The sequence below is a fragment of the Aeromonas sp. 600774 genome (genome assembly GCF_049175075.1).
Taxonomy (GTDB): domain Bacteria; phylum Pseudomonadota; class Gammaproteobacteria; order Enterobacterales; family Aeromonadaceae; genus Aeromonas; species Aeromonas veronii_A.
The window spans coordinates 57,672-115,342 of the sequence record NZ_JAAKUJ010000016.1 but is presented as its reverse complement, the minus strand read 5'-3'; the positions used below and the strand labels follow the sequence as shown (position 1 = coordinate 115,342).

At 60.1% G+C, this 57,671-nt stretch carries 51 protein-coding genes (2 of these 51 cut by a window edge); 31 read left to right on the top strand and 20 right to left on the bottom strand.

The features are described 5' to 3' along the window. Positions 1 to 1,009: the 5' portion of a phosphoethanolamine transferase gene (locus G5171_RS17540; protein ID WP_421260504.1), read on the bottom strand. Its footprint begins 608 nt before the window's first position; the window shows 1,009 of its 1,617 coding nt (coding positions 1-1,009); the start codon lies at positions 1,007 to 1,009; its stop codon lies beyond the left edge, outside the window. A 220-nt stretch (positions 1,010 to 1,229) separates the two neighbouring features. On the opposite strand from G5171_RS17540, the gene G5171_RS17535 reads away from it, so the two are divergent. From G5171_RS17535 to G5171_RS17495, 9 genes are all read left to right on the top strand, one after another. Next, a complete protein-coding gene (locus G5171_RS17535; RefSeq protein ID WP_421251103.1) occupies positions 1,230 to 2,465 on the top strand; it encodes an HD-GYP domain-containing protein in 1,236 nt (411 codons plus the stop codon). Between the two features lie 353 nt (positions 2,466 to 2,818). Further along, the gene (locus G5171_RS17530) at positions 2,819 to 4,489 is read left to right on the top strand and encodes a LytS/YhcK type 5TM receptor domain-containing protein (protein ID WP_421260503.1); all 1,671 of its coding nucleotides are present in this window, start codon (positions 2,819 to 2,821) and stop codon (positions 4,487 to 4,489) included. After that, a complete protein-coding gene (gene btsR, locus G5171_RS17525) occupies positions 4,486 to 5,190 on the top strand; it encodes a two-component system response regulator BtsR (RefSeq protein ID WP_005344408.1) in 705 nt (234 codons plus the stop codon). The genes G5171_RS17530 and btsR overlap by 4 nt, the downstream gene beginning before the upstream one ends. A gap of 140 nt (positions 5,191 to 5,330) precedes the next feature. Next, positions 5,331 to 6,752: a carbon starvation protein A gene (locus G5171_RS17520; protein ID WP_421260502.1), complete on the top strand. Its 1,422-nt coding sequence runs from the start codon at positions 5,331 to 5,333 to the stop codon at positions 6,750 to 6,752. A 212-nt stretch (positions 6,753 to 6,964) separates the two neighbouring features. Beyond that, entirely contained in the window at positions 6,965 to 7,303 is a 339-nt protein-coding gene (locus tag G5171_RS17515; RefSeq protein ID WP_421260501.1) for a DUF3302 domain-containing protein, read from the top strand. A 3-nt stretch (positions 7,304 to 7,306) separates the two neighbouring features. Continuing rightward, on the top strand, positions 7,307 to 8,344 hold the full coding sequence (locus tag G5171_RS17510) for an HlyD family secretion protein (RefSeq protein ID WP_216979112.1): 1,038 nt from the start codon (positions 7,307 to 7,309) through the stop codon (positions 8,342 to 8,344). Between the two features lie 103 nt (positions 8,345 to 8,447). Beyond that, a complete protein-coding gene (locus G5171_RS17505) occupies positions 8,448 to 10,208 on the top strand; it encodes a DEAD/DEAH box helicase (protein ID WP_216979113.1) in 1,761 nt (586 codons plus the stop codon). 132 nt (positions 10,209 to 10,340) lie between these two features. Further along, entirely contained in the window at positions 10,341 to 11,777 is a 1,437-nt protein-coding gene (dacB, locus tag G5171_RS17500; protein ID WP_216979114.1) for a D-alanyl-D-alanine carboxypeptidase/D-alanyl-D-alanine endopeptidase, read from the top strand. Between the two features lie 94 nt (positions 11,778 to 11,871). Further along, on the top strand, positions 11,872 to 12,168 hold the full coding sequence (locus tag G5171_RS17495; RefSeq protein WP_421211806.1) for a GrxA family glutaredoxin: 297 nt from the start codon (positions 11,872 to 11,874) through the stop codon (positions 12,166 to 12,168). A gap of 126 nt (positions 12,169 to 12,294) precedes the next feature. Here the strand turns inward: G5171_RS17495 and G5171_RS17490 are convergent, their stop codons facing one another. Continuing rightward, a complete protein-coding gene (locus G5171_RS17490; RefSeq protein WP_216979116.1) occupies positions 12,295 to 13,140 on the bottom strand; it encodes an endonuclease/exonuclease/phosphatase family protein in 846 nt (281 codons plus the stop codon). Between the two features lie 107 nt (positions 13,141 to 13,247). Here G5171_RS17490 and G5171_RS17485 point away from each other — a divergent pair, with 107 nt between their 5' ends. Continuing rightward, positions 13,248 to 13,472, top strand: a complete 225-nt coding sequence (locus G5171_RS17485) for a hypothetical protein (protein ID WP_005344394.1) — start codon at positions 13,248 to 13,250, stop codon at positions 13,470 to 13,472. Here the strand turns inward: G5171_RS17485 and yciA are convergent, their stop codons facing one another. From yciA to G5171_RS17455, 6 genes are all read right to left on the bottom strand, one after another. Then, on the bottom strand, positions 13,473 to 13,877 hold the full coding sequence (gene yciA / locus G5171_RS17480; RefSeq protein WP_005337875.1) for an acyl-CoA thioester hydrolase YciA: 405 nt from the start codon (positions 13,875 to 13,877) through the stop codon (positions 13,473 to 13,475). Between the two features lie 59 nt (positions 13,878 to 13,936). After that, positions 13,937 to 14,785, bottom strand: coding sequence for an NAD-dependent epimerase/dehydratase family protein (locus G5171_RS17475; RefSeq protein ID WP_421260500.1), 849 nt, complete (start codon positions 14,783 to 14,785; stop codon positions 13,937 to 13,939). Between the two features lie 244 nt (positions 14,786 to 15,029). Then, positions 15,030 to 15,836 (bottom strand): hypothetical protein, encoded by an 807-nt coding sequence (locus G5171_RS17470; protein WP_421244623.1) that lies wholly within the window; start codon positions 15,834 to 15,836, stop codon positions 15,030 to 15,032. A 239-nt stretch (positions 15,837 to 16,075) separates the two neighbouring features. Beyond that, on the bottom strand, positions 16,076 to 19,651 hold the full coding sequence (gene nifJ, locus G5171_RS17465) for a pyruvate:ferredoxin (flavodoxin) oxidoreductase (protein ID WP_421260499.1): 3,576 nt from the start codon (positions 19,649 to 19,651) through the stop codon (positions 16,076 to 16,078). Further along, positions 19,648 to 21,294 carry an NAD(P)-binding protein gene (locus tag G5171_RS17460; protein WP_421251109.1) on the bottom strand — a complete coding sequence of 549 codons (1,647 nt, stop codon included), beginning with the start codon at positions 21,292 to 21,294 and terminating at the stop codon, positions 19,648 to 19,650. The genes nifJ and G5171_RS17460 overlap by 4 nt, the downstream gene beginning before the upstream one ends. 176 nt (positions 21,295 to 21,470) lie before the next feature. Further along, a complete protein-coding gene (locus G5171_RS17455; protein ID WP_120415265.1) occupies positions 21,471 to 22,223 on the bottom strand; it encodes a substrate-binding periplasmic protein in 753 nt (250 codons plus the stop codon). 77 nt (positions 22,224 to 22,300) lie between these two features. Between G5171_RS17455 and G5171_RS17450 the strand changes: the two genes are divergently transcribed. Together G5171_RS17450 and G5171_RS17445 are read left to right on the top strand one after the other, a co-directional pair. After that, positions 22,301 to 24,151 carry an MOSC N-terminal beta barrel domain-containing protein gene (locus G5171_RS17450; RefSeq protein ID WP_421251110.1) on the top strand — a complete coding sequence of 617 codons (1,851 nt, stop codon included), beginning with the start codon at positions 22,301 to 22,303 and terminating at the stop codon, positions 24,149 to 24,151. Between the two features lie 213 nt (positions 24,152 to 24,364). Then, positions 24,365 to 26,077, top strand: coding sequence for a methyl-accepting chemotaxis protein (locus G5171_RS17445; protein WP_337073578.1), 1,713 nt, complete (start codon positions 24,365 to 24,367; stop codon positions 26,075 to 26,077). 78 nt (positions 26,078 to 26,155) lie between these two features. Here G5171_RS17445 and htpX read toward each other — a convergent pair whose 3' ends face one another. From htpX to bioB, 5 genes are all read right to left on the bottom strand, one after another. Beyond that, a complete protein-coding gene (gene htpX / locus G5171_RS17440) occupies positions 26,156 to 27,028 on the bottom strand; it encodes a protease HtpX (protein ID WP_041208392.1) in 873 nt (290 codons plus the stop codon). 111 nt (positions 27,029 to 27,139) lie between these two features. After that, positions 27,140 to 27,820, bottom strand: coding sequence for a dethiobiotin synthase (bioD, locus tag G5171_RS17435; protein WP_043851316.1), 681 nt, complete (start codon positions 27,818 to 27,820; stop codon positions 27,140 to 27,142). 58 nt (positions 27,821 to 27,878) lie between these two features. Next, positions 27,879 to 28,694, bottom strand: a complete 816-nt coding sequence (gene bioC / locus G5171_RS17430) for a malonyl-ACP O-methyltransferase BioC (protein ID WP_421260498.1) — start codon at positions 28,692 to 28,694, stop codon at positions 27,879 to 27,881. Beyond that, positions 28,687 to 29,883, bottom strand: coding sequence for an 8-amino-7-oxononanoate synthase (gene bioF / locus G5171_RS17425; protein ID WP_421260497.1), 1,197 nt, complete (start codon positions 29,881 to 29,883; stop codon positions 28,687 to 28,689). The genes bioC and bioF overlap by 8 nt, the downstream gene beginning before the upstream one ends. Beyond that, the gene (gene bioB / locus G5171_RS17420; RefSeq protein ID WP_421260496.1) at positions 29,880 to 30,968 is read right to left on the bottom strand and encodes a biotin synthase BioB; all 1,089 of its coding nucleotides are present in this window, start codon (positions 30,966 to 30,968) and stop codon (positions 29,880 to 29,882) included. The genes bioF and bioB overlap by 4 nt, the downstream gene beginning before the upstream one ends. A 221-nt stretch (positions 30,969 to 31,189) precedes the next feature. Between bioB and bioA the strand changes: the two genes are divergently transcribed. Both bioA and G5171_RS17410 read left to right on the top strand, forming a co-directional pair. Then, positions 31,190 to 32,464 carry an adenosylmethionine--8-amino-7-oxononanoate transaminase gene (gene bioA / locus G5171_RS17415; RefSeq protein ID WP_421260495.1) on the top strand — a complete coding sequence of 425 codons (1,275 nt, stop codon included), beginning with the start codon at positions 31,190 to 31,192 and terminating at the stop codon, positions 32,462 to 32,464. A gap of 176 nt (positions 32,465 to 32,640) precedes the next feature. Beyond that, on the top strand, positions 32,641 to 33,453 hold the full coding sequence (locus tag G5171_RS17410; RefSeq protein WP_216979127.1) for a HAMP domain-containing protein: 813 nt from the start codon (positions 32,641 to 32,643) through the stop codon (positions 33,451 to 33,453). A 23-nt stretch (positions 33,454 to 33,476) separates the two neighbouring features. Here the strand turns inward: G5171_RS17410 and G5171_RS17405 are convergent, their stop codons facing one another. Continuing rightward, positions 33,477 to 33,827: a hypothetical protein gene (locus tag G5171_RS17405; protein ID WP_337073583.1), complete on the bottom strand. Its 351-nt coding sequence runs from the start codon at positions 33,825 to 33,827 to the stop codon at positions 33,477 to 33,479. A gap of 194 nt (positions 33,828 to 34,021) precedes the next feature. On the opposite strand from G5171_RS17405, the gene asnS reads away from it, so the two are divergent. The 4 genes from asnS (at position 34,022) to G5171_RS17385 (ending at position 38,835) form a co-directional block, all read left to right on the top strand. Beyond that, on the top strand, positions 34,022 to 35,422 hold the full coding sequence (gene asnS / locus G5171_RS17400) for an asparagine--tRNA ligase (RefSeq protein ID WP_216979129.1): 1,401 nt from the start codon (positions 34,022 to 34,024) through the stop codon (positions 35,420 to 35,422). A 110-nt stretch (positions 35,423 to 35,532) separates the two neighbouring features. Then, positions 35,533 to 36,288: a substrate-binding periplasmic protein gene (locus tag G5171_RS17395; protein ID WP_421244613.1), complete on the top strand. Its 756-nt coding sequence runs from the start codon at positions 35,533 to 35,535 to the stop codon at positions 36,286 to 36,288. 373 nt (positions 36,289 to 36,661) lie between these two features. Next, positions 36,662 to 38,005: an anaerobic C4-dicarboxylate transporter gene (locus tag G5171_RS17390; protein WP_005337916.1), complete on the top strand. Its 1,344-nt coding sequence runs from the start codon at positions 36,662 to 36,664 to the stop codon at positions 38,003 to 38,005. Between the two features lie 173 nt (positions 38,006 to 38,178). After that, on the top strand, positions 38,179 to 38,835 hold the full coding sequence (locus G5171_RS17385; RefSeq protein WP_421260494.1) for a hypothetical protein: 657 nt from the start codon (positions 38,179 to 38,181) through the stop codon (positions 38,833 to 38,835). 137 nt (positions 38,836 to 38,972) lie between these two features. On the opposite strand, the gene G5171_RS17380 is transcribed toward G5171_RS17385, so the two are convergent. Then, on the bottom strand, positions 38,973 to 40,112 hold the full coding sequence (locus G5171_RS17380; RefSeq protein WP_421260493.1) for a M20 family metallopeptidase: 1,140 nt from the start codon (positions 40,110 to 40,112) through the stop codon (positions 38,973 to 38,975). Positions 40,113 to 40,196: 84 nt separating this feature from the next. Continuing rightward, positions 40,197 to 41,573 (bottom strand): C4-dicarboxylate transporter DcuC, encoded by a 1,377-nt coding sequence (dcuC, locus tag G5171_RS17375; protein ID WP_216954209.1) that lies wholly within the window; start codon positions 41,571 to 41,573, stop codon positions 40,197 to 40,199. A gap of 285 nt (positions 41,574 to 41,858) precedes the next feature. Between dcuC and G5171_RS17370 the strand changes: the two genes are divergently transcribed. The 8 genes from G5171_RS17370 to G5171_RS17335 all read left to right on the top strand — a co-directional run bounded on the left by G5171_RS17370 (position 41,859) and on the right by G5171_RS17335 (position 49,322). Continuing rightward, entirely contained in the window at positions 41,859 to 42,173 is a 315-nt protein-coding gene (locus G5171_RS17370) for a hypothetical protein (RefSeq protein WP_005344357.1), read from the top strand. A gap of 316 nt (positions 42,174 to 42,489) precedes the next feature. Continuing rightward, positions 42,490 to 42,840, top strand: coding sequence for an ArsC family reductase (locus G5171_RS17365; protein WP_288726945.1), 351 nt, complete (start codon positions 42,490 to 42,492; stop codon positions 42,838 to 42,840). Positions 42,841 to 42,859: 19 nt separating this feature from the next. Next, positions 42,860 to 43,987, top strand: coding sequence for a succinyl-diaminopimelate desuccinylase (dapE, locus tag G5171_RS17360; protein ID WP_421211764.1), 1,128 nt, complete (start codon positions 42,860 to 42,862; stop codon positions 43,985 to 43,987). Then, on the top strand, positions 43,984 to 44,673 hold the full coding sequence (locus G5171_RS17355) for a M15 family metallopeptidase (protein ID WP_421260492.1): 690 nt from the start codon (positions 43,984 to 43,986) through the stop codon (positions 44,671 to 44,673). Before dapE ends, G5171_RS17355 begins: the two co-directional genes overlap by 4 nt. Then, positions 44,670 to 44,816, top strand: a complete 147-nt coding sequence (locus G5171_RS17350) for a hypothetical protein (RefSeq protein WP_005337933.1) — start codon at positions 44,670 to 44,672, stop codon at positions 44,814 to 44,816. The genes G5171_RS17355 and G5171_RS17350 overlap by 4 nt, the downstream gene beginning before the upstream one ends. 269 nt (positions 44,817 to 45,085) lie before the next feature. Continuing rightward, positions 45,086 to 46,813 (top strand): potassium/proton antiporter, encoded by a 1,728-nt coding sequence (locus tag G5171_RS17345; protein ID WP_421251118.1) that lies wholly within the window; start codon positions 45,086 to 45,088, stop codon positions 46,811 to 46,813. 43 nt (positions 46,814 to 46,856) lie between these two features. Beyond that, positions 46,857 to 47,960 carry a beta-N-acetylglucosaminidase domain-containing protein gene (locus tag G5171_RS17340; RefSeq protein WP_421211760.1) on the top strand — a complete coding sequence of 368 codons (1,104 nt, stop codon included), beginning with the start codon at positions 46,857 to 46,859 and terminating at the stop codon, positions 47,958 to 47,960. A 153-nt stretch (positions 47,961 to 48,113) separates the two neighbouring features. Then, a complete protein-coding gene (locus G5171_RS17335) occupies positions 48,114 to 49,322 on the top strand; it encodes a cation:proton antiporter (protein ID WP_319920183.1) in 1,209 nt (402 codons plus the stop codon). Between the two features lie 73 nt (positions 49,323 to 49,395). Here G5171_RS17335 and G5171_RS17330 read toward each other — a convergent pair whose 3' ends face one another. Beyond that, positions 49,396 to 50,028, bottom strand: a complete 633-nt coding sequence (locus G5171_RS17330; RefSeq protein WP_069554739.1) for a LysE family translocator — start codon at positions 50,026 to 50,028, stop codon at positions 49,396 to 49,398. Between the two features lie 232 nt (positions 50,029 to 50,260). On the opposite strand from G5171_RS17330, the gene G5171_RS17325 reads away from it, so the two are divergent. The 3 genes from G5171_RS17325 (at position 50,261) to G5171_RS17315 (ending at position 52,882) form a co-directional block, all read left to right on the top strand. Continuing rightward, entirely contained in the window at positions 50,261 to 51,883 is a 1,623-nt protein-coding gene (locus G5171_RS17325; RefSeq protein WP_421260491.1) for a methyl-accepting chemotaxis protein, read from the top strand. A 175-nt stretch (positions 51,884 to 52,058) separates the two neighbouring features. Next, positions 52,059 to 52,589, top strand: coding sequence for a DUF1523 family protein (locus G5171_RS17320; RefSeq protein WP_005344342.1), 531 nt, complete (start codon positions 52,059 to 52,061; stop codon positions 52,587 to 52,589). After that, positions 52,586 to 52,882, top strand: coding sequence for a winged helix-turn-helix domain-containing protein (locus G5171_RS17315; RefSeq protein ID WP_005344341.1), 297 nt, complete (start codon positions 52,586 to 52,588; stop codon positions 52,880 to 52,882). Before G5171_RS17320 ends, G5171_RS17315 begins: the two co-directional genes overlap by 4 nt. 101 nt (positions 52,883 to 52,983) lie before the next feature. Here the strand turns inward: G5171_RS17315 and G5171_RS17310 are convergent, their stop codons facing one another. After that, positions 52,984 to 53,451, bottom strand: coding sequence for a hypothetical protein (locus G5171_RS17310; protein ID WP_216979140.1), 468 nt, complete (start codon positions 53,449 to 53,451; stop codon positions 52,984 to 52,986). 33 nt (positions 53,452 to 53,484) lie between these two features. Next, on the bottom strand, positions 53,485 to 54,420 hold the full coding sequence (rihA, locus tag G5171_RS17305) for a pyrimidine-specific ribonucleoside hydrolase RihA (protein ID WP_421251119.1): 936 nt from the start codon (positions 54,418 to 54,420) through the stop codon (positions 53,485 to 53,487). Positions 54,421 to 54,676: 256 nt separating this feature from the next. Between rihA and G5171_RS17300 the strand changes: the two genes are divergently transcribed. Continuing rightward, a complete protein-coding gene (locus G5171_RS17300; RefSeq protein WP_421260490.1) occupies positions 54,677 to 55,372 on the top strand; it encodes an RluA family pseudouridine synthase in 696 nt (231 codons plus the stop codon). Positions 55,373 to 55,526: 154 nt separating this feature from the next. Here G5171_RS17300 and udp read toward each other — a convergent pair whose 3' ends face one another. Continuing rightward, on the bottom strand, positions 55,527 to 56,282 hold the full coding sequence (gene udp, locus G5171_RS17295) for a uridine phosphorylase (protein ID WP_005337975.1): 756 nt from the start codon (positions 56,280 to 56,282) through the stop codon (positions 55,527 to 55,529). Positions 56,283 to 56,664: 382 nt separating this feature from the next. On the opposite strand from udp, the gene yiaY reads away from it, so the two are divergent. Continuing rightward, on the top strand, positions 56,665 to 57,671 hold the 5' portion of the coding sequence (gene yiaY, locus G5171_RS17290) for an L-threonine dehydrogenase (RefSeq protein WP_139406289.1). 145 nt of this gene lie beyond the right edge of the window; the window shows 1,007 of its 1,152 coding nt (coding positions 1-1,007); the start codon lies at positions 56,665 to 56,667; the stop codon falls past the right edge of the window.

Sequence of the window (57,671 nt, the reverse complement as noted above, 5' to 3'; positions counted from 1 at the left end):
TGGGAAGGATCTCGATGGTCGGCACATTACGGCACACCCCTTTGCAACCGCCATCGTTCTCTTTCCACAGCACAGATACACCGGCATGTTGCAGCACATCGAGCAGGCCATCACGGGAGTTGGCAAGCTGTTCATCGTAACCACGCCGCGTGAGGTTGGAGAACATGCAAGGTACCGAGACCGCGGTCGCCGTGCCACAGGAACGCACATCCTTAAAAGACACCACCCCCTGCTCTTTGGCCGTGAAGCTGTTGGTCGCCTTGCCATAACCGTTAAGGGAGTAGTTCTGGCTGCGCGCCGTCTCCCCGACCACCAGGAACATCAGGGTCGGCTTGCTTCCCCGTGCTACCACCCTGGCATCGGTCCCTAGGTGCTGGTAAGGGATAGGCGTGGCAAACAGCACATCCCGTCCATATTTGTAGAGGCCGTGCACATAGTTGGCGGGCACAATCTCTTTGGCCAGCGACTTGTTGTTGCGACCGACCGAGGCGTAATCCTGATAGTAAAGAGCCGCGATCCCCCCGATAAAAAGCAGAGAGAGGACCAGGGCGCCGGTGCGCAACGCCAACCCATGATACCAGCGAGCCGGATAGCGGATCCGCAGTGACCAGAGCATCAGAGTGGGCAGTAGCCCGGTCAGCAAGAACCAGAGCGCAACCGAGCCATTCAAATAGGCACCCGCCTCACCACTGTTAGTCTCTACTATGTTTTGCATCATACCGGCGTCAAAGATGACGCCATATTTGAGCATGGCGTAACTGACGATGGAGCCACTCAGGATCAATACGGTAAAAAAGGGTTTGAGCACAAACCGGAACGTGAAGGGAATAAACACGGCATTGAGTGCCGCAATCAGCACCAGCGGGATCGAGATGGCGAATCCGGCTTTGACGTGATTCAGCTCACTGAGCACCGAATAGAAGTGCAAAAGGATAGGCCAGTTAAGAACCAGCGCGAAAAAGAGCACAAGCAGCAGATTGGTCTGCAGCACACCGAGCGTTACACGCATACATCACTCCTAAATACCGGCCTGCAGAGCCGGTCAAGCAAACGAAAACAACGGAGCCAGCGTAGGAAGTAAAACTTAAGAGCGAATTAAGAGAGTTCTGATGCTCGTGCGCTTTATCACAGCGCGGATGGTTCCCGGTCTCCTTCATGGATTTTTAGTTGTCTATCCATCGGATTTTGCTAGCTTGTTGAGTAGGCATTCCAGAAATGCAGGTTAACCGATGGCACTGATCCAAGCCTCAATCGAACAGTTGCGGGTAGGCCACTATATCCATCTCCCCACCGGATGGACCAATCACCCGTTCATGTTCAATGCCTTCAAAATCAAAGATCAGCAGCAGCTGGACATCATCCGCCACCTAGATCTGAACCTGATGATGGTGGATCCGGACAAGAGCGATCTGCCTATCGAGCCGCTACTGCGTGGCGATATTCCTGATGCCGGACCCGATCTCGATGAGCTGGAATCCCTGATTGATGCAGGTCCACCCCCTTTTGACGAAAAAGCCTTTCGTCGCTCCATGCGCGCCGCCGACAAAGCCTTTGGCCAGTCCATGAGTGAGCTGCGCGATGCACTCGGGGCGCTCAACCTCAAACCGGACGAGGGGTTAGCCAACACCGCCCAGATCGTCCGCAACGCCGCCTTCACCCTCAGTCAGCACGAAGGTCCGCTCGGTCTCCACCTTATTCGTAGCCCCCACACCGATGTTCTGCTACAGCACAGCCTCAACGTAGCTTTCATTGCCATGCTGATGGCGCGCGAACTGGGGATGAACCCCATCGAATTGGAGGAGACCGGACTTGCAGGACTTATCCACGACATCGGCGAGCTGAAAATTCCGAGCCAGATCACCCAAAAGCGCGGGGAACTCAACAAGGCCGAGCAGAACTTTCTCAAGATGCATCCCCAGTACGGGCTGGAAATGCTGACCCAGCTCAACGCCTTTGAACCGAAAATCCGTCAGGTCGCCCATCTGCACCACGAGCGACTCGATGGCAGCGGTTATCCACTCGGGATCAAGGGGGGAGAGATCCCGCCATTAGCCCGGCTGATCGGACTGGTCGACTTCTACGATGAGCTGCTTCATCCGCGCAACAGCGGCACGCCGGCAGCGCCGAGTCAGGCCATCAGCCAGCTCTACAAGTTATCCCAGAAGAAGTTCGACCAGAATCTGGTCAAGTTACTGGTGAAGGTGCTGGGAGTATACCCGCCTGGCTCCCTGGTGAAACTCTCAGACGAGAGTATTGCGCTGGTGCTCTCTACCGAGCCCACCATGCCTCTCAAGCCGAAGATCCTGCCCTTTATCAAAGCCCAGCGCCCGGAAGCCGTCGCCATGATCGATCTGCGGGAAGATGAACGCACCATCACTGCTTTTATCAAACAGGAAGAGCTGGATGAGGGACAACGGCAGTTCTTTAACCTGACCCGCCGCTTCTGCTACTACTTTGCATTCTGAGTTATCCCCAGAAGCTGGGGATAACTCATTGGACAAACCGGAATAATTGCTCAAACCCCCATCAGAAGGTTGCCAACTGACCATGTATAAAAAACGCCCAGCCAAGGGGCCGGGCGGAGCATGCCACCTCCGTGTGGCGTATCCAGTGGATACATTCATGCTCCATCCATCAATATCAACCCGCTGCCGCTTACACAAATATCAATTTAACATGCTGATTTGATATGGTTTTATCCACTTGTTCTGGCAAACTGGCGGCCCGTTGCGCCCAGTTGGGCCAACAGAACAAGATCCTGATCACACTTATTCACGGGCTGACTATTTTTTCAGCTGGCTTATGAGGAGCGTTTTTTATGCAGTTGGTCCTCTCCTTGCTGCAACAGATGAGCGTCAGCCTGGTGATCGCCTATCTCTTCTCGAAAAGCCCGCTGCTGCGCCCGCTTGCCAACTATTCCGTGAGACTACCTCACAAGATACTGATATACATCATCTTTTCCAGCTTTTGTATCCTCGGCACCTATGTGGGCCTCGATATCGACGATGCCATCGCCAACACCCGGGCGGTCGGCGCCGTCTTGGGGGGATTATTGGGGGGACCGCTGGTGGGCTTTCTGGTGGGGCTGACCGGCGGCCTGCACCGCTATACGCTGGGGGGATTTACCGATCTCGCCTGCGCCATCTCCACCACCTGCGAGGGGTTGCTCGGGGGCATAGTGCACTGGCGACTGATGCGCTCGGGGCGAACAGATGCTCTGTTTGAACCACGCATCGCCTTCTTTACCACTCTCTATGCCGAGATCATGCAGATGGTCATCATCCTGCTGGTGGCGACCCCGTTCGACAAATCCCTGCTGCTGGTGCGCACCATCGCCACCCCGATGATTCTGGCCAACTCCTGCGGCGCGGCGCTCTTTATCAGCATGATCCGCGACCAGCAGCGGATGTATGAGAAGTTCTCCCGGGTCTTCTCCGCCAAGGCGCTCAATATCGCCAACCGCACAGTGGGGATCATGAGTCAGGGCTTTACCCCGGAGGCGAGCAACAAGATTGCCCGCATCATTCAGGAGGAGACCGGCGTGGGGGCGGTCGCCATCACGGACACCGAGCAGATCCTCGCCTTTATCGGCACCGGCGAAGATCACCACCTACCGGGCACCCCCATTGCGTCAGCCATCACCATGCAGGCCATCGCCCAGAACAAGGTGCTGTTTGCCGATGGCAACAGTCAACCCTATCGCTGCAGCCTCTCCTCCGCATGCCAACTGGGTTCGGTGCTGGTGATCCCGCTGCAGGGGGACAAGGGAGTGATCGGCACCATCAAGCTCTACGAGCCGAAGAAGCGGCTGTTTCTCAAGATCAACCACACCCTAGGGGAAGGGATTGCCAACCTGCTGTCACAGCAGTTGCTGGCCGGTCGGCTGGAGCAACATCAGCGGCTGCTGGTACAGTCCGAGTTGAAACTTATCCAGGCCCAGATCAACCCCCACTTTCTGTTCAACACCCTCAACACCATCAGTGCCATCACCCGGCGCGATCCGGACAAGGCGCGGGATCTGCTGCTGCATCTTTCACTGTTCTTTCGCAAGAACCTCAAGCGCCAGAGCGGCCTTGCGACCCTGCAGGAGGAGCAGGAGCACTGCCAATCCTATCTGGAGATCGAGCTGGCCCGCTTTGGCGATCGGCTGACGGTGATAAACGAGATCCCGCCCCATCTGGCTACACTGCGACTACCCAGCTTCACCCTGCAACCGTTGATCGAGAATGCCATCAAGCACGGCATCTCGACCCTACTGGAGCAGGGGCGCATTCGCCTCTGGACCGATGAGCATCCCACCAGCGTCACCATCCACGTGGAAGATAATGCAGGCACCTGGCAAGCGCACCCCGCTGGCGACGGTCTGGGCATGACCATTGTCGATCGGCGACTGAAAAGCGCCTTTGGCGAGCGCTATGGCGTGACTATTGCCTGCGAGCCTGAGCAGTGGACCCGGGTGTCGTTCACCATCCCCAAGGAGCTACCATGATCCGCACCCTGATTGTCGATGACGAACACTACGCCCGCGAAGAGCTGAGGCAGCAGCTGGCTTGCGATCCTGCCATCGAGATCGTGGGGGAAGCGGCCAACGCCATCGAGGCGCTGCCGCTTATTCAGCGCCTCAAACCCGACGTGGTATTCCTCGATATACAGATGCCCAAGCTGAGCGGTATGGAGCTGGTGGCCATGCTCGATCCCCTGCCCCGCATCGTCTTTGTCACCGCCTTTGACGAATATGCCATTCAGGCCTTTGAGGAGAACGCCTTCGACTACCTGCTAAAGCCGGTGGAACCCGCACGCCTCGCCAAAACGCTGGCACGCCTCAAGCAGGATATCTCCCCGCAGCCCATCGAGCGGCTGGCCCCCACCATCGCACATATTCCGGGCTATCTGCACAACCGGGTCAGACTGCTGCCCATCGCGCAGGTGGAGTATGCCTTCTCCGATCTGGGCGGGGTCCATGTGGCCTGTCAGGGCGAGCTGTTCCACACCCAGCTCACCCTCAAATCACTGGAGGAAAAGAGCCCGCTGCTGCGCTGCCACCGCCAATATCTGGTCTCTCCCAACGCCATCTTCGAGATCCGGTTGCTGGATAACCAGTTGGCAGAGATTGTCACCCCGAGCGGCGCACGGGTGCCGGTCAGTCGTCGCTATCTCAAGGAGCTGAAAGATCAGCTGGGGCTGGACTGAGCCGCGGAGTGTGCGCCTGATCACAGCCGCCGACCGCTCGGCGCGCCAAAGCGCCGCTCGGGGAGTTTCACCTGCCAGTCAGGCGCAACCGTTTTAGACTCGCTCTGCACACTAAAAAATAACAATGCAGGAGCGTAGCAATGATCTGGTTCTTCCTCTGTGTCGGCTTACTTGTGGCCGGCTACTTCATATACGGCAAATTCATCGAACGGATATTCAGCCCGAAACCCGAGCTGAAAACCCCCGCCATCACCATGGCTGACGGGGTGGACTATGTCCCGATGTCGGACAAGAAAGTCTATCTGGTTCAACTGCTCAACATCGCTGGCGTCGGCCCCATCTTCGGCCCCATCCTGGGTGCCCTCTACGGCCCGGTCGCCATGCTCTGGATCGTCTTCGGTTGCATCTTCGCCGGTGCGGTACATGACTACTTCTCCGGCATGCTGTCGGTACGCGCCAAGGGGGCCTCGGTGCCAACCGTGGTCGGTGAACATCTGGGCACCGCCGCCAAGCACTTCATGAACCTGTTTGCCGTGGTGCTGCTGATGCTGGTGGGCGTGGTATTCGTGCTGAGCCCGGCCGGCTTGCTCGCCAACCTCACCTCCACCGATCTGGTCTACTGGATTGTGGCGATTTTTGCTTACTACATCCTCGCGACAATCGTCCCCATCGACAAAATCATCGGTCGCTTCTACCCCATCTTTGGTGCCCTGCTGGTCTTCATGTCCGTCGGCCTCATCGTTGGCTTGATCGTCTCCGGCAAAGGCTTCTACAACACCGGGATGGACTTCTCCAACCTGCACCCGACCGAGCTGCCACTGTGGCCGCTGCTCTTCATCACCATCGCCTGTGGCGCGGTATCGGGCTTCCACGCTACCCAGTCACCGCTGATGGCGCGCTGCATGCAAAACGAGAAGTCCGGCCGTTTCATCTTCTACGGCGCAATGATAGGTGAAGGGATCATCGCCCTTATCTGGTGCACCCTGGGTCTCTCCTTCTACGACAGCACCGAAGCGCTCAACGCTACCATGGCCAACGGCGGTCCGGCAGCCGTGGTACACGAAGTCTCCACCAGCCTGCTCGGTACAGTCGGCGGCATTCTGGCCATCCTCGGCGTGGTGATCCTGCCCATCACCTCCGGTGACACCGCGTTTCGCAGTGCTCGCCTGATCGTGGCGGACTTCCTGAAAATGACCCAGAAGCCGCTGGCCAAGCGTCTGCTGATCGCCATCCCCATGTTTATCCTTGGCTTCATCATCTCCAAGGCTGAATTCGGGGTGATCTGGCGCTACTTCGGCTGGGCCAACCAGACCACCGCCGTCATCATGCTGTGGGCTGCGGCTGCCTACCTCATCAAAGAGGGCAAGCTGCACTGGATCTGCACTATTCCCGCCATGTTCATGACCGCCGTGGTGTTCACCTATCTGGCCAACGCCCCCATCGGGTTCGGGCTGGAGATGGGGACCTCCACCATCATCGGCCTGACTGCCACAGCGGCCATTACCGTGGCCTTCCTGATGAAGTTCCGCCAACCACTGGTTAGCAATCCCAGTGAAGGGTGATGTCTGACTTGAGGTGGTAAAAAAGGGGGCCAAAAGGCCCCTTTTTAATTGACAAAAGAACCAATAAAACAACTCGTTATTCCCTTAAGCTCCTATACAGCACAAGCCCTTAAGATTCCGTGCGACCTGACGATAAATATGTGATTTTAAATTGCTTTCCCGAATATATGAATCAATGATAAAGCTGTGCTTAAAGCCAGTGGAGGTTATACATGTTCCTTGATTACTTTGCCCTTGGCCTGCTCGTCTTTGTCGCGCTGGTCATCTTCTACGGAATCATCGTGATCCACGATATTCCTTACGAAATCGCCAAACATCGCAATCATCCCCATCAGGATGCCATCCATGTTGCCGGCTGGGTCAGCCTGTTTACGCTGCACGTGTTGTGGCCTTTCCTCTGGATCTGGGCCACCCTCTACCGCCCCGATCGCGGTTGGGGCTTTAGCCAGCGGCTGCAAAAAGATGAAGAGGAGCTGGCGGCCCTCAAGCAGGAGTTGGCGGATCTGAAGAGCCGTATCAGCACTATCGAACAGAGTGAGCAACAGGGATAAACCATGGACCTGCTACTGATCCTGACCTACACGGCGCTGTGTGTCGCCATATTCAAAATTTTCCGCATCCCGCTCAACAAGTGGACCGTCCCCACCGCAGCACTGGGCGGCGTGCTGCTCATCGGCACCCTCATCATGCTGATGAACTACAACCACCCCTACTCCGAGATGGCGCGCAACTACTACCTCTCTACCCCTATCGTACCGCTGGTCAAGGGCCGGGTGGTCGAGGTGCCGGTGCAAGCCAACCAGCCGGTGAAGAAGGGCGATGTGCTGTTTCGCCTCGATGACGAGCCTTTCAGACTGAAAGTGGAGAGCCTGAGCGCTCGCCTCGATGCCAACAAGGATCAACTCAAGTCCATTGACGCCAGACTACGCTCAGCCAAACTGGACAGAGATCGCGCCAGTGACCTGATGCGCCGCGGCGTCGGCAAGCAGCGTGACCTCGACGTGACCCAGGCGAGCGTAGACGAGATCGCCGCCCAGATGGATCAGCAACGCGCCACGCTGGAAGATTTGCAGGCCCAGCTCGATGAAGCCAAATACCAGCTGGCCCAGACCGTGGTCTATGCCCCGAGCGATGGCCATGTGGTGCAGCTTGCCCTGCGTCCAGGCATGATCGCCACCCCGTTTATGTACCGTCCGGTGATGACCTTCATCCACAAAGATGAGACTGCCTATGTTGGCTGGTTCTGGCAGAACAGCATGCAGCGTCTGGCGGTGGGTGATGAGGCCGAAGTGGTGATCGACGGTATTCCCGGCAAGATCTTCAAGGGCAAGGTGACCGCCGTGATCCCGGCCATTGCCGCCGGTAACGTGCAGGCCAACGCTATGCTGCTTGACCAGAATAGCGCCATTCGTCCAGGTCGTATGCCGGTACTGATCTCCATTACCGACCCCGAATGGGCAAAGTATCAGGTAATCGCGGGTGCCAGCGGACAAGCCGCTGTCTATACCGAGTATTTCCACCATGTTTCTGTAATGCGCAAAGTGCTGCTGCGCATGGCAAGCTGGATGAATTACCTCTTCCCCTTCCACTAAGCACGCAATGTATTCAACGGGCCGGCATCATGTCGGCCCGCTGTTTTTTGGCGGCAAGATCCCTATAATGGCGCCATCCTGCCAAGCCCCGCGCCAAACCTGCATGTTCGTTCTCAGACCCTATCAGACCGACGCCGTCAACGCCGTTATCAGCCACTTTCGCAAACACCCGGATCCCGCCGTGGTGGTGCTGCCCACCGGGGCCGGCAAGAGTCTGGTGATCGCCGAACTGGCCCGCAAGGCGCGCGGACGGGTGCTGGTACTGGCCCACGTCAAGGAGCTGGTGGAGCAGAACCACGCCAAGTACGAGGCGTGGGGGCTCAAGGCCGACATTTTTGCCGCCGGTCTCGCCCGCAAGGAGGCAAGCGCCCAGGTGGTGTTCGGCTCGGTGCAGTCGGTCGCCCGCAATCTGGCGGCCTTCGACAGCGCCTTCTCTCTGCTCATCATCGACGAGTGCCACCGGGTCTCGCTCGATGACGACAGCCAGTACCATCAGGTGATCGACCACCTCAAGGCCGCCAATCCGGCCCTCAAGATCCTCGGCCTCACCGCTACCCCCTATCGGCTGGGGCTGGGCTGGATCTACCGGCGCCACTATCACGGCATGGTCAAGAGCCACGGCGAACGGCTGTTTGGCGACTGCGTGTTCGAGCTGCCGCTGCGCTTTATGGTCAAAAACGGCTACCTGACGCCGCCACGCATGGTGGATGCCCCCATCGTCCACTACGACTTCAGCAAGCTGGTGCCGCGGGAGAATGGCCTCTTCAGCGAGGCGGATCTCAACGGCGAGCTCAAGCGTCAGGAGCGGGTTACCCCCCATATCCTGAGCCAGGTGCTGGAGTATGCCTCCGACCGGCAGGGGGTGATGATCTTCGCCGCCACCGTCGAACACGCCCGGGAAATTCACGGCCTGCTTGGCGCCAGAGGCCAGCAGGCGGCCCTTATCACCGGTGAGACGCCGGGGCCGGAGCGCGATGCCCTCATCAACGCCTTCAAGGCACGCGAGCTCAAGTTTCTGGTCAACGTGGCGGTGCTCACCACAGGCTTCGATGCCCCTCATGTCGATCTTATCGTGATGCTCAGGCCCACCGAGTCGGTCTCCCTCTACCAGCAGATCGTCGGGCGGGGCCTGCGTCTCTCGCCGGGCAAGAGCGATTGTCTGGTGCTCGACTATGCGGGCAACAACTTCAACCTGTTCGCCCCCGAAGTGGGGGAGCCTCGCCCCCACGCCGGTACCGAACCGGTACAGGTGCCCTGCCCCGCCTGCGGCTTTGCCAACACCTTCTGGGGCAAGACCGACGAGGATGGCAAGGTGATCGAGCACTACGGCCGCCGCTGTCAGGGGCTGTTTGAAGATGACGAGGGCAACCGCGAAGAGTGTGACTACCGCTTTCGCGCCAAGATCTGCCCCGGCTGTGGCGCGGAGAACGACATCGCCGCCCGCCGCTGCCAGAGCTGCAATCAGCTGCTGGTTGACCCTGACGACAAGCTTAAAGAAGCGCTCAATCTCAAGGATTGCATGGTGATCCGCTGCGCGGGTCTCACCTTCACCGCAGGGCGCGGCAAACAGGGGGAGCGGCTGGAGGTGACCTATCACGATGAGGATGGATTGACCCTCAGCGAATACTTCGGATTTCACTCCCCGGGCGCACGGCGCTTGTTTCAACAGCACTTTGTGCGTCATCATTGGCCCGCCCCGGGTCTGGAACCCGAATTTGCCACCCTGGCGAGCGTGCTGGCGGCACAAAGCCAGTTCCGTCATCCCGATTTCGTCATCGCCCGCAAATCGGGGCGCTTTTGGCAGATAAAAGAGAAGATTTTTGATTATGAGGGTCGCTATCGCACCGCCAACTCGCTGGCGTGATGGCCAGTGGCGACCGGCATAAATCGTATGAATAGCTTTGCCACGGCCGATCCGGCATCGGCGGGTGAAACAAGGTTGAATTATCAGGGCCGGCACCACTGCCGGGCCCCCTTCGTCATGTTAGAGGATGTTATGCAGCGGCTGTTGATTGGTTTTTGTGCTCTCTTTTCCCTGGCGGCCCAGGCCGCCCCGCTCACCCCGCCCCAGGGGGGCCAGTACGCCATCATAGTGCAGGGCAACAACGGCGTTGAATTTGCCCGTCATGCGGATCAGATGATCGCCCCCGCTTCCACCATGAAGGTGCTCACAGCGCTGGCGGCCCGCCTCGAGCTGGGTGCCGATTTCCGCTTCGCTACCGACATTCAGGCCCAGCCCGGCGCCAAACAGGGCGACACCATCAACGGTGATATCTGGATCAACTTCGTCGGCGACCCCACCCTCTCCCGCATGGATCTGCTCGCCCTGTTCAAACAACTCGGCGTCACCAGCATCAAGGGCAATGTCTACGTCAACACCGGCGCCTACAACGGCTACGAGCGCGGCAACGGCTGGTCGTGGGGGGATCAGACCCTCTGCTTCGCCGCGCCCGTCTCCTCGGTCATCATCGACAAGAACTGCGCCTACGGCACCATCACTGCCACCCAGATTGGCAAACCGGCGGTCGGCAATGTGGCCACCGGCGTCCCCATCGGCATCGGTGCCGACAACGTGGAAGTGATGAGCTATGGCGACATGGCGCGCCAGTTCTGCGCACTGGAAGTGGACATGGCCAAGGGCAACTTCTACGAACTCAAAGGCTGCATCACCCCGAATAAAGAGCCGCAGGGTCTGCGTTTCGCTATTCACGACGTGGAAGCCTGGGGCTGGGACAACATCCGCTGGGCGATGAACCGTGCCGGCATCAAGCATGATGGCCTGCTGCGGGTCACCCACAAGGCCCCTGAAGGGGCAGAGACCCTCGGCACCCACTACTCGGTCTCCCTGCCGGTGATGCTGGCCAAGATGCTGAAGAAATCGGACAACCTCTATGCCGATACCTTCCTCAAAACCGTGGGCCGTCACTACTACAACAAGCCGGGCAGCTATCGCAGCGGCACCATGGCAGTGCGCGCTATCCTGACCAAACATGGTATCGATCTGGGTAATGCGACCCTGGCCGACGGCTCCGGCCTCTCCGCTCACAATCTCATCAGTGCCCGCCAGATGCTGTCAGTGCTGGACTACATCCAGAAAAACGATGCCGAGCTTGGCCTGATCAAGCTGCTGCCAAGCTCTCAGGTGGATGGCACCCTGGCGTGGCGTCGCAGTGTCACCGCCCCCATGATGAAGAACAAGGTCCACGCCAAGACAGGTACCATCACCGGCACCTCCAATCTGGTGGGCTTTATCGACACGGCAGGCGGCCAGCGCAAGGCGTTTGTGATGTTCCAGCGTGGCCTGTCCCAAGATCCGGCCACCCATGAGCGCTACCGTGCCAGCAAGGCGCCGTGGCCCTGGACAGTATTCGAGAAGGGGGTGCTGGAGAGCATCTATCAACAGCAACCGATCCAGATCGCCGATGAGAGCTGATCCAATAGGCCCACTCGAATCACGGTATCGATAATTTCGGCTTCAAGTCGCCACGAGGCAGGGCTATGCTGTTGCCTGCCTCACATCAACGGCCATACAAAAACGGCTTAAAAAACGGAGAGAAAATATGTTTGCAGTGATTTTTGGTCGCCCGGGTTGCCCCTATTGTGTCCGTGCCGTACAGATCGCCGAGCTGCTGACCGAACAGCGCGATGACTTCAAATTCCGCTACGTGGATATCCATGCCGAAGGCATCACCAAAGAAGATCTGGCCAAGAGCGCCGGCAAGCCGGTCAATACCGTGCCGCAGATCTTCCTGGACGAGCAGCACATCGGTGGCTGCACCGATTTCGAAGCCTACGCCAAAGCGAATCTGGGTCTCTACCAGTAATGCCAGCGGGTCATCCCGAGCGGGTTGACCGCCAGTGCGTATAAAAAATCCGGCGCTATCAGGCGCCGGATTTTTTTATGGGCAACACGCACACATCATTCCCGATCAGGGAGTCACAGACTGGGGTCAGGGAGTCACAGACTGGGCGGCAAAGCGCGCAATGATGGGGTTGTGATCCGAACTGTCGGTCGCCGGTGAACTCACCTCAACCAGGTCCAGATTGCGGTAGTAGAGGTGATCCAGCGGGCGGCCGAAGGCGGTGCGGCGCAAGTCAGGCACCGGCACGGCCTCTTGCAGGCCCAGCTCGTCCACCAATTTGCTTAACCAGAACTGACGTTTGTCGCTCCAGGTGTTGAAATCACCGGCCAGAATAACCGGCCCCTGATGGCGGCGCACCAAGGCAGTCAAATCGTTGAGCTGCTCGCGGAATGTGGCCATCCCCAGCTCGAAATTGACCGCATGGATATTGATGACCATCACGCCGTCAGGATCGCCCTGCAGCGGATAGAGGCTCACCAGCCCGGATTTGGGGATGCGCAGCAAAGGCTCGGGAGAGCGCACGCCACAGACGAACGCCTGCGGAGTCTTGGCCACCGTCATCACCCCGAACGACACGCCGCCCTGGGTGAAGGCTTGCAGCTGTTGCCAATGGAAATCACCGGCGCGCAGCCAGTCGAGCATATCGGGACGAGTGGCCGACTCTTGCAGCAGCACCAGATCCTGCCCCTTGGCGTAACTGTCCATCCCTTCGCGCCAGTTCTTGCGCTGGCCCTTGTAGAGATTCCACACCGTCACCCCGAATTCACGGGGCAGCGCCGTGGTCGCCAACGCTACCAGCGGCGGACGCTGGCAGTCGAGTCCCGGCACAATCCCTTGAGCTGTGACCAGATGGTTCTGATCCGGCACCTCAAAACAGCCTACCAACCCCAAGGTCAGCAGGGAGGTGCCAAGAATGCGATAACTATTTTTCATTGGCTAACAACCGCCCGCCTTTGCTTTTTGTTGCGACCATCACAAACGTCATCCACGCCGACTAAGCTGATAGTCCCTGTTCCACCCAACCAGAAGGACGCTGTCTCATGGCGAAAGAACTTCGGTACAACGTGACGTTTTATGATCAACAAGGAAATTGTCATCAAGTGGAGCTGTCCACCGTCTATCAGATAAGACGGGATCCTCAATGCGATCTCTGCCTGTTCGACACCCTGCAATATGTGGGCTCGGAAGAGATGCTGGAACGCATGATACGGCAAAAAACCGGGCTTGAGCAGGAAATATCCATCATCAATGCCCGGCTGATTTAATCAGGCACTCACCGGAACCGGGCGGGATTTGCCCTGTTCGTCGATGGCGACATAGGTGAAGATCCCCTCGGTCACACAGTAACGCTGGGCATCGTTCTCCCGCAGTACCGGCTTGACCCACACCTCCAGCTTGAGCTTCATGGAGCTGCGGCCGATCTTCATGCAGCGGCCGTAGCAGCAGACCACATCACCCACCTTGACCGGACTGTGGAAGGTCATGCCTTCGACGGATACGGTACAAATACGTCCTTTTGCCAGCTCCTTGGCCATAATGCCCCCACCTATATCCATCTGGGACATGATCCAGCCACCAAAGATGTCGCCATTGGGGTTGGTATCGGCTGGCATTGCCAGGGTTCTCAGCAACAACTCCCCATCGGGGTGACGTTTTGTATCTACCATCATTACCGCCTCTCTCTCATGGATGGCGGCATGATAGGGGGCGATCACCCCCTTGGCAAACCTCAATTGCCCGAGGCGGCGAGCTCGGCAAACCAGTGAGCCGGATCGGGCCAGCGATAGTTGAATCCCATCTGCTGGCAAATCAGCTGACCGTCGATGGGCTGAAATTCACCGGCAGGCTCGATAAAGACCGGAACTGGCAGCCCCTGCTGACGCGCCGCAAAGGGGTAGAACTGCTCGCGGCGCGGATGCACCGGCGCGCTCAGGTTGAAAACATCCCCATCCTTGCCCCGCTCCAGCAGCAAGATGCAGGCTGCCACCACATCATCCAGATGAACCAGATTGACCGACTGGGCGCCGCCATCCAGGGTCTTACCTGCGAGGAAACGGCCGGGATGGCGATCCGGGCCATAAAGGCCGGAGGGGCGCACTATCATCACCGCCTCGAAACCGGCCGCCAGCACCGCCTGCTCCGCCGCCAGCATCCGCTCGCCACGGGCATGGCGGGGTTGGGGTTCTTCCCCCTCCTGCTGCCCTGCGCCCCACACCGAAGTGGCGCTGACAAACAGTACCCGCCGGGTGCCACTCGCCTTGGCCAATGCGCAGGCCTTGGCCACCGCCTGCGGGTAGTCATCGGTCTTGCTCGGCGGTACGCAGATAACCAGCGATTCGCAGGGGATGGGCCACGGCGCTTTTTGATCAGCGATGGGCATCTCGGCAGAGCCCATATTGGCAGAGATGGTCAGCGGATAGGCGTTGATCCCCTCCCCCTGCAAACGGGCCGCCTTCTCGGGGCTGCTGACCGTCACCGCCACCTGCTTGCCTGCCGCCAGCAGGGCCCGCGCCAGCGGCAGCCCGAGCCACCCCGCTCCCAGAATGCCGATCGTCCCGGTGATATGTTGCTCTGTCATCGTCCCTTCTCCTGCTTGACGCTATGTGCCCCGCAGCTTACCTGCCGTTACATAAAAAGAAAAACACAATAGGTACGAAATACTGACGGAATATATGGCACCTCTGAGAATGAAACTGCAATGTAAAAACACATAACGTAAAATAAAATAGAACCGACAAAACATACATTTACAGGCCAATCATTCCATCAAAGCCGCTTAACAATAAAAACTGCTAAGTTATCTAAGTGCAACCGTGATATTTTTATAATGACTTAAGCTTTTTCCTAACCACCTTCAATTCATTATTTGCAATTTCCAACCAAGACGGTGAAGATATTGCCGAATTTTGATAGATATAGTTTAAGTATTTTAAAACCTGCTCCGGCCCATTTAAAGCACTAATCTTGTATAGTTTTACGGCATAACTAACCCTATCTAACTCCATATTATTTATGGACAAGCTAGATTGCATATGCATTACAATATTTCTCTCATCTACAATATCGGCAACAGCATTTCTTAAAGTGCTATGAGTTTTAAGAGGCTGGACATTGAAGATCTGTGGAGCGAGTTGGAAAATTTTCGGCCTAATAGGTATTGATGGATCAGATGCAATTTTGTCAGCTGCAATAATTCTATCCGGCTTGCCAGGTCGCTCTAGTTTCAGTTGTGAAACCTTGCCATTTTCTGTTCCGTATAAAATAAATGACTTGTTAACCCATGATTCTATAGCTCCGATTGAAAATGTGATAGCTGCCATTGCTTGCTGACACATTGCGAAAAATAATTTCATATTTTCTCCCGAAGAGTCCACTTCAGGCAATTTGTCAAAATTTGACTTTTGTACTTTAATACCTTTCTTTAATATTTCTGCTTTTACAGCCGCATCAAGAGAATTGAAAAACATAAGAGCTTCGAACTCTGGAGGTGGAACTCGCATATTGTAGCCATTAAAGCAACCTTGAGAGGATAGAACCGTAATCTTACTTCCCCCTTCAGCCAACTGCCCATTGGGTAATATCACGTCATGTGCCAATGATATATTCTTATCTTCTAATAAATGTTCCATTTTTACCTTGCGTGATAATGTTAAGCTTTCCGGTTTTAAGTTAAAGAATTAATGTAATGGTCTGTTTTTTCCGCATATATCCTGCCCAGCTTCCTCTAACATATCAACACATCATTTTTGATTTCACCAACACAACGCCTGTAGTTGCTATCAGATAGTGAGGAGTGACATCCAATAGTCTCCCGAGACAATAAGCGGGCCAGTGGCCCGCTTCGTTTTATGCAGATTTAACCCAATCCTCACACCGGCGGATGGAAATGGCTAGCCTCGCGGGTGGCCATTTCCTCGTAGGTGGCCCACTTCTGCCACGCCACTTGTTGCGCCACCTGCATCAGCCGCTCGGCCTCCTCCGGATGGCTCTGGGCCAGCACCCGATAACGGGTCTCCTCCTGCCGATATTCAGCGAGGGGGATGGAGGGGCGCAGGCTGTCGAGGCTGAAAGGGTTCTGCCCCGATCTGCGCAATACCGGGTTGTAGCGCATCAACGGCCAGTGACCGGAGGCCACGGCCCGTTTTTGCTGGGTCAAGCCAAACTCCATATCGATACCGTGGGCGATGCAGTGGCTGTAGGCGATGATAAGCGACGGGCCCGGATAGGCCTCCGCCTCACGCAAGGCCTGCAGCGCCTGCTGCGGGTTGGCACCAAAGGCGATACGGGCAACATAGACATTGCCGTAGGAGATGGCCTGCAACGCCACATCCTTCTTGGCCAGCGTCTTGCCCCCCGCCGCGAACTTGGCGACGGCGCCGAGCGGGGTCGATTTCGACATCTGGCCGCCGGTGTTGGAGTAGACCTCGGTATCCATCACCAGCACGTTTACATCGCGGCCGGAGGCGAGCACATGATCGAGCCCCGATGAGCCGATGTCATAGGCCCAGCCATCGCCGCCGATAATCCAGACCGAGCGGCGCACCAGCTGATCAATAAGCGACAGCAGCTCGCGGGCCTTGCCGGATTTCACCTCCTCCAGCCGCTCGCGCACTTGCGCGACCCGGGTGCGCTGGGCACGGATCTCCGACTCCAGCCGCTGCGGGGCGCTAATCAGGGTATCGACCAGCTCTGCGCCCAGCTCCCCCTTCATCGCCTGCAAGGCCGCCACCGCCTGACCGTGATGCTGATCGGCGGTGAGACGAAAACCAAAGCCAAACTCGGCGTTGTCCTCAAACAGGGAGTTCGACCAGGCTGGCCCCTTCCCTTCGCCGTTCTTGGCCCAAGGGGTGGTCGGCAGGTTGCCGCCGTAGATGGAGGAGCAGCCAGTGGCGTTGGCCACCAGCATGCGATCGCCAAACAGCTGGGTCAGCAGCTTGAGATAGGGGGTCTCGCCACAGCCGGCGCAGGCACCGGAGAACTCGAACAGGGGTTCGAGGAACTGGGCACCGCGCACCGTGGAGAAATCCACCCGCTCGCGGGCAGGCCAGGGCAGGCTCTCGAACCAGCGCAGCGCCTGTTTCTGGCCAGCCAGATGGGGCGCCTTGTCCATCATGGTGATGGCACGCTCGCCCTCGTGTTCCTCATCGGCCCCGACCCGCACCGGACAGGCCTGCACACACTGACCGCAGCCGGTGCAATCTTCCGGATAGAGCTGCAATGTGTAGCGGCTATCGGGGAAGCCCTTGGCGGTGACGGGCACCGACTGGGCCGCCTCGGGGGCGGTCGCCAGCCAGTCCTGATGGTAGAACTTGGCCCGCAGCGCCGCGTGGGGGCAGACAAAGACGCAGTTGCCGCACTGGATGCAGATATCCGAATGCCAGATCGGGATCTCGCGGGCGATATCGCGCTTCTCGAAGCGACTGGTGGCGGTGGGGTAAGTGCCATCCACCGGCAACATGGAGACGGGGATCAGATCGCCGCGCCCCGCCAGCATCTCGCCAGTGACCCGCTGGACAAACTCGCTGCCGCCGGGAGCCAGCGGCAACGGATAGTCGCTGATCTGCTCCTCACCGGCCGGGATGGTCACCTGATGGAGGTGGGCCAGGGTGTCGTCCACCGCCGCGAAGTTGCGCTCGACCACTTCGGGCCCCTTGCGGGCATAGCTCTTCTCGATACTCTCCTTGATCAGCGCAATCGCTTCGTCCCGCGGCAAGATGCCAGCCAGCGCGAAGAAACAGGTCTGCATAATGGTGTTGATGCGATTGCCCATACCGTTGCGTTCGGCCACCCGATCGCCGTCGATGCAGTAGAGGCGGATATCGAGGGCGCGAATGCGGGCGCGCAGCCGCTCGGGCAGCTGGTCCCACACCTTGTCCACCTCATAGGGGGCATTGAGCAGCAGGGTTGCCCCTTCGGCGGCGTGCTCCAGCAAGTCCACCGATTCGACAAAGCCCCACTGGTGGCAGCCGATAAAACTCGCCTGCTCGATAAGCCAGGGAGCCTCGATGGGCTCGGGGCCAAAGCGCAGGTGGGAGACGGTGCGCGAGCCCGACTTCTTGGAGTCGTAGACGAAGTAGCCTTGGGCGTGGAACCCCTCCAGCTCGCCGATGATCTTGATGCTGTTCTTGTTGGCGCCCACCGTGCCGTCGGCGCCGAGGCCGAAGAAGAGCGCCCGCACCCGGCTGGCGGGCTCCAGATCGCCGATGGGGTGCCAGGCCAGACTGAGGCCAGACACATCATCGACTATCCCCACGGTAAAGCGGGGGCGCGGCGCATCGGATGCCAGCTCCTCGAATACCGCCGCGCACATGGCGGGGGTGAACTCTTTGGAAGAGAGACCGTAGCGACCGCCACTGAGCCAGGGCAGCCGCTTGATAAGGCCGCGCTGCAAACCGTCGATGAGCGCGCTCTGCACATCCAGCAGCAGCGGCTCGCCACCGGCGCCCGGCTCCTTGGTGCGATCCAGCACCGCCATGCGCCGCACGCTCTGCGGTAGCGCATCGAGCAGCGCCTGTACCGGGAAGGGGCGATAGAGGCGAATGACCAGTACCCCGGTCTTGCGATCCTGCCGGTTGAGCCAATCCACGGTGGTGCGGGCGGTGGCCGCCCCCGAGCCCATCAGCACGATGACATCGGTGGCATCGGGCGCGCCGTGGTACTCCACCAGCCGATAGTGGCGGCCGGTCAGCTCGCCGAGATTGTCCATGCACTGCTGCACCCGCGCCGGTACCGCTTCGTAGAAGGGGTTGACGCTCTCGCGGGACTGGAAGTAGGTATCCGGGTTCTGGGCGGTGCCGCGCATCACCGGATGATCCGGATTGAGCGCCCGCGCACGGTGGGCGCGTACCCAGTCGTTGTCGATAAGGGCGCGAATTTCATCCCGATGCAGGGCGGTGATCTTGTTCACCTCGTGGGAGGTACGGAACCCGTCGAAGAAGTGGATAAAGGGCACCCGGCACTGCAGGGTGACGCTATGGGCAACCAAGGCCAGGTCCTGCGCCTCCTGCACCGAGCCGGAGGCAAGCATGGCAAAACCGGTGCTGCGCGCCGCCATCACATCCTGATGGTCGCCAAAAATCGACAGCCCCTGCGCCGCCAGCGAGCGGGCCGCCACATGGAACACCGCCGAGGTCAATTCACCGGCGATCTTGTACATGTTGGGCAGCATCAGCATCAGCCCCTGACTGGCGGTGAAGGTGGTGGCGAGCGCCCCCGCCTGCAGGGCACCGTGTACCGTACCGGCAGCCCCCCCCTCACTCTGCATCTCCACTACGGTGGGGATGTTGCCCCACAGGTTGGTTTGTCCCTCCGCAGCCCAGGCATCGGCCAGTTCGGCCATGGTCGAGCTCGGGGTAATGGGGTAGATGGCACACACTTCACTCAGCTGGTAGGCCACCCGGGCCGCGGCTTCGTTGCCGTCGACCATGATCAGTTCATGTTTCATTGGGACTCCTCCGGTTGGCGCAGCTCGATGGCGTGACAAGGGCATTGGTCATGGCAGGCACCGCAGCCGGTGCAGCGCTCGGCATCCACCTGATAACCTTTGCCCGGCCCCAGCTTGGCGATGGCCTGCTCGGGGCAGCTGCCATAGCAGCCGTCGCACTCGAAGCAGTTGCCGCAGGAGTAGCAGCGCGCCGCCTCGTAGCGGGCGGCCACCTCATCCAGCCCGCCGATGATCTCGCCAAAGTCATCTCGCGCCCACGCCGGTTTGACCGGCTGGCTGCTGGCCGGGGCGTGGGTCTGGAACCAGAGCTGCAACTGCTCCGGCCCCACCAGCGGGTAGGAGAGCGGCTTGTGGTAGTGGCGACCGCGCAGCCAGGCATCCATATGGCGCGCTGCCTTCTTGCCATGGCCGGTGGCGATGGTGACGGTGCGCTCGGAGGGCACCATGTCGCCGCCCGCAAACAGACCCGGCACATCCGTCATCAGGTTGCCTGCCACCTGAACTACCCCCTCCTTGTTGACCCGCACGCCAGGAATGCTCTCCAGCACCGAGAGATCGACCTCCTGACCGAGCGCCAGAATAAGGGAGTCCGCTTCAAGGGTTTCAAACTTGCCGGTGGGTACCGGTTTGCCCTCGGCATCCAGCGCCATCACCTCCACCTCGATATTGGTGTTGTCGAGCTGGCGGATGCTACGCAGCCAGTTGATCTTGATCCCCTCCTCCTCGGCCTCGTCGGCTTCAAAGGCGTGGGCAGGCATATGGTCCCGATCGCGGCGGTAGATGATCATCGCCTCTTCCACACCGAGGCGACGGGCGGTACGGGCCGCATCCATGGCGGTGTTGCCCCCCCCATAAATCGCTACCCGCCGTCCCAGTTTGGGTGGCGGCAAGCCCTGCTCTTCGGCCAGACTGGCCTGTTCGAGGAAACTCACCGCATCGAGGATCTTGCCCGCTTCCCGAGCCGGAATATCGACCCGCTTGGCCAGATGGGCGCCGATGGCCATAAAGACGGCATCAAAGCCCCCCTCATCGCGCTCGCGCAGCACATCCTCCACCTTGTGGTTGAGGGTCAGGGTCACCCCGGCCGCCACGATGCGGGCCACCTCCCGATCCAGCACGTCGCGAGGCAGACGGTAAGCGGGAATACCGAAGCGCAGCATGCCGCCGGCAAGCGGCCCCGCTTCGCGGATCTCCACCTGATGGCCGAGCCGGTTGAGGTGCCAGGCGCAGGAGAGGCCGGAGGGGCCGGCGCCGATCACCAGCACCTTCTTGCCGCTGGCAGGGGCAGGTGGCGCAGGCTGCCAACCCCGGGCCAGCGCCTCGTCGCCGAGGAAGCGCTCGATGGCATGGATAGAGACGGATTCATCCACCTGACCGCGGTTGCAGGCGCTCTCGCAGGGGTGATAGCAGACCCGGCCATGAATGGCGGGCAAAGGGTTCTCTTCGATCAGGGTCTGCCAGGCCGCCTCAAAACGACCGGCCTGCGCCAAAGAGAGCCAGACCTGGATATTTTCTCCGGCCGGGCAGGCGTGATTGCAGGGTGGCAGGGCCGGCCGCCAGACGGGTAGCCGGGTACGCACCGGGCCTGTTCCCGTTTTCAGGGAGAGATCCGGCAATGGGGTCATGTCCAGTTGTTTGCTCATACATTGCTTTCTTCTTTTTGTGTGACAGGCCCCACCCGATGGCGCTTGATACCGTGTAGCCGAAGCGGACGGTGGCCGGATGGGGAAGAAGCGAAAGCGTTAGAAACTGGGAACTGAGTCGATAATGGCCGCTTTTTTGTACTGATTAGCGAATCAGGATCAAAAAATGTTGCACTTTATGGTTCATAAAGACCAGAACGTGACTCAAGTAACATCTTCTCCAGCTGACCGCTGGCTTTCAGTTTGGCGAGCCCCCGATTGAAGGTTTTGATCAGTTCGTCAGCGTTGGCGCGCTTGCGACTGATCAACAGGTGGCCTTCAACTTTCATCACTGGTTTTGAATGGGTTGCAAAGAGATCGACCGTGCTGGCCGGGTAGAACTGACGCAGGGAGTAGTAGCCGACATCTATGTTCTCCAGGGTCAGGTCGGCGCGGCCGGAGAGCAGCAGATCAAAGCTCTGGCGCAGCCGGGTGACGAACTGCACCTGCAGCGGCACCTGCGCGATGGCTGCAAAAAAATCTGCATTGTAGGTATAGCCACTGACCGCAGCCAACTTGCGATCCGCCAGATCCTGATAGCTGCGCCATTCCAGCGGATCGGACTTGAGATAGAACCAGACGTAGGTTTCGCTCAGGATGGGATCGCTGTAGAGATGGGTTTTGCGCCGCTCGCTCGACTCATACCAGTGGACTGTGCCATCCACCACTCCCTCCTCCGACAAGCGAAAGGCCCGCTTCCAGGGCAGAAACTGGAACTTGACGCTCACCCCTTCACTCTTGAACGCCTCGCTCACCACATGAGGGATAAGTCCCTGATATTTGAGCGTCTCGGAGCAGTAAGGGGGATACTCTCCCGTGGTCAGGGTCAGCTCCTGCGCCCAGAGCCCGTGACAAAAAAGGCTCCCCGCCAGCAACCAGCTTATTTTCATCCCGATGCCCTCTTGTTCTGTTTTCCCAACTATAGACCGCCCCCTTGAAAGGATTGCCGGATCGTCGTGGAACCGTTATGTTCCCCTTTTTCCAGGCGATCGCGCCGCGTCACAAGGATATGAAGATGCCCAGGCTAGACAGCATTCACCTCTACCCCATCAAATCGACTGCAGGTATGCCGCTGGCTCGCGCCCGGGTGACCGAAGAGGGACTGGCAGGGGATCGCCGCTACATGGTGGTCAAACCGGACGGCACCTTTATCACCGCCCGAACCCATCCCCAGCTGCAACAGGTCGTGGCCACCCCCATCGAAGGAGGCTTGCAACTCCGCTATCCGGGCTTTGAACCCCTCACCCTGCAAGAGGTCGACTTCAGCCGCGCCCCGCAAGCTACCGGAGTCTGGAGCGACCGCTTTATCGCCCTGCACACCGACCCCAAAGCCGATGGATGGCTGAGCCGGGTGGCAGGGGAGACGGTGCAGCTGCTCTGGCTGGGTGAAACCTCTGATCGCTTTCGTGAAAAGACCGGCACCCGGGTCAGCTTTGCCGACGGTTATCCGCTACTGCTGATAAGCCAGGCTTCCCTTGAAGATCTCAATCTGCGCTCCGATGCGCTGCACCAGATGAGCCAGTTCCGCACCAATCTGGTAGCAAGCAATACCCAGCCCTTCGAGGAGGACAGCTGGGTGCGTATCCGCATCGGCGAGGTGGAATTCAAGGTGGTCAAGCCCTGCAGCCGCTGCATCATGACCACGGTGGAAGCGGGCACCGAGCGTTTCAACGCCCTGAAAGAGCCGCTGGCCACCCTTACCCGCTACCGCCGTGGCGAGGATGGCGAGGTCTACTTCGGCCAGAATCTGGTGGCGCTGAACGAGGGCTGGATTGAGGCAGGCAGCGAGATAGAAGTGCTGGAGCGCACCCGTCCGGTGGTCTATCCCGCCGCCGCTCCGAAGAAGCGGGAGCTGGTCTGCGTGGCCCGCGAACCGCTGGCGCGGGATCTGGAGACCTTCTGGTTCGAAGCCGCCGATGGCGAGCCCCTGCCCGACTACCTGCCGGGCCAGCATCTGCCCATCAGCCTCGATATCAAAAACGAGCGGATCCAGCGGCGCTATACCCTGAGCTCCACACCGGATCACCCGGAGCGTTACGGCATCAGCGTCAAAAAGGTGGAGGGTGGCCGCATCTCCCACTGGCTGCACCAGCAGTTGCAGGTGGGCGACCGGCTGCTGGCCGCCAACCCCGCTGGCGAGTTTCACTTAGGGTCCGAGCACAACCTCCTGTTGCTCTCCGCAGGCTCCGGCGTCACCCCCATGCTGGCGATAGCCCGCACCCTGGCGCTACGCGGGGAGCTGGAAGAGGTTCACTTTATGCATCTGTGCCGTAGCGAAGCGGACATTCCCGCCGCCAGCGAACTGCATGCCATGGCGCAGCAGGGGATGACCCTCACCCTGATCCTGAGCCAGCCGGACAATCACTGGCAGGGGCTGCAAGGGCGGCTCAATGATGAGCATCTGCGACTGGTCAAAGAGCTGGCCGAAAAAGAGGTCTTTATCTGCGGCCCCCACGGTTTTATGGCCGATGCGGCGGCGAAAGTGGCAGCCCTCGGCGTTCCGGCCGCACGCATCAAACAGGAGAGCTTTGGCGGCGCCATTCTATCGGTGGCCCGCCCCCATCAGGCGGTGCAACTGCGTATCGGCGCCCAAGCCTTTACCGGCAACAATCAGAGCACTGTGCTGGATCAGGCCAACAAGCAAGGTGTAGAGCTGCCATGGAGCTGCCGCGCCGGCATCTGCGGCAGTTGCAAACAGACGCTGATCTCGGGCGAGGTGGATCACCCCGACGCCCCCGCCATCACCGCCGCCGAGCGGGCCGAGGGAAAAATCCTCACCTGCTGCGCAGTGCCGCTGACCGACCTCGTCATCGAATAAGGTGATCGAGCTACGAAAAGGCTGGCCAGACCCCGTCCCTAGCTGGCCTTTTCGCCCATGTCGACAAGCTGATCGTCCTTTCTCGCGTACTCACCGCAATCATATCGGCTACCGCTCTATACTCACAGTAATAACAATAAAACCCCCAGCGATGTAGCGGCGCTGTCCGTCTGCCCAAGGGATCATACTGGTGAGAATAAGGACGCTCAAACCATGGAACAGAATAAACCCGCCTTTCAGCTCAATCTCTTGCTCTCCGTCATTACACTGATCCTGCTGTCATTGGTTTTCTTTGCTTACAGCTGGTCGGAAAAAAAGGTGGAGCAGAGTTATCAACAGCGCTATCAATCCTATCTGCTAGCCGATGAACTGCGCCAATCCTCCGATGATCTGACACGACTCGGCCGCACCTACGTTATCACCAAAGACCCCGCCTACGAGCAGCAATACATGCGGATCCTGGCCATTCGCAACGGCGAGCAACCGAGGCCGGATGGCTACAACCGTATCTACTGGGATTTTGTCGCGGCCAACGGTCAGAATCCCCGCCCCGACAGCTCAATACGGCGTAGTCTTATCGACCTGATGAAAGAGACCGGTTTTACTGAAGGGGAGCTGGCCAAGCTCAACGAGGCCAAGAACAACTCGGATGCCCTGGTCAACACCGAGGTAGCCGCCTTCAAGCTGGTGCAACAGACGGACGGCGATCTGGCCGCCAACCAGCAAAAAGCCATCACCATGATGCATGACAAGGCCTATCACCAGAACAAGGGACGCATCATGTCCCCCATCGACGACTTCTACGTCATGATGGAAAACCGCACCCAGCAGGCGGTGGACGATGCTGCCAGCCAGTCCGCCATGCTGCGCTACCTGTTCATCGCGCTGGGTCTGGTGTTGATGTTCTTCCTCTGGCGCACCTACAAGGCGCTGCTCGACCTGGTCGGCACCTCGGTCGACCAGCTCAGAAGCGATCTCAACCACCTGGCCGAGGGGGACTTCTCCCAGCCCATCAAGGTGCCGGCCGGTGCCAAGGAGAGCCTGATCGGCCAGCTCGCCACCATGCAGACCACCCTCAAGGGGATCATCACCCAGGTATCGCGCTCAAGTGAAGAGCTATCAGAGTCGGCTGACAGCATCGCCCAGATAGCCGAGCAGACAGCCCAGTTTGCTACCTCCCAGCAGAGCAGCACCCAGACCATGGCCGCCGCCATCGAAGAGTTGGTGGTGAGCATCAGCCATCTCTCTGACAACGCCAGCCATGCAGACGAACTCAGCAAGGTCTCTGCCGACACTCTGGAAGAGGGATCGGGGGTCATCAAGGAAACCCTCGGCAGCATCGAGAATATCTCGACTACAGTCGGCGAAGCGGCCAGCACCATTGCTGAACTAAACAGTCATACCCAGCAGATTTCCGAAATCATCGGAGTGATCCGTGGCATTGCCGATCAGACCAATTTGCTGGCCCTCAATGCGGCCATCGAGGCGGCGCGGGCCGGTGAACAGGGGCGCGGCTTTGCAGTGGTCGCCGACGAAGTACGTAACCTAGCCAGCCGCTCGGCCGCCTCGACCCAGCAGATCACCGGGATGATCAGCAAGATCCAGAGCGGGGCGGATGCCTCTATCCGCAGCATGGAGAACACGGTCAACAACGTCTCCCGCGGGGTCACGCTGGCCAATCAGACCGGGCAGGCCATCGCCAGCATTCAGAATCACGCCGCCAACCTCACCGGTCTGATGGGAGAGATCAGCCACACCCTGCGCGAGCAATCCACGGCCGCCAACGAGGTGGTCTCTACCGTCGGCAACATCACCTCCCTCTCCGAACAATCGGGGGATGCCGCTCGCCATGTGTCCCAAGAGGCGGCCAAGCTCAAGCAACTGTCACGGGTGTTGCGTCAGGAGATGGGACACTTCAAGCTTTAAAGAACGCTGAAAAGCAAAACGGCTGCCCGAAGGCAGCCGTTTTATTATTCGGGGTTATCCCCTGTCATCCAGCATCTATCAACCACGCAGGGCGGCGATGCGCTGCTCGATGGGCGGGTGGCTCATGAACAGCTCGCTCATGGAGCGCTTGCCGTTGATGCCAAAGGCCATCATGGAGCCTTCCAGCTGCGGCTCGGCACCGCGGGAGAGGCGCTCAAGGGCGGCGATCATCTTGTCGCGACCGGCCAGCTTGGCGGCACCGGCATCGGCGCGGAACTCACGCTGACGGCTGAACCACATGACGATGATGGAGGCGAGCACGCCAAACACCATCTCCAGCACGAACACGGTAATCATGTAGGCAAAGCCGCCGGTGCTGCTGCTCTCTTCATCGTTGTTGGAGCTGAAGAAGTTGCTGATAACGCCAGCCACGATGCGGGCGAAGAACATCACGAAGGTGTTCACCACCCCCTGGATCAGGGTCAGGGTCACCATGTCGCCGTTGGCCACGTGGCTCACCTCGTGAGCCAGCACCGCTTCGGCCTCGTCGCGGCTCATGCTGTAGAGCAGGCCGGAGGAGACGGCCACCAGCGAGTCATCGCGGCGGGCACCGGTAGCAAAGGCGTTCATCTCGGGAGAGTCGTAGATCCCCACTTCCGGCATCTGGATCCCGGCTTCACGGGCCTGACGGGCAACAGTGCTCACCAGCCAGTGCTCGGTCTCGTTGCGGGGCTGCTCGATCACCTGGACGCCATAGCTGCGCTTGGCCATCCACTTGGACATCAGCAAGGAGATAAAGGAACCGCCAAAACCGAACACGGCACAGAAGACCAACAGGCCGGAAATACTGGACTTGTTGATACCCAGAACCGAGAACAGGATATTGAGTACCACCCCCAGCACCAGCATGACGGCCAGGTTGGTCACCAGGAATAGTATTATTCGCTTCATATTGACTCCTTGTGAGAATAACGGACATGGCCGGGGTTCATTGAACCGCCCTATCACCATGTTATGGATGGCATTTTAGGGAGATTCGATGAATGTTCGCTGAATATGCCGTCACAGCAGTGGCGAGATATCGAGGCGGCCCTGCAGGTTAGCTTCAAACGGATTGTTTATAAAGGGAATTTCCCCCAGAAACGGCGCTGGCAACAAGCCCCTGAGGGTGTCCAGATTTTCCTGATAGTGGCTCATCGAGCTGTGCAGCCGATTAATAACCCAGCCTGCGACCGGCAGCTGATCGTTACGGATGGCGGCAAAGGTAAGCAGGGCATGGTTGAGGCAGCCAAGCTTGGCCCCCACCACCAGAATCACCGGCATGTTCTCCTGCTTCACCCAGTCTGACAGCAGGTGCTTGCGATCCAGCGGCAGATACCAGCCCCCCGCCCCCTCGACGATGGCAAGCTCGGCCCCCGCCTGTTCAATTTTTCGCAGCCCCTCGCTCAGCCCCTGCAGGCTGATGGGCTGGCGCGCCTCGCTGGCCGCGATGTGCGGCGCAATCGGCGGCTCATAGGCATAGGGGTTGACCGTCTCGTAAGGCAACGGCAGGCTCGCCGCCTCCTGCAACAGGACGGCATCGAGGTTGCGCAGCCCCTCGGGAGTGCGGGCACATCCGGCCGAGACCGGCTTGTAACCCGCGCACTTGATTCCCTGTGCGCTGAATTCCCGCAGCAGGGTGCGCGCTACCAGCGTCTTGCCTGCGTCCGTGTCGGTGCCGGTGATAAAGAATGACTTCATAATGCTCTCTCCTTGGCAGGAGAGGGCCCAACGCGCCCCTCCCCCTCATACTCTGGCTGGTTCAGCAAGGTTTGCCGAGCCGGCCCAGACAGACCCGGTAACTGGCCACCAGCTGGCCATCGGGCTGACGAAATGCTTCATACGCCTGAGCCAGCCGCTGCAATCTGGCGCGACCGCTCAGCCCGGCCGGTGCACTGCGGGCACACTCATCATTGATCTGATTTGCCCCGATCCCCTTGAGATCGCGCAACAACTGCGGCAATTCAAGATAGGCAAGATCCCAGTTTCTGCACTCAAGCCCCGGGGCAATGGCGCCCGCCGATAACAGCGCCTGCTCCAATTGTGGCAGGCCAAGGAAGCGGTTGACATGGGCTCGGCCATCTACTTGCTGCCAGGCTGCGCGCAGTTGCCAGAGCGATTCATCGAGCAGGGTAGAGAAGAAGATCTGGCCGCCGGGTTTGACCACCCGCAGCAGCTCGGCGAAAGCCTGCGCCGGTCGCTCGCACCACTGCAGCGCGAGGCTGGAAAACACCCAGTCAAAGGCGTTGTCGGCAAAGGGGAGCTGCTCGGCATCGCCGCACACCAGCTGGGCCCCGCTACCGCGCAGAGCCGCCTGCTCCAGCATGCCGGGGGCAAGATCCAGCCCGGTCAGCCCGGCGCAGCGGGTGGCAAGATGAGGCAGGAAGAAGCCGGTGCCGCAGCCCAAATCGAGCCCGCAGCCCCGGCGCTCCTCACGTACACCAGCCGTGCTCATCAGCTCGAGCAGCGCCAGCCCCACCTCCTGCTGAAAGCGGGCATGGGCGTCGTAGTGACGAGCCGCCGCCCCGAAACGACGGGCGAGCTGCGCCTTGTCCACCGTTTGAAAACGCTCAGCCATGGCAAGCCTCCCCAACCGTTGTTGCAGCAGGGCTGGCACCCAAGGCATCAAGCAGGCGATCCACATCCTGCTCGCGGTGGGCTGCACTCAGCGTAATGCGCAGCCGCGCCGTACCGACCGGCACCGTGGGCGGACGGATGGCGCCAGCCCAGACGCCGCGCTCCCGCAGTCGCTCGGCCAGTTGCAAAGCAGCAGAGCTCTCCCCCACCAACAGCGGCTGGATGGGGGTATTGCTGGCCCCGAGTTGCCAACCCAACGCCTCTGCCCCTTGTCGGAAACGGGCAATGAGCTGACCAAGATGGGCGCGAGCCTCATCGGCGGCACGTACCAGCTCGATGCTCTTGCTGACCACGCAAGCCTGCGCTGCCGGCATATGGGTGCTGTAGACATAGTGGCGGGCGAAGTTGACCAGATACTCCACCAGCTCGCGGCTGCCGCCCACAAAAGCACCGGCGACGCCAAGCGCCTTGCCAAAGGTGCCCATCTGGATGTGTACGCTGGCCGGGTTCACCCCCTGCGCCGCCAGAGTGCCGCGCCCCTCGGGGCCCAGTACGCCGAGACCGTGGGCATCGTCGATCATCAGCCAGTTGCCGCTCCGGGCTGCCAATGCCGCGAGTTCACCCCAGGGGGCCTGATCCCCATCCATGCTGAACACCCCTTCCGAAACAATCAGTCCGCGATTTGGCTCAAGCTGCCGTTCAAGGGCAGCCATATCGTTGTGGGCAAAACGCTTCATCTTGCAGGGGAGCTGGCTGCCCATCTCCTGCAGGGAGGCGTGGTTGAATTTGTCCTGCCACAGCAGGTGTTCCTTGCCAAGCAGCGCTTTGAGCACCGCCTGATTGGCCGAAAAACCGCAGTTGAAGAGCAGCACCGCCTCCACTCCGAGCCACTCGGCCAGGGTCTCCTCAAGCTCCTGGTGGGCACGGCTGTAACCGGTCACCAGCGGCGAAGCGCCGGAGCCCGCACCATAGCGCTCAATCCCCGCTTTGAAGGCTGCCTTGATGGCGGGGTGATCCGCAAGCCCCAGATAGTCGTTGGCGGAAACGTTGAGGTAGTCGCGCCCCGCCACCCTGAGCCGCCCGCCACTCGCCCCGTCGGTCGCGATGCGGTTGCGCAGCAGACCCGCCTGTTCGCGCTCGGCCAGCGAGGAACCCAACGCAAAAGGGCCCGTTACTGCAGGGCCGTTCATGACTGCGCGGCCCCGGCTCGTGGGCGGGTAGCGTCATAAAACATCTCGGCGGGTTCGTTCTGGCGGCTCACCTCGGCCAGCAGCTCCTCTTCTTGTACCTGATCCGGCTTCTGGGCCCGCTGGGCGGGACGAATGCCGAGCCGCTTGAACAGCTGCATATCGCTGTTTTCGTCCGGGTTGGGGGTGGTCAGCAGTTTGCAGCCATAGAAGATGGAGTTGGCGCCCGCCATAAAGCACATCGCCTGCATCTGCTCGTTCATCTTCTCCCGCCCGGCGGAGAGGCGCACATGGGAGGCCGGCATCATGATCCGCGCCACGGCGATGGTACGAATAAATTCGAACGGATCGAGGTTCTCCTGATCCTCCAGCGGCGTCCCCTTTACCTTGACCAGCATGTTGATGGGCACACTTTCGGGGTGGCGCGGCAGGTTGGCCAGCGCCATCAACAGGCCCGCCCGATCTTTCGCCTGCTCGCCCATGCCGACGATGCCGCCGGAGCAGACCTTCATGCCGGCACCGCGCACATGTTCCAGCGTATCGAGCCGGTCCTGATAGGTACGGGTGGAGATGATCTCGCCGTAAAACTCCGGCGAGGTATCGAGGTTGTGGTTGTAGTAATCAAGCCCCGCGGCCCCCAGACGCGCCGCCTGATCGGCGGTGAGCATCCCCAGCGTCATGCAGGTCTCCATCCCCAGCCCGCGCACCTCCTCGATCATCCGGATGATGTAGGGCATGTCCTTCTCTTTGGGATTGCGCCAGGCGGCCCCCATGCAGAACCGGGACGAGCCGTTGGCCTTGGCTTCGCGGGCCCGCTCCAGCACCTTCTCCACCTCCATCAGCCGTTCGGCCTCAAGGCCGGTGTGATAACGGGCGCTCTGGGGACAGTATTTGCAATCTTCCGGGCAGGCACCGGTCTTGATGGAGAGCAAGGTGCTCACCTGCACTTCGTTCGGGTCGAAATGAGCACGGTGGACACTCTGGGCCTGAAACAGAAGATCGTTGAACGGCAGGGCAAACAGGGCCTGAACCTCGGCGAGGGTCCAGTCATGACGAAGGGTGTGACCACCCGTGGTGAGAGCATTCATACATGGCTTCCGGTTGTTATTGGTGGGATCCTGCGCCCGCGCTCATTGCAAAAGGTCTTTGCAAGAGGTCCTTGCAAGAGCGTGAGCGCAAAACCCGCGGCCGGGCTCGTGCGAATAGTGATCTGCGCAGAGCCAAGTGGCTGAAATTGTTGGCTAGTGTAGAGAGCCCGCGTAGACTGTCAACACCGACCAGATCAAGCAAATTGACAACAGAACAACAAATGACCAACCAAGAATTCGACCTGCACCATGTGTGGCACCCCTACACCTCTCTCACTCACCCCCTGCCCTGCTATGAAGTGGCCAGCGCCAAGGGGGTGAAGATCACCCTCAGCGATGGCCGTGAACTGGTGGATGGCATGAGCTCATGGTGGGCTTGCGTGCACGGCTATCAGGTGTCGGAACTGGACGCCGCCGCCACCGCCCAGCTCGGCAAGATGTCCCACGTGATGTTTGGCGGCCTCACCCACGCCCCAGCGGTCGAGCTCTGCCGCAAGCTGGTGGAGCTGACTCCGAAGGGGCTGGATCGGGTCTTTCTGGCGGATTCCGGCTCGGTAGCGGTGGAAGTGGCGCTCAAGATGGCGCAGCAGTACTGGCACGCCAAAGGGACGCCCAGAGCCAAATTTGTCGCCCTGCGCAGCGGTTATCACGGCGACACCTTCGGCGCCATGAGCGTCTGCGACCCCGATGGCGGCATGCACGAGCTCTACAAGGGATTCCTGCCCGAGCACCATTTTGTCGAAGCGCCGAGCTGTCGCTTCCACGCCGAGTGGGACGAGCAGTGCGTGGTGGAGCTGGCGACGCTCATGGCGGATCATCACGAGGAGATCGCCGCCATCGTGCTCGAACCCATCGTGCAAGGGGCTGGCGGCATGCGCTTCTATCACCCCCGCTACCTGCAGTGGGTGCGCGCCCTGTGCGACGAGTTCGGCGTACTGCTCATCGCCGACGAAATCGCCACCGGCTTTGGCCGCACCGGCCAGCTGTTTGCCTGCGACTTGGCTGGCATCACTCCCGACATCATGTGTCTGGGTAAGGCGCTCACCGGCGGCTACCTCACCCTCTCGGCGACCCTGACCACCGAGCATGTCGCCCGCACCATCTGTGACGGCAAGGCGGGGGTCTTTATGCACGGCCCCACCTTTATGGGCAATCCCCTCGCCTGCGCGGTGGCCAACGCCTCCATCGAGTTGCTGCTGGCCTCACCGTGGCAGGAGCGGGTGCGCGCCATCGAGTATCAGCTGCGTACCGAACTGGTAGAGCTGACCCTGCACCCGGCGGTCGCTGATGTGCGGGTGCTCGGCGCCATCGGGGTGGTGGAGATGAAAGAGCGGGTGGATGTGGCGCGCATCCAGCGCAAGTTTGTCGAACTGGGCGCCTGGATCCGCCCCTTTGGCAAGCTGGTCTACCTGATGCCCCCGTTTGTCATCACCCCTGAAGAGCTGCGGGTATTGACCGGCGCCATCCGTCAGGCCATCACCGAAGGCGAGTTTTAATGCATGCAGCGGGCGGCCATCGCTGCCGCCCGTTTGACTACCGGCATTTGATATATAAAGAGGGCGACTTTATCCACTTCAGCGCGCTTTCACTTGCCGTAATGTGAGCAAAACACCAGACCTGAGGCCCCAAGAGGGGTAAACTGCTGCGGTTTTACCATCAAGAAAGACTGCTCATGCGCCTCTCCATTGCTGCCAAAATCAACTTTTTCCTGCTCTTCATCTTCTCCATGGTACTGGTCTTCTCCGCCGCCTATCAGGCGGTGCGCGAGCGCGATCTCATCCTGACGCTCATCAAGGAGCAGAGCCGCGAGCAGACCGAAGCCTATTTCGACGGCCTCAACATGCTGATGCTGACCGGCAAGATGGATGCCCGCGATACTCTGCGCGGCAAGTTTCTCGACCACGCCCATGTGGAGGATGCACGCATCGTTCGTGGCGACGCGGTGAGCAAACAGTTCGGGCCGGGACGGGAGACAGAACAGGTAAAAGATGAGTTTGATGAGCTGGCACTGGCGGGCAAAGGGAGCCTGGAGGTGGTGCACAACGGCATGCACAGCCGTCTGGTGGTCACCCGACCGCTGCTGGCCAAGAAGGATTTTCGCGGCACCGACTGCACCAGCTGTCATCTGGTGCCGGAGAATACCGTGCTTGGTGCGGTGCGCTTTGACTACTCCCTCGATTCGCTGTTTACCCGGGTCGAGCAGAACATTCTCACCTCGGCGCTGATCCTCACCGGCATCTTCGGGATGGGACTGCTGCTGACCCTCTGGGTCATCCGCACCTGGATCGTACGCCCCCTCAACCAGCTCACCCGCTCCATGGAAGAGGCCACCGACCTGCACGACTTCGGCCACCGGCTGGAGGGGGATGACGGCGACGAGATTGGCCGGGTGGCGGTGGCCTACAACCAGATGCTCGACAGTGTGGAGCGCCAGCTCGGCAAGCGACCGCTCGGCGGCAAGCCGGGAGCTCGCCCTGGCGAATAGCGGACCACACCGCCCGGCATCGGCTAACCGGTGTAATAGAACAGCAGACAAGCAATAAGGATCAGCAGCAGGATCGCCAGATTGACGTGATAGGCATCATCCCTGCGCCGACTGCGCCGCCGCTCCAGCAGCAGTACAGCCAGGGTCAGCAAGCTGCAACCCCACAGGCCATGCACCAACCAGGGAGTGAGTGCGGGATCCCAGTAATCGCGTACCTTGATGCCGCCGTAAACCAGAAAACCATATGCAATCTCCGGCCTGGCATAGTGATAGAGCGCAAGCAGCACGATAAAACCGCACCAGCAGATCAGCACCATTGTTCGCAACAGTCGTGTCAGCCAATCCGGCCCTTGTCGCCGCTCTTTCACTCGCATCTCCTGTCCCGAGGGAACCCTGCTTGGGTGAACCATGCTGAAAACCCCACCAGAGTCCGACATTTTTGCTTGTTTATCAAACCCGCGCGGGTAAGATTGACGGCTTAGTCTGCCATGGTGGGCCATCTGTGCCCGGGCCAGACTCCCTAGTGTTGCAAATAGCGCTGCAAGAACAAGCTGGAGACAATATTTCGATGACGCACGCATCCGTAGTTGATGTGCTGACCGGTAAATATGCGGTTGGCACCACCCTGACTGTACGAGGGTGGATCCGGACTCGCCGTGATTCCAAGGCGGGGATCTCATTTTTGGCCATTTCCGATGGCTCCTGTTTCCATCCGGTACAGGCCGTCGTCCCCAATACCCTGGCCAATTACGAGAATGAAGTGCTGCGTCTGACCACCGCCTGCTCCGTGGAAGTGACTGGCATCATCGCCGAATCCCAGGGCAGCGGCCAGGCTTTCGAACTGCAGGCCACCGATGTGAAGGTCGTCGGCTGGGTCGAAGATCCCGATACCTACCCGATGGCCGCCAAGCGCCACAGCATCGAGTACCTGCGTGAACAGGCCCACCTGCGTCCGCGCACCAACATCGTGGGTGCCGTGACCCGGGTTCGCCACTGCCTGGCGCAAGCTATCCACCGCTTCTTCCACGAAGAGGGCTTTGTCTGGGTTGCGACCCCGCTCATCACCGCCTCTGATACCGAAGGGGCCGGCGAGATGTTCCGTGTCTCTACCCTGGATCTGGAAAACCTGCCGCGTACCGACGCCGGCAAGGTGGACTACAACGAAGATTTCTTCGGCAAAGAGGCCTTCCTGACCGTATCCGGCCAGCTGAACGCCGAAACCTATGCCTGTGCCCTCTCCAAGGTCTACACCTTCGGTCCGACCTTCCGCGCCGAAAACTCCAACACCAGTCGTCACCTGGCAGAGTTCTGGATGGTGGAGCCGGAAGTGGCCTTCAACAATCTGGAAGATAACGCCGCGCTGGCTGAAGCCATGCTGAAGTACGTCTTCAACGCCGTCCTGACCGAGCGTCGCGACGATCTGGAGTTCTTTGCCCAGCACGTGGACAAGGATGCTATCGGCCGTCTGGAGCGTTTCGTCGCCTCCGACTTCGCCCAGATTGATTACACTGATGCCATCGAAGTGCTGAAAAACTGCGGCAAGAAGTTCGAGTTCCCGGTCTCCTGGGGCATCGATCTCTCCTCCGAACACGAACGCTATCTGGCCGAGGAGCACTTCAAGTCTCCGGTAGTGGTGAAGAACTACCCGAAAGATATCAAGGCCTTCTACATGCGCCTCAACGACGACGGCAAGACCGTTGCCGCGATGGACGTACTGGCTCCGGGGATCGGCGAGATCATCGGTGGCTCCCAACGTGAAGAGCGTTTGGAGGTGCTGGATGCCCGCCTGGCCGAGATGGGGCTGAAGCAGGAAGACTACTGGTGGTATCGCGATCTGCGCCGCTACGGCACAGTCCCGCACTCCGGCTTCGGTCTGGGCTTCGAGCGTCTGGTGGTTTACGTAACCGGTATGGGCAACGTCCGCGACGTAATCCCGTTCCCGCGTACTCCGCGTACCGCCGAGTTCTGATCAGCGGCATATTGCCACTACATTGCAAAAGCCGTCCTCAGGGTCGGCTTTTTTATTACCCCCGTTATGGGTAATACTCAGAACCAATCGACACAAGGAATGGGTCGTTCATGGGATATCGTCAGCTTCTGACACTCTTGCTGCTCTGGCTCCCCCTGCAATTGCGGGCAGAACCCGTGCACCTGACCACCCTGGAGTGGCCCCCCTATACCAGCCAGCATCTCCCTGATGGTGGCCTTACCGGCCATATCGTCAAACGTGCATTTGCCGAAGCGGGGCTGGAGGTTCAGTTTGACTTCTACCCCTGGCAGCGAGCCATGTTGCTGGCATCCGATCCCGCCCAGCACTACAGCGGCTACTTCCCCAAATACTTCGCCGATGATCTGGATAAACGGTGGCATATCTCCACCAGCGTGGGCAGTAGTGTGCTGGGCATGGCGCAGCAAGCCGGCCCCCCTATCCACTGGCAGCGACTCGAAGATCTCGCTTCCTACCGGATTGGGGTCGTCGCAGGTTATATCAATACCCGTGAATTTGATGCCCTGATGGCCAGCAAGCGCCTCAACACTTTTGCCGTTGGTGGCGATCACCTAAACCTGAGGAAACTGCAGCGCAACCGGCTCGATCTGGCCGTGATCGACCGTGATGTTTTCTACTGGCTCACCTATCACGATGACAAGCTCCACCCCGAAGAGCTGCAGTTCAATCCGAAGACCCTCGGGTACAAGAGCCTGCACATCATGTTCCGTCCCGATCAACAACAGTTGCAGCAGCAAGTGAACAATGCACTCGCCAGACTCGATATCAAGAAGCTTAGCGAACAGTATCAACGTCGCTATCTGCTATCAGCCCCCGCCCCCCGATGAACAGAGTGGCAAAACACCCCTTTTGGCGGAAAAGATGGCTTGAGCCTGCGTTTTTACAGCCTTTTCTATCCTGTTTCGGACCTTTTTCCACCCCTTCCTTACAGACTCATTTCCCATAATGGCGCTTCTGGTGCGCGCGGATGGTTAAGCCCCGAATGATACAACTCGCCAGAATAAGTAACGCCTTTATCAGTACGTGGTTTTTAAGTGGTTTAATCTGAAATTCATCGAGTTATTGAAGTAACTCAATTTTTTCACTTTTTCAGGGGAGCAGAATAGCAACTAACCCTTTTGGGCTAAATAAAACAGACAATGACAATTCATGGTTCAGGTGACCCACGGCAATAAGGGTTGAATCACACGAGGTAATGGAATGATCTTGATGGAATTTTTGGTGGTACTCGGCTGCTTGCTGCTGGGTACCCGCTTTGGTGGCATGGGGCTTGGTCTCATCAGTGGTATCGGTCTCTTCCTGCTGACCTTCGTCTTCGGTCTGGTTCCGGGCGAACCGCCGGTGCAGGTAATGCTGACCATTCTGGCGGTGATCGGTTGTGCCGCCACCCTGCAGACTGCCGGTGGCCTCAACCTGATGATGCAAGTGGCCGAGCGCCTGCTGCGCCGTCACCCGCAATACATCACTATCCTGGCGCCGCTCACGACCTGGACCCTCACCTTCCTGTGCGGTACCGGCCACGTGGTCTACACCATGTTCCCCATCATCGCTGACATCGCGCTGCAAAAGAACATCCGTCCCGAGCGCCCGATGGCTGTCGCCTCCGTTGCCTCCCAGATGGCCATCTGCGCCTCCCCGGTCTCCGTTGCTGTGGTCTCCATGGTCTCCATTCTGGCGGCTGGTCACGGTATCGGTCAGGCTTACGGCCTGCTCGACATCCTGATGATCGCCATCCCCTCCTCCCTGACCGGTGTCATCGTGGCAGCCCTGTGGAGCCTGCGTCGCGGCAAGGATCTGGACAAGGACGAAGAGTTCCAGGCCAAGATCAAAGACCCGGAGCAGCGCGCCTTCATCTACGGCGGTGGTGAAACCCTGCTCAACACCAAGTTCCCGAAAGAGGCCTACTGGTCTACCTGGATCTTCTTCGCCGCCATCGCCGCCGTGGTATTGCTCGGTGCCAACGAAGGTCTGCGTCCGGTGTTCACCATCAAGGACAAAACTGGCCCGCTCTCCATGAACCTGGTGATCCAGATGATGATGCTGATCGCCGGTGCCATCATACTGATGCGCTGCAAGGTCAAGCCGGGCGAGATCGCCAACGGTGCCGTCTTCAAGGCGGGTATGGTCGCCATCTTCTCCGTATTCGGGGTGGCATGGATGAGTGAGACCTTCTTCCAAGCTCACATGCCGCTGCTCAAAGAGACCCTGGCCCACGTGGTACAGGCCCAGCCCTGGACCTACGCCCTGGTGCTGTTCCTCATCTCCAAGCTGGTGAACAGCCAAGCCGCAGCCCTCACCGCTATCGCCCCCATGGGTCTGGCGCTGGGTGTCGAGCCCAAGCTGCTGATTGCCTTCCTGCCAGCAAGCTACGGCTACTTCGTGCTGCCGACCTACCCGAGCGATCTGGCCTGTATCGGTTTCGACCGCTCCGGCACCACCCGCATCGGCAAGTTCATCATCAACCACAGCTTCATCATTCCAGGGCTGATCGGGGTGGTGACCTCCTGCTCGCTGGGCTTTATCCTCACCAGCATCCTGCTCTAATCGCAGCGGTGTTTACCACGCTATTGCAATACAGGCCCCCGCTTCGGGGGCCTGCTTTTTTCCAGCTCCGTTACCTCAACCACTTCCCCGCCGCCATTTCCGGACACTATGCCTTTACCTCTGCCCCCGCCGCTGGGTAGCATACCCCCTCGTTCACCACCGGAATCTCATCCATGTCTCGCGTCATCCTGCTCTGGAGCGGTGGCAAAGATGCCATGCTGGCTCTCTGTCATGCCCGTCAAGCGGGCCATCAGGTGGTGGCACTGGCCACCTTTGCGCCGCCAGAGCCCCGATTTCTCGCTCACCCCTTGCCGCTGGTGCGCCGTCAGGCGGAAGCCCTCGGGCTGCCCCATCTGCTGGTCACCATAGAGGCGCCGTTCGATCTCGGTTACGAGCGGGCGCTGGCCAAGCTTAAGGAGGAGTGGCAACTGGATGGGGTGGTGACCGGCGATATCGACAGCGTGGGCGGCGCGCCTAACTGGATCCGCGAACGCTGCCGCCCGCTCGGGCTCACCGTCCATACCCCGCTCTGGCAGCAATCTCGCCAAGCCTTGCTGGCGGATATGCTGGCCCGCGGCATCGTCGCCCACCTCTCCTGCATCGATACCCGGGTGCTGGCGCCGGAATGGGCCGGGCGAATGCTGGATGCGGCCACCCTGACCGAGTTGCAGCAACTGGCCGAGCACGAGGGCTTCGATGCCTGCGGCGAGCAGGGGGAGTACCACACCATGGTGACTGACGGCCCGGGCTTTGCCGCCCCGCTGCGCCTCGATGGCTGGCTGGTGGCGCGGCAGGCTCATCTGGCCTATCTGGCCGAGCCGCAGGGGTAACGGCCGCAAGCCATCTGGCCCGCTCACTCAGCGCGCGAAAAATCGAGATAAAAAACAGGAGGCAACAGCCTCCCGTTTGGATTTGAGCGGACCAGTTTTGAACAGGCCATGGCGACCCGAACAAGGGATAAACCGGCTTATTTCGCCAGCTTGCCCAGCACCCGCTGCAGCAGGCGGATGCGCGGCTCGATGCTGTCCAGCAGCAGGAATTCCGCCTCCGAGTGAAAACCGCCCCCCATGGGGCCGAAACCATCGAGGGACGGCACCCCCGCGGCGGCGGTAAAGTTGGCATCCGAACCGCCACCGGCCTCCAGCCAGTTGAAGGAGATCCCCTCCTCTTTCGCAGCCGCCTCCACCAGCGCCATCACAGCTTCTGTATCGCCGCTCGGGCGCATCGCCGGCTTGAAGGTCTGGCGATCCACCTCGACCCGACAGCCCGCAAGGAAGGGGTTGTTGGCCATAAAGGTGAGCCGCTCGTGCACCGCAGCGGCCTCTTCGTTACTCCAGAAACGCAGATCGACGATTGCCTCGGCAAAGTCGGGCACCACGTTAACGCCGGTGCCGCCCTGTACCACGCCGACGTTCATGGTGGTGCCCGTGGTCATGTTGACCTGCTCGTTAATGGCCAGCACCCAGTGCGCCAGTTCGGTAATTGCAGAGACCCCTTCGGTCAGAGCCGAACCGGCATGGGACGCCTTGCCGTGAAAGGTGATGCGGTACTTGGCATTGCCCTTGCGGGCGCTGATGAGATCCCCGTTGGGGCGCGCCGCTTCGGCCACCAGCACGCAGCCGCTCTGTTTGGCCTTCTCCACCAGCCAATCTTTCGACCAGGGGGAGCCAATCTCTTCGTCGCAGTTGCAGCAGACCAGCACCTTGAGCTTGGCCAGCTGCACCGGATCCATCTCTTTAAGTGCATACCAGATAGAGAGCAGGCCACTCTTCATGTCCGAGACACCGGGGCCAAAGGCTTGATTGCCTTCGATTTTCAACGGGCGCTTGGCCGCTGTTCCCTCGGGGAAGACGGTGTCCATGTGGCCCACCAGCATCACGTCGTAGTGAGCGGCACCCGGTGCATTGGTTGCCTCGAGGCAGGGGCCGCACTCGGCAGCAAACTGGTAGCGGGTCACCTGCCAGCCGATGGCCTCATATTTCTCGGTCATGATGTCGGCCACCTTCGCTACTCCGGCCGGGGTGCGAGTACCGCAATCGAGGTTGATGAGCGGGGCCAGATCTGCCAGGTAGGCATCCAGAGAAAAAGCGTTGCGAGAGTCTGTCATTGTCATCTCCTGGGACGGGAGGGCAGGCCTCCCGTCCGACAGCCGAGTGAAAGGGGCGGACAGCTCGTGCCGTCCGCCACCCGCTTACATAAACAGCAGATAGTTGAGGGTCAGCGCCGTCACCAGCGCCCCCGCCATCGGCACGCTGGTCCGTTTGACCACGGTAAAGGGCGACACCTTGGCAATCCCCGCACAAGCGATCAGCACCGCCGCGATGGGAGAGATGGTGCGGCCGATACTGGAAGCGAGCTGCATCGGCAGCAACATGGTCACCGCAGGCACGCCAAACTTGGCCGCCACCGCCGGTGCCAGGGTCGAGAAGCTCAGGAACGCCGCGTTGCCGGAGCCCATGATGACCGCCGCCACCATGATGAGGCCCACCATCACCAGGGTCATCAGGCCGCTGCCGATACCGGCATTGCTGGCAGAGTGCAGCAGGGTATCGATGGCGCCGATGGCCTTGAGAGATTCGGCAAACAGCTCGGCACAGACGATGAGCGCCACCACAGGGCCAAACACCTTGCCCATGCCATCGAGGAAGCTCGACAGCCCCGCGAATGCGGTTCGCACCGAGCGGCTACGCAGCAGCTCGCACAGCATGCCGATAAAGACCGACAGCAGCATGGCCACCTCCACGCTCATCTTGATGTCGCTCACCAGCAGCTTGGAGAAGGTCATCATCAGCACGAAGGGGATTATCGGCAGCAGGGCATACCAGGTGGGCGCCTGCACGCTCTCGGTGCCCTGCTCGTCCAGCTCGGCGTGATCGCCGCGATGGAGCGCAGGATCCCAGCCATCCTTGCGATCGCAGTGACGCTGCCAGAAGAAGTGCAGCACCATGGTCACCAGCAGCATGGGGGCCACCAGCCAGATCTGGTAGTCGACGAAATAGCTGGTCGGATCCATGCCGGATTGACCGGCGGAGAAGATGGCGTTGGTCTGGGTCGGGCCAATTTCAAACGCCTGGGAGGTGGCGATGACACCACAGGCGGAGGCCGGGCTGATGCCGAGGTTGCGCATCACCGGATACATGGTGACCATCAACAACAGGCCAAGGCCGGTGGCGGAGGTGACGAACAGGGAGACAAAGACCGCCACCAGATAACAGATGGCGAGCATCAGGTAGCTGGACTGGATGCCCGCCACCGGCTTGACCGCCACCCGCACCAGCGCCTGAGAGGCCCCGATATGGGACATGTAAGTGGCAAAACCCGCCACCGCCATGATGGTGAGGCCGAGGCCCGCCGCGCGGTAGGAGAAGATCCCCTTGAACACTTCGAACAGGTCGAACAGGGCGAAGCCGGTGCTCTTGTCAGCGGGGAGAATGGGGTGCAGCCCCAACCAGTAGGCCACTGCAAAAATGGCCATGCCCGCCAGCGCCAGCACCGCCTGCGGGTTGTAATCCTTGATGATGCCGTAGACCACGGCGACCAGAACGAGCAAGACGAATAAAAGTTCCAATATTCACTCCTGATAAATTTATCGAGGAGCGAAATCTAGTGATCTGACTACTGTTTGCCTTTGATCCCCATCAATAAAGGTGACGACATTGGGCTTTGACAGCACAATATGTTAGCCAAGTGCCAAATTTTCGTTTTTTCACCCACAGAAAAACCTTTACCATTCTCGGAAAGAGAATTGTCTGACGCGACTCCCCTCTTTTTTGCGTTGGATCAACATACGACAGCGCCGAAGTGGCGAAGATGCGCTTCGACATATAGCGACCATTTCGCGCCGGAGAGAGTTATGACAAGCCAAGCCACCGCAGGTGTCTCGACCTGCGACTACAAGCTGTGGGACATCCTCGTCGAGTCTGCAAAGGAACGCACTACCATTCGTTATTCCAAACTGGCCAAGCAGGCCGGGCTGGAACAGTGCCAGGATGAACTGCGCACCCTGCTGCAGCGCATTCGCATGTACTGCACCGAAAACAACCTGCCGATCCTCTCCGCCATCGTCGTGGACGACGTGGGCAAATACACTGGCCTCTCTTCCAGCCTGCCTGATGCACCCTGGGAACGGGCCCGGGTCTTTGACCATGAGTGGGCCCCCCTGCACTGATTGAGGTGCTTGATGATGCCAACCAAGACGCGCCCGCTGGCGCGTTTTGGCTATCTGGCGTTTGCCCTTTCTCTTTTTCTCCTGCGATAGCGGCTCTTCTCCCGCAATACCCGCCCCATCGGGCATACCCGCCGCACTGCTTCTGATCTTGATCTCAAAATCGCCGTTCAGGTGTGACCAGTTCCGGTAAAACCCGCGAGCCGGACCATCGGCGTTGCCATGGGATTGCCACAATGCCAGAATCGGGCCCTTGCACTCTGTTGATTCGGATTTTCGGGCACGGCCACGGCCAGCGCCCACAAGAGAAGGACTCCCCATGGCCATCACCCTCTATGGCATCAAGAACTGCGACACCATCAAAAAAGCCCGCAAGTGGCTGGATGAGGCCGGTATCGACTACCGCTTTCACGACCACCGCGCCGACGGCCTGAACCCGGACGATCTGGACAGCTGGCTAGCACAACTCGGCTGGGAAGCCCTGCTCAACAGCCGCGGCACCACCTTCCGCGCCCTGCCGGACGAGGCCAAACATGGACTCGATACCGCCAAAGCGCGTGCCCTGCTGCTGGAACATCCGGCCATGATCAAGCGCCCGCTGCTCGACCGTGACGGCGAACTGACTCTGGGTTTCAAGGCCGATCACTACCAATCCCTCTTCTCCCGTTAAGGACAACTAAGGACAACTGATGTCGGATGTCATCGCACTGGCCAAGGATCTGATCCGCCGCCCCTCCGTTACCCCCCTCGATGAAGGGTGTCAGACCCTGATGGCGGAGCGCCTCGCCAAACTCGGCTTTGTTATCGAGCCCATGGTGTTTGAGGACACCACCAATCTCTGGGCCCGCCGTGGCAGCGAGGGGCCGCTGTTCTGCTTCGCCGGTCACACCGACGTGGTGCCCGCCGGGCCGCTGGACAAATGGCACACCCCGCCGTTCGAGCCGACCATAAAGGATGGTGTGCTCTACGGGCGCGGCGCCGCCGACATGAAGGGCTCGCTGGCTTCCATGGTGGTGGCGGTCGAACGCTTCGTGGCCGAGCATCCGGATCACACCGGGTCCATCGCTTTTCTCATCACCTCCGATGAGGAGGGGCCCTTTATCAATGGCACCACCCGGGTGATCGACACCCTGGAGGCCCGCAACGAGAAGATCCGCTGGTGCATCGTCGGCGAGCCCTCCTCTACCGCCGTGGTAGGGGATGTGGTGAAGAACGGCCGCCGCGGCTCCATCACCGGCGATCTGCTTGTACGCGGGGTGCAGGGGCATGTGGCCTATCCCCATCTGGCTGACAACCCGATCCACAAGGCGGCGCCAGCGCTGGCCGAGCTTGCCGCGACCGTGTGGGATGAGGGTAACGCCTACTTCCCCCCCACCAGCTTCCAGATCGCCAACATCTCGGCCGGCACCGGCGCCTCCAACGTCATTCCGGGCGAATTGCAGGTGCAGTTTAACTTCCGCTTCAGTACCGAACTGACCGACCTGGATATCCGCGAGCGGGTCGAGGCGCTGCTGGATAAACATGGCCTCGATTATCAGCTGAGTTGGACCCTCTCCGGCCAGCCGTTCCTCACCGACACCGGCAAACTGTTGGCAGCGGCGGTCTCCGCCATCGAGGCGGTCAATGGCCAGCAGCCAGCCCTGCTCACCACCGGCGGCACCTCGGACGGGCGCTTTATCGCCCCCACCGGCGCCGAAGTGATCGAGCTCGGCCCGGTCAACGCCACCATCCACAAGGTGAACGAGTGTGTGAAGGCGGATGATCTGGATCTGCTGGCGGACATGTACCAAGGGGTGCTCGAGAGATTGCTGGCATGACCCAGGAACAACTGCTGGGGCTCGACGAGAGCCACCTTATGCTGGTGGGGCAAGGCCCTCATCGTCTGACCGCCGCCACCGCGGCGGTCTTCAACGACATGCAGGTAGCCGCCGCCCACGCTGGCTTCAATCTGCAACCGGCCTCCAGCTGGCGCAGCTTTGATCGCCAGCTCGCCATCTGGAACGGCAAGTGGCGCGGCGAACGGCCACTGCTCGATGCCAACAGCCAGCCCATCGATGCCCTGCAACTGAGTGACGAGGCGCGGCTGCACGCCATTCTGCGCTGGAGCGCCCTACCGGGCACCAGTCGCCACCACTGGGGTACCGATCTCGACATCTACGACCCGGACTGCCTGCCCGCCGACACCAAGCTGGCGCTGGAACCCTGGGAGTATGAGGCCGGGGGCTGGTTTGCAGATCTCAGCGAGTGGCTAAACGACCATATGAGCGACTTTGGCTTCTTCCTCCCTTATGCCAAACCGGTCGGGGCGGGGAGCGGGGTCGCTTACGAGCCCTGGCATATCAGCTTCGGGCCCGAGTCCCATGCGCAACGGCTCGACCCGACGACGCTGGCACTTTGCCTGCAACAGGCGGATATTGAAGGCAAGGCGACCATATTGGCCAACCTTGATGAAATTTTGGACCGTTATGTCACCACCAGTCCTGACGAAAGGAAAATCCCATGAATCTCTGGCTGTGGATAGGGTTGCCGCTGCTGTTCCTGCTCGGGCTGTTTCTCAATGCCATCAAAGACATGAAACGGCTGGAGAAGCAGTTGCCCAACTACAAGGACAAGATCCGCGAAGTAAAGGATGACGAGGACGACTGAGTCCCGCTCCATCCCGTGGGGAGCGCCCTTGTGCTCCCCTCTTCCTCTGCCGTGTCATTTCGCTTTTCCCCGCCCGCTCCTCCCTGCGCATCCCGATATCGATGCACCTTTTACACTGCTTTCGTTAACCCCGTCACAGTCAGAATATGGCGTGGCCATGAGGCAAAAAATGTAAAAAAGTGCAAATTGATGCACAAATAAGCCACACAAAGGGGACCTAACTGCATATAATGTGCCTACTTTGCACATTACCAAGAAGGAGTTCGCCCTTGGATGCCGCTACCATCAACAGTTTCTTTCTTGTCGCTGCCCTGTTGGTGGGAGCCAGCGTACTGTTGAGCGCACTCTCTTCCCGCCTCGGCATTCCCATTCTGGTCATTTTCCTCGCCGTCGGCATGCTGGCGGGTGAAGATGGTCCAGGTGGCATCCACTTCGCCGACTACTCCGTCGCCTATCTGGTAGGCAACCTGGCGCTAGCCATCATTCTGCTTGACGGCGGCATGCGCACCCGGGTCTCCTCGTTTCGGGTGGCACTCTGGCCAGCCTTGTCGCTGGCCACGGTCGGGGTGGCCATCACCACCGGCCTGACGGGTCTGGCCGCCGCCTGGCTGTTTGACCTCAACCTGATGCAGGGGATGCTGATCGGAGCCATCGTCGGCTCCACCGATGCGGCGGCGGTCTTCTCCCTGCTCGGCGGGCGCAGTCTCAACGAGCGGGTGAGCGCCACCCTGGAGATAGAGTCAGGCAGCAACGACCCCATGGCGGTGTTTCTCACCGTCACCCTGATTGAGGTACTTGCAACCGCCCAGCAGGGGCTGGATGCGGGCTTCCTGCTGCTACAACTGGTCAAGCAGTTTGGCCTTGGTGCCGGGATCGGCCTTGGCGGCGGCTGGCTGCTGTGGCGCCTCATCAACACCGCCCGCCTGGCCCCGGGGCTCTATCCGCTGCTCACCGTCAGCGGCGGCCTGCTCATTTTTGCCCTCACTACTGCCGTAGGCGGCAGCGGCATTCTTGCCATCTACCTCACAGGTCTGTTGCTCGGCAACCTCTCCCTGCGCAGCCGTAGCACAACCCTGTCGGTACTGGATGGACTCACCTGGCTGAGCCAAATCGGCATGTTTCTGGTGCTGGGGCTGCTCGCATCGCCCCACAAGCTGCTACCCATCGCCCTGCCCGCACTGGCGCTGGCAGCCTGGATGATCCTGTTTGCCCGCCCGGTGTCGGTCTGGATTGGGCTATTGCCGTTCAAGAACTTCGCCCCGCGCGAGCGCTGGTTTATCTCCTGGGTTGGCTTGCGCGGCGCCGTGCCGATCATTCTGGCGGTGTTCCCCATGATGGCAGGACTGCCCAATGCCCAGCTCTACTTCAACGTCGCCTTCTTCGTGGTGCTGGTCTCGCTGATTTTGCAGGGTAGCTCGCTGCCGCTGGCATCAAAACTGGCACGGGTCGAAGTTCCGGCACCACCGTCACCCATCAATCGCTCAGGGCTCGAGATCGATCTCGACAGCCAGTGGGAGACCTTCGTCTACCAGCTGGGGGAAGATAAGTGGTGTATCGGCTCGCCGCTGCGGGATCTGCAGATGCCTGCCGGCACCCGGATCTGTGCCCTGTTTCGTGGCCGCGAGCTGCTCCACCCCTCGGGCAGTACCTGTCTGCAGGCCGATGACATTCTCTGCGTGATCGGTCACGAACGTGACCTCCCCGCCCTCGGCCAGCTGTTCAGTCAGGCGCCGGAGCAAGATCTCGGCCCCCGCTTCTTCGGTGACTTCCTGCTGGAAGCAGCGGCACGGCTGGTGGATCTCGCCCCTCTCTACGGGCTGGATGTGAGCGAGGTGGCGGATCAGACACTGGGTGATTTTATTGCCAGCCAGTTGGGCGATAATCTGGTGGTCGGTGACAACATCGAATGGCAGGGCCTGATCTGGACCGTGGCCGAAATGGACGAGAGCGTGCCGAGCAAAATCGGGGTGCGCTTTCAGGAAGAGGACCCGGTCTGACCGACCGTCCCGTATCAAGTCCCCAGCAAGAAGGGAGAGCGTTATGCCATATCAAAGTTTGCTGTCCGGCCCCCTCCCCCCAGCTGCCAATCTGGGGGTCATTGAAGGTTTTTTTGGCAAGGGATGGAGCTGGCAGGCCCGCGCCCGCTACGCACAGTGGCTGCCACGCCACGGTTACGGCTTCTATATCTATGCACCGAAAGAGGATGGCTATCTGCGCAAGCACTGGGCCCTCCCCTGGCCCGAGCAGCAGCTGGCGGATCTCGCCGAGCTGGCGCGCCAGTGCCGCGCCAACGGGCTCGCCTTCGGGGTGGGCTTAAGCCCCATGGGGGCCCATCACGACTACGATCGCAAACGCCCGGCGCTGCTTGAGAAAGTGCGCCTCATCGACGAGATGCTCCAGCCCGATATCCTGGCGGTGCTGTTTGACGACATGAAGGGGGATACCCCGGATCTGGCCCGTCACCAGCTCACCATCGCCCACGATATCGCGGCCCACAGCAAGGCGACCCGCCTCATCTTCTGTCCCAGCTACTACTCGACCGATCCGGTGCTGGAGAAGGTGTTTGGCGCCATGCCTCCCCGCTATCTGGAGGAGCTTGGCGAGCAACTCGACCGCCGTTTCGAGATCTTCTGGACCGGCCCCAAGGTCTGCTCCAGCGAATATCCGGCCAGCCACCTCAAGCAGGTGACCGACCTGCTCGGCCGCAAGCCCTTCCTTTGGGACAACTACCCGGTTAACGATGGCAGCAAGGCGAGCAGCTACCTGCACCTGCGCGCTTTCGAGAACCGCCCCGCCGAGCTGGCGGAGCTGGTCTCTGGCCATGCGGTCAACCCGATGAAGCAGGCGGCGCTCTCCGCCCTGCCCCTCGCTACCCTGCCAATGAGCTACCGACTCGGCAAGCAGTACGACCCCGGCAAGGCGCTGCACGCCGCCCTCAACGCCACCTGTGGCCCGCAGATCTCGGCGATGATCGAGGCCGACCTGCCGCTGTTTCAGGACATAGGGCTGGCCCAACTGACCCCTGAGCAGGTGGCCCATCTCAAGGCCCGCTACCTGCCGTTTCGCGACCAATCCTGTGTCGACGAAATCGTGCGCTGGCTGGACGGGGAGTATGTGTTCGACCCCGACTGTCTGACCGATTGATCTGCCTCGGCAGGCGTGATGGGCACAGCCACTCTGGACAAGGTGTGCGCACAGTTACGGCAACGAAGAGTTAATCACTGAGAATATCGGGCATAACCCGGGGCCAGGATGGCAGTTAAACAGCCCTGACAAGATGGTTTCAAGGGAGCTTGTATGGATACACATCTGCTTTACCAGAATCTGGCGGTGATCGCCGCCTTCTTGCTGATCTACAGCCTGATCGCGGGGCGCTTCGAATCAAAACTGGTCAACGGCCCCCTGCTCTTTCTGCTGACCGGCTGGTTGCTGGGGCCTGGCGGGCTGGAGCTGCTCTCCCTCTCTATCGACAGTGACGGCATCAAGCTGCTGGCCGAGCTGACGCTGGTTATCGTGCTGTTCAACGATGCCGCCAACACCAACTGGCAAGTATTGCTGGCCAACCGGCAGCTCCCCATCCGGCTGCTGATGATCGGCCTGCCTCTTACCCTGCTCTGTGGCGCCCTATTTGGTCACTGGATCTTCCCCGACCTGCCACTGCTGGAGATGGCTATCCTCTCCACCATTCTTGCCCCCACGGATGCGGCGCTCGGCAAGGCGGTGGTAAGCAACCCGGCCGTACCGGCACCGGTGCGTGAAGGGCTCAATCAGGAGAGTGGCCTCAACGACGGCATCTGCGTACCGGTGCTGCTTCTGCTGCTGGCTCTTATTGCCCCCACCGAACAGCATGCAGGCACCGCCACTCTGGCCCTCACCCTGATGCTGGAGGAGATCGGCATTGGCCTCCTGGTCGCTTATGTACTGACCAGCCTCACTATCCGGCTGCTGAAAATCTCCTATCTCAACGGCTGGCAACTGCCGCTCTGGCGCCAGCTCACCATGCCGGGGCTGGCCCTGCTCTGCTTTGCGCTGGCCCAGACTCTCGGAGGGAGCGGCTTTATCGCCGCCTTCGTTGGTGGCCTGCTAATGGGACGCCGCCTGGGCGAGCACAAGCACGCCTATATGGACAGCTGCGAAGGCTACGGCGACCTGCTCTCCGTGGTGATCTGGATGGTGTTTGGTGCCACCCTGATGCCCATCCTGCCCGAGCTGCTGCACTGGCAATACTGGCTCTATGCCATTGCCAGCCTCACCCTGCTGCGGATGGTGCCGGTCTGGCTGAGCCTCATCGGCACCGGCCTCAAGCCCGAGCTCAAGCTCTTTATCGGCTGGTTCGGGCCGCGGGGCCTTGCCAGCATCGTCTTTGCGGTGATGGTGCTGCAAAACCAGCCTGCCCTTATCGGCCAGCGGCCCATCATCGCCACTGTGCTCTGCACCATCATATTGAGCGTCGTCCTGCACGGCCTCACCGCCAACCCCTGGGTCGAGCGTTTCAAACCGCGCTGAGCCACCCTGCGCCCATTAAAAATGCCACCGACCGGTGGCATTTTTCTTTGGTGGCATGGGTCACTGACGGCTCTTAACCGAGCGCCAGCCAGACCCCCACTCCCAACATCAGGGTACCGGCGATGCGGTTCATCAGGGTGACGTTGCCGCTCTTGGCGAGGAAGTGGCGCAGGGTACGACCGCCGCTGGCGTAGAGCAGCAGGCAGGAGAATTCGATGACCAGGATCAGCGCCACCAGCGCGCTGATCTGCGGCGCCATCGGCTTGTCGGCGGAGATAAAGGGGGGCAGCAAGGAGATCATAAAGGCCCATCCCTTTGGGTTGGCAATGGCGGTGACAAAGCCCTGCACCGCCAGCCCCATGGCGCTGGTCTGCTGACCGGCCGAGAGATCCGCCGGAATGGCCATCTTCCCCTTGGCCTGCCACATCTGGATACCTAGCCACACCAGATAGGCGCCCCCTACGTATTTAAAGGCGGCGAAGATCCCCGGATAGTTGAGCATGATGGCAGCGACCCCGATCACCGACAGCACCGAGACCAGGCCGACGCCGATCAGCTCCCCCCACATCATGTGCAGGGTGCGACGCACACCCAGGCTCATCCCCAGCGTCATCGACAGGGTCATGCACATGCCGGGGGTCACCGAGACAAAGAAAAAGGTCGGAATAAACAGAGCCAGAATGGCCGGATCGATCCAGCTGGACACAGCACACCTCCATATGACGAGAGCGAGAAATCACGAAAACGGGACAGGGTTGACACAACCCGGCCAGTTGTACCACATATTCAGGGGATTAAGCGCTCAATCATGCCTATATGGTGCCTTTCGCACAAGGAAAAACCTTTTCTTCAGCAAATTTCAGCAATAAAAGACTGTGACAGCTCCTGACGTAGATGTGTAATATGTCAGCTCCTCCCATTTCGGATTAGAGCCATTTATGTCATTGAATAATCTATCAATACGTGTCCAGGTCCTGATACCGCTGCTGCTGGCCAGCCTGCTGATGATGGTAATGATCGCCATCAGTAAACAGGGGCTGGATGAAGCCATCAATGACATAGATGAGACGACCCAGAGCGTAGTCCGGCACAAGGACGATATTGCCACATTGATCCACACCACCTACCGGCTGCGCACCAGCGCCATCTATGGCCTGTACGATGCCAAGCTGTTTGCCGCACTGCCCGCGAACCTCAACAGCGCCGAGCAGGAGATCAATGCCATCCTCGGTCGCTTGGTTGTCCCCGGTGCCGAGCAGGATAACCGTCAGGTCGCTGCAGCCCTGCAGGCCTACCTCAGCCACACCCGAAATAATATGCTGCCGTTACTGGCAGAAAAGCATCAGGGAGGTGGCGATCCGGTCGCCTACGAGGCGGCCCGCCTCCATTTCCGCGAACTGGGTGAGCAGCTGATCAAACAGATCGACAGTATGTCAGCCCACATCAACCAATTGATCCAGCAAGAGCTGGCCGAAGAGCAGGCTCACTATGACGCCACCCTGCTACGTACCCTGCTGCTCACCGCTGGTACCCTGCTGGCGGCGCTGATCTGCGGCTGGGTCCTCTCCGGTCGCATCGTCAGCCCCATCGGTCAGCTGCAAGAGGTGATGCACGCCGTGGCGCAAGGGCGCTTCAACGTGCGCGCCAAAGCGGAGGGCAACAACGAGCTGACCCGTCTGGCCAAAGATATCAACCTCACTCTGGGGCAACTTGGTAGCACCATCGAGAACCTGACCGGGATCAGCAACAGCGTCGCCTCCGCCGCCACCGAGCTGGCCGCCGTGATGACCCAGTCCGAGGCCAATGCAAAGCAGCAGCACAGCGAGATCGAACAGGTCGCCTCCGCCGTGACCGAACTCTCCAGCACCGCTGACAACGTCAACCACAACGCCGCTATCGCCGATGAGCTGGCGCGGGAGGCCAATGGCAGGGTTGAACAGGGGCTCGCCCTCTTTACCGAAAGCATCGCAGCCAACAGCCGGATGGCAGGCAGCCTGGAAGATGCCGCCGCCATCGTAGCCCAGCTCAAATCCCAGTCCGAGCAGATCGGCAAGGTGATTGAAGTGATCCAGGGGATCTCCGAGCAGACCAACCTGCTGGCGCTCAATGCTGCCATCGAAGCGGCCCGTGCCGGCGAAACCGGACGCGGTTTTGCCGTCGTCGCCGACGAAGTGAGAATGCTGGCAGCCCGTACCCAGGACTCCACCAAGGAGATCCAGGCCATCATCGAGCGGCTGCAGAGCCAGTCCCAATCCGCCAACAACGGCGTGCAGGAAACCCTGGAGATCCTCGGTCATAACCAACGCCTGTCAGCTCAGGTGCAGGATCTGCTGAGCGGCATTACCGGTGCAGTACGCCAGATCAACGACGCCAACGCCCAGGTCGCCACTGCCGCCGAGGAGCAGTCCTGCGTCACTGCCGACATCAACCGCAACATCACCAATATTCACGAGATCGTGAGCCAGAGCTCCGCCGGCATCAGCCAGAGCGCCTGTGCCAGCAACGAACTCTCGCAGCTCGCCGAACAGCAACGCAAGCAGCTGGCCCAATTCCAGCTGTAAGCGCACAACGTGGATCAGACAAAAAGGCCCGCAAGGGCCTTTCTTGTTGATGGTGCAATGGCTTTGTCTCTGTTTTAAACGCCATTTTTTGGCTTGCGGAGCCATAAGGGGCTGGGCTGAGGGGGCAAATGTGAGTATGGTAGAGGCACGTCACTTCCCCTCACGTGAGAACACCATGAGCCTGAGATTCAAGAAACCCGCCTTTATTGCCCTTGGGCTCATCGCCCTCATTTCTGCCGCCTGGCTCGACTACTACCTGCCAGAGCACACCATCGCCACCATCACCGGGGTCGAGGTGAAGCGCACCGACAAGGATGGTCCCATCAGCCAGAAGAACCCGGCTGACGGCCCGACCACCGACGTCTACTACATCTATACCGAACGCCCCGGCGAGAAGATCCGGGTGTTCAGAAATGAGGATACCGAGTGGGGCTGGCCCTTCTACTTCAAGTTCAACGCCGCCGACGTGCAGGCCAAGGCCAAGTCGATGGAGTTTGAAAAGCGTCTGGCCATCATTACTTCCTACGGCTGGCGCATCAACATGTTCTCCATGTTCCCCAACGTCACCAAGATTGAGAGTACCGAGCCTGATGCTTCCACCTGGAGCTTCTTCCGCTGGTTCTGGTTCGGTCTCTGGGCACTGGTGATGGGCAAAGCCGCCATCGCAACCTGGCGCTACTTCGATCGTCTTGAGGACGAGATATGAGCGAGCCGAGCAAGACCCGCACCAGCTTCTACCGGCGGCTCTACGTGGCCTGGCTGATCAGTCAGGGCACGGATACGGTGCCCGCCATCATGGAAGCGACCGGCATGCCACGCCGCACCGCGCAGGATACTCTAAGCGCGCTGGCCGAACTCGATATCAGCTGCGCCTTCGAGCAGACCGAGGGGGCGCGCCACCTGCAGGGGCACTACCGCATCAGCGACTGGGGCCCCATCAATCCGGCGTGGATCAAGGCCCAGCTGCCGCTTATCAAAGAGACGCTGAGCTATCCCTGATCCGGGAACTGCTCTGCAATCACACCCAGCGTTGAATTAAAGAGGGGCCAGCCGGCAAGGCTGGCCCCTCTTTTTTCAGGCCGATGGTGTGGTAGGTTGCCCTACTCGGGCAATGCCGAATCCTCAAGCTCCCCGTCAGACTCGCCACGGGTGCAGTCGATGATGGATCGCTTGGGGTTGTTGGGGTCGCGCAGCAGCAGGGGCGCCACACCCTCGTCATGCTTCTGCTCGTCGCCAAACTCGCTGCCGTAGGCGTTATGGGTCAAGCGGCGGGCGTTGGCGATGGGGGTATCGACAAACAGGGCGTGCACTTCGAAGCTGGAGGCGGGCACGATAAAACCGACCACCGGCAGGCCGTGCAGCTCCTCGTGCACCTTGTACCAGGCAAAGCCGTCGCTCACCTTGTAGGGGGTGTAATTGGCCAGTTGTAGATTGGCGGCCCTGCCCGTCTCATTCACATAGAGATCGGTAAATTCACAGGTCGCCAGCCCCTGCCACATCCGCTCGAATGGCGTCGCACAGCCTGTCAGTTGCAACCCGGCCAGCAGCGCCAAGCCTCTCTTCCACATTCCCCGCCCCTTCTTGCAAAAATGAACCGGCGCTCAGTCAAACGCCCGCAGCCGCGTCACCAGCAGATCGATAAAGCCCGGACGATCCAGCCCCAACAATACCAGCGCATTGGCTGGCTTGCCGGTCAGACCATAACGATCCACCACCGTCATCCCCACGGTATGCTCCCCCCGGGTCTCGATATCGACCCGGCACTCGACCCCGTGGAACAGCTCGGGAGCCAGCAACCAGGCAATGGTACAGGGGTCGTGCAGCGGCGCGCCAGCAAATCCCCACTTGGGGTCCCGATGGTAGATCATGAAAAAATCGAGCAGACCGGCCACACACTGGGCCACCGGATTGGTGATGGCGCGTACCCGTTCGATATCCTCGTCCATCACCTGCGCCTCATGGGTCACATCGAGGCCACACATGGTGATGGGGATACCCGACTTGAACACCATATCGGCCGCTTCCGGGTCCACATAGATATTGAATTCCGCCGCCGGCGTCCAGTTGCCGGCCCCTGCGGCGCCCCCCATCAGCACGATACGGGCGATCTTGGGTTTGAGCTCGGGGTGGGCCGCCAGCAGCAGGGCGATGTTGGTGAGCGGGCCGGTCGGCACCAAAGTCACGGGCTCCGGGCTCTCGCGCAGACATCTGGCCATCAGCTCGATCCCCGTCATCCCCTGCGGCGCAAAGGCGGGATCCGGCAGTTTGGGGCCATCGAGGCCCGATTCGCCATGGACGTTGTCGGCAATAATCAACTCGCGGGCCAGCGGTTTCGGCGCCCCAGCCGCCACCGGAATATCATCCCGTCCCAGCAAGGTAAGGATGCGCAGGGCATTGTTGAGGGTCTTGTCCGGTGTCTGGTTGCCCGCGCTCGTGGTGACCGCCAGCACCTCAAGTTCAGGGCTGGCCAGCGCCAGAATGAGGGCAATGGCGTCGTCGTGGCCGGGATCACAATCGAGAATAACGGGCAGTGCCATGGAAAGGGTCCTTACAACATAACAGGGAGCCATACCTTAACAAGCAAGCTTCGGATGAACTCGGGAAGGGGTCACAAAACGGGGCCTTGTTGGTGACCAAGGCGGTTTGTAATGCACACCGTCCCGCTCAACGCGGCTCATTATCAATAGGTTGCGTGGCGTCATCCCGTTCATTTTCCGAGGTCGCGCACCGCCCATTCGCCCGGCCGCACCGGTTCAGGTATGATCGCTCCCCCGTTTTCTGCCCGTGCCCCCTATGTCCGTTATCGTCGACACCTTTATCGCCCCGCCCTGCAAGGCCGCCATCGAAATCCTGTTCGAGGATGAGCACCTGCTGCTCATCAACAAGCCGAGCGGCCTGCTGAGCCTCTCGGGCAAAAATCCGCAGAACCTCGACTCGGTGCACTATCGACTGGTGCAGGATTACCCAGGCTGTACCCTGGTGCACCGCCTCGATTTTGGTACCTCAGGCATCATGGTGGTGGCCAAAAACAAGGCCATCAACGCCCAGCTCTGCCAGCAGTTCAGCCAGCGGGCGGTGAGCAAGGCCTACAGCGCCCTGCTGTGCGGCCATCTGATTGACGACGAAGGAGTTATCAACGCCCCTATCGCCAAGGATCCAGCGATCTTTCCGCTGATGAAGATCTGCGCCGCCAGCGGCAAACCCGCCCGCTCCCGCTATCAGGTGATTGAGCGGCTGGCGCAGCAGATACAGGGACAGACAGTGCCACTGACCCGGGTACGACTGGTGCCGGAGACCGGCCGCACCCATCAGCTGCGCATCCACAGCCAGCTGCTGGACCACCCAATCCTCGGCTGCGATCTCTATGGTGGCCTGCTGCCACCTGGCTGCGAGCAAGCACCGCGGCTGATGCTCCATGCCAGCGAGCTGGATTTTGTACATCCGGTGAGCGGTGAGCCGATGCAGATCCGCTGTGCCGCCCCTTTTTAGAGGCAATGGGTAGAGGCCGTCAGTAGATGGCAATAAACGCGAGTTTGGCGGGATCAGTGAAAGGCGTGACGGGAGAGGAAAAGCGGTAAACGGTGGATAAAGATAGGGGCCGCGCTTTCGCAACGGCCCCCACCCCCCACTCTTTGTGGTGCTATCAGATCAGCTTGCGGGCAGCGCCCAGTACGATCTTGATGGCATCAGATTCGGTCTTCGCCATGGTCTCGGCGTTCGGGATCTCTTGCTGGGTACGGTTGACGATAACGCCAGCCACCATACCGGCACGCAGGCCCTGGCTGGAGCACATGGTCAGCAGGGTTGCAGATTCCATCTCATAGTTCAGCACGCCCATGGCTTGCCACTCTTTCATGGAACCTTGGAAACGGCTCACTACACGGCCGGATACGGTGTCGTAACGCTCCTGACCCGGGTAGAAGGTGTCGGAGGAGGCAGTCACACCGATGTGCAGCTTGGAGCCCATCTCTTTGGCGGTGTTCACCAGTGCGGTGGTGCAGTCGAAGTCGGCAACAGCCGGGAACTCCATCGGTGCGAAGTGCAGGCTGGCACCGTCGAGGCGCACGGAACCGGTGGTCACGATCACGTCACCCACGTTCAAGTGCGGCTGGATGGCGCCAGTGGTGCCGATACGCAGGAAGGTGCGGATGCCCAGCTGGGCCAGCTCTTCTACCGCGATGGATGTGGACGGGCCACCGATACCGGTAGAGCAGATGATCACGGCCTTGCCGTCCATCTCGCCGCGCCAGGTAGTGAATTCACGATGGCTGGCCAGGTGCACCGGGTTATCCAACAGCTCTGCGATACGCTTCACGCGCTCGGGGTCACCGGGGACGATCGCCAGGGTGGCGCCTTGCAGATCCGCTTTCTTCAAACCCAAGTGAAATACATCAGACATATTGGACTCCTGGTTGCCCCCTGCCAGCATGGTCAGGGCACAAGTTAAGATGATTCTTTATGATACTTTCAAGCCTTTACCCCCCTCTTCGGGGAGGCGCCAACTATGGTCGAAAGCGCTTTCCAATTCCTTGAAGCGCCTCACACTTCCACGCATTGACAGTGACAAACATTGCGCAAAACGTTTGCTAACTCAATGAAATAATTGACAAACGTTTTTCTGCAAATCGAGTCAGATGCGGGAAAGTCAAGCCTGGTTCAGCGCTTAATTAACGACTCGTGATCGACCCCGTAAAGTTGTAAACAAGATGCTTTTGTATCCCTTTCTAGATGGTAGCCTAGCTCTTAACTACCACTTAATGGCTAACTATAGGAAGTCCATCATGGCTACATTCAAATTCTATATTCCCGCAATCAACCTGATGGGTGCCGGCTGTCTGCAAGAGGCTGCCGCCGATATCAAGGGTTACGGCTATCGCAAGGCGCTGATCGTCACCGACAAAATCCTCAACCAGATCGGTGTGGTTGCCAAGCTCACCACCCTGCTGGCTGAACATGGCATTGAAAGCGCTGTTTTCGATGAGACCAAACCCAACCCCACCACCAGCAACGTCGAAGCGGGTCTGGCCATGATCAAGGCCAACTGCTGCGACTGCGTCATCTCGCTGGGGGGCGGCTCGCCTCACGACTGCGCCAAGGGCATTGCGCTGGTCGCCGCCAACGGTGGCAGCATCAAGGATTACGAAGGGGTGGATCGCTCCGCCAAACCGCAACTGCCGCTTATCGCCATCAACACCACCGCCGGTACCGCCTCCGAGATGACCCGCTTCTGCATCATCACCGACGAAGCGCGCCACGTGAAAATGGCCATCATCGACAAGCACGTTACCCCGCTGATGTCGGTCAACGACCCCGAGCTGATGCTGGCCAAGCCGGCTGGTCTCACCGCCGCCACCGGCATGGATGCCCTGACTCACGCCATCGAAGCCTATGTCTCCACCATCGCCACCCCGGTAACCGATGCCAGCGCCGTGATGGCCATCGAGCTGATTGCCAAGCACCTGCGCACAGCCGTTCACCACGGCGATGACCTGCATGCCCGCGAGCAGATGGCCTATGCCCAGTTCCTGGCCGGCATGGCATTCAACAACGCAAGCCTGGGCTACGTGCACGCCATGGCCCACCAGCTGGGTGGTTTCTATGACCTGCCCCACGGTGTCTGCAACGCCGTGCTGCTGCCCCACGTTCAGGCGTTCAACGCCCAGGTGAGCGCGGCTCGTCTGAAGGATGTGGCCCGCTACATGGGGGTAGACGTGAGCGCCATGAGCGACGAACAAGGCGCCGCCGCGGCCATTGCCGCCATCAAGCAGCTGGCGCTGGATGTGAAGAT

What these genes read in the sequence shown, in the direction of transcription:
- G5171_RS17535 (WP_421251103.1), top strand. Translation starts at nt 1,230, where the DNA reads ATGGCACTGATCCAAGCCTCAATCGAACAGTTGCGGGTAGGCCACTAT.
- G5171_RS17530 (WP_421260503.1), top strand. Translation starts at nt 2,819, where the DNA reads ATGCAGTTGGTCCTCTCCTTGCTGCAACAGATGAGCGTCAGCCTGGTG.
- btsR (WP_005344408.1), top strand. Translation starts at nt 4,486, where the DNA reads ATGATCCGCACCCTGATTGTCGATGACGAACACTACGCCCGCGAAGAG.
- G5171_RS17520 (WP_421260502.1), top strand. Translation starts at nt 5,331, where the DNA reads ATGATCTGGTTCTTCCTCTGTGTCGGCTTACTTGTGGCCGGCTACTTC.
- G5171_RS17515 (WP_421260501.1), top strand. Translation starts at nt 6,965, where the DNA reads ATGTTCCTTGATTACTTTGCCCTTGGCCTGCTCGTCTTTGTCGCGCTG.
- G5171_RS17510 (WP_216979112.1), top strand. Translation starts at nt 7,307, where the DNA reads ATGGACCTGCTACTGATCCTGACCTACACGGCGCTGTGTGTCGCCATA.
- G5171_RS17505 (WP_216979113.1), top strand. Translation starts at nt 8,448, where the DNA reads ATGTTCGTTCTCAGACCCTATCAGACCGACGCCGTCAACGCCGTTATC.
- dacB (WP_216979114.1), top strand. Translation starts at nt 10,341, where the DNA reads ATGCAGCGGCTGTTGATTGGTTTTTGTGCTCTCTTTTCCCTGGCGGCC.
- G5171_RS17490 (WP_216979116.1), bottom strand. Translation starts at nt 13,140, where the DNA reads ATGAAAAATAGTTATCGCATTCTTGGCACCTCCCTGCTGACCTTGGGG.
- G5171_RS17485 (WP_005344394.1), top strand. Translation starts at nt 13,248, where the DNA reads ATGGCGAAAGAACTTCGGTACAACGTGACGTTTTATGATCAACAAGGA.
- yciA (WP_005337875.1), bottom strand. Translation starts at nt 13,877, where the DNA reads ATGATGGTAGATACAAAACGTCACCCCGATGGGGAGTTGTTGCTGAGA.
- G5171_RS17475 (WP_421260500.1), bottom strand. Translation starts at nt 14,785, where the DNA reads ATGACAGAGCAACATATCACCGGGACGATCGGCATTCTGGGAGCGGGG.
- G5171_RS17470 (WP_421244623.1), bottom strand. Translation starts at nt 15,836, where the DNA reads ATGGAACATTTATTAGAAGATAAGAATATATCATTGGCACATGACGTG.
- nifJ (WP_421260499.1), bottom strand. Translation starts at nt 19,651, where the DNA reads ATGAAACATGAACTGATCATGGTCGACGGCAACGAAGCCGCGGCCCGG.
- G5171_RS17460 (WP_421251109.1), bottom strand. Translation starts at nt 21,294, where the DNA reads ATGAGCAAACAACTGGACATGACCCCATTGCCGGATCTCTCCCTGAAA.
- G5171_RS17455 (WP_120415265.1), bottom strand. Translation starts at nt 22,223, where the DNA reads ATGAAAATAAGCTGGTTGCTGGCGGGGAGCCTTTTTTGTCACGGGCTC.
- G5171_RS17450 (WP_421251110.1), top strand. Translation starts at nt 22,301, where the DNA reads ATGTTCCCCTTTTTCCAGGCGATCGCGCCGCGTCACAAGGATATGAAG.
- G5171_RS17445 (WP_337073578.1), top strand. Translation starts at nt 24,365, where the DNA reads ATGGAACAGAATAAACCCGCCTTTCAGCTCAATCTCTTGCTCTCCGTC.
- htpX (WP_041208392.1), bottom strand. Translation starts at nt 27,028, where the DNA reads ATGAAGCGAATAATACTATTCCTGGTGACCAACCTGGCCGTCATGCTG.
- bioC (WP_421260498.1), bottom strand. Translation starts at nt 28,694, where the DNA reads ATGGCTGAGCGTTTTCAAACGGTGGACAAGGCGCAGCTCGCCCGTCGT.
- bioF (WP_421260497.1), bottom strand. Translation starts at nt 29,883, where the DNA reads ATGAACGGCCCTGCAGTAACGGGCCCTTTTGCGTTGGGTTCCTCGCTG.
- bioB (WP_421260496.1), bottom strand. Translation starts at nt 30,968, where the DNA reads ATGAATGCTCTCACCACGGGTGGTCACACCCTTCGTCATGACTGGACC.
- bioA (WP_421260495.1), top strand. Translation starts at nt 31,190, where the DNA reads ATGACCAACCAAGAATTCGACCTGCACCATGTGTGGCACCCCTACACC.
- G5171_RS17410 (WP_216979127.1), top strand. Translation starts at nt 32,641, where the DNA reads ATGCGCCTCTCCATTGCTGCCAAAATCAACTTTTTCCTGCTCTTCATC.
- G5171_RS17405 (WP_337073583.1), bottom strand. Translation starts at nt 33,827, where the DNA reads ATGCGAGTGAAAGAGCGGCGACAAGGGCCGGATTGGCTGACACGACTG.
- asnS (WP_216979129.1), top strand. Translation starts at nt 34,022, where the DNA reads ATGACGCACGCATCCGTAGTTGATGTGCTGACCGGTAAATATGCGGTT.
- G5171_RS17395 (WP_421244613.1), top strand. Translation starts at nt 35,533, where the DNA reads ATGGGATATCGTCAGCTTCTGACACTCTTGCTGCTCTGGCTCCCCCTG.
- G5171_RS17390 (WP_005337916.1), top strand. Translation starts at nt 36,662, where the DNA reads ATGATCTTGATGGAATTTTTGGTGGTACTCGGCTGCTTGCTGCTGGGT.
- G5171_RS17385 (WP_421260494.1), top strand. Translation starts at nt 38,179, where the DNA reads ATGTCTCGCGTCATCCTGCTCTGGAGCGGTGGCAAAGATGCCATGCTG.
- G5171_RS17380 (WP_421260493.1), bottom strand. Translation starts at nt 40,112, where the DNA reads ATGACAGACTCTCGCAACGCTTTTTCTCTGGATGCCTACCTGGCAGAT.
- G5171_RS17370 (WP_005344357.1), top strand. Translation starts at nt 41,859, where the DNA reads ATGACAAGCCAAGCCACCGCAGGTGTCTCGACCTGCGACTACAAGCTG.
- G5171_RS17365 (WP_288726945.1), top strand. Translation starts at nt 42,490, where the DNA reads ATGGCCATCACCCTCTATGGCATCAAGAACTGCGACACCATCAAAAAA.
- dapE (WP_421211764.1), top strand. Translation starts at nt 42,860, where the DNA reads ATGTCGGATGTCATCGCACTGGCCAAGGATCTGATCCGCCGCCCCTCC.
- G5171_RS17355 (WP_421260492.1), top strand. Translation starts at nt 43,984, where the DNA reads ATGACCCAGGAACAACTGCTGGGGCTCGACGAGAGCCACCTTATGCTG.
- G5171_RS17350 (WP_005337933.1), top strand. Translation starts at nt 44,670, where the DNA reads ATGAATCTCTGGCTGTGGATAGGGTTGCCGCTGCTGTTCCTGCTCGGG.
- G5171_RS17340 (WP_421211760.1), top strand. Translation starts at nt 46,857, where the DNA reads ATGCCATATCAAAGTTTGCTGTCCGGCCCCCTCCCCCCAGCTGCCAAT.
- G5171_RS17335 (WP_319920183.1), top strand. Translation starts at nt 48,114, where the DNA reads ATGGATACACATCTGCTTTACCAGAATCTGGCGGTGATCGCCGCCTTC.
- G5171_RS17325 (WP_421260491.1), top strand. Translation starts at nt 50,261, where the DNA reads ATGTCATTGAATAATCTATCAATACGTGTCCAGGTCCTGATACCGCTG.
- G5171_RS17320 (WP_005344342.1), top strand. Translation starts at nt 52,059, where the DNA reads ATGAGCCTGAGATTCAAGAAACCCGCCTTTATTGCCCTTGGGCTCATC.
- G5171_RS17315 (WP_005344341.1), top strand. Translation starts at nt 52,586, where the DNA reads ATGAGCGAGCCGAGCAAGACCCGCACCAGCTTCTACCGGCGGCTCTAC.
- G5171_RS17310 (WP_216979140.1), bottom strand. Translation starts at nt 53,451, where the DNA reads ATGTGGAAGAGAGGCTTGGCGCTGCTGGCCGGGTTGCAACTGACAGGC.
- rihA (WP_421251119.1), bottom strand. Translation starts at nt 54,420, where the DNA reads ATGGCACTGCCCGTTATTCTCGATTGTGATCCCGGCCACGACGACGCC.
- G5171_RS17300 (WP_421260490.1), top strand. Translation starts at nt 54,677, where the DNA reads ATGTCCGTTATCGTCGACACCTTTATCGCCCCGCCCTGCAAGGCCGCC.
- udp (WP_005337975.1), bottom strand. Translation starts at nt 56,282, where the DNA reads ATGTCTGATGTATTTCACTTGGGTTTGAAGAAAGCGGATCTGCAAGGC.